At 63.0% G+C, this 57671-nt stretch carries 57 protein-coding genes and 2 pseudogenes (1 of these 59 running past the window's edge); 23 read left to right on the top strand and 36 right to left on the bottom strand.

Annotated elements, in window-relative coordinates:
- A protein-coding gene (locus K3A84_RS19310) for a conjugal transfer protein TraG N-terminal domain-containing protein (RefSeq protein ID WP_225011163.1) crosses the window boundary here: on the top strand, positions 1-2449 show its 3' portion. It extends 1277 nt beyond the left edge of the window; 2449 of the gene's 3726 nt are visible here — the last part of the coding sequence; the start codon falls outside the window, past its left edge; the stop codon is at positions 2447-2449.
- On the opposite strand, the gene K3A84_RS19305 is transcribed toward K3A84_RS19310, so the two are convergent.
- Positions 2446-2886, bottom strand: coding sequence for a hypothetical protein (locus K3A84_RS19305; protein ID WP_225011162.1), 441 nt, complete (start codon positions 2884-2886; stop codon positions 2446-2448). The genes K3A84_RS19310 and K3A84_RS19305 overlap by 4 nt on opposite strands.
- A gap of 336 nt (positions 2887-3222) precedes the next feature.
- Between K3A84_RS19305 and K3A84_RS19300 the strand changes: the two genes are divergently transcribed.
- The 6 genes from K3A84_RS19300 to K3A84_RS19275 all read left to right on the top strand — a co-directional run bounded on the left by K3A84_RS19300 (position 3223) and on the right by K3A84_RS19275 (position 10593).
- Positions 3223-3765, top strand: a complete 543-nt coding sequence (locus K3A84_RS19300; protein WP_225011161.1) for a hypothetical protein — start codon at positions 3223-3225, stop codon at positions 3763-3765.
- 6 nt (positions 3766-3771) lie between these two features.
- Positions 3772-4332 carry an RES family NAD+ phosphorylase gene (locus tag K3A84_RS19295; protein WP_225011160.1) on the top strand — a complete coding sequence of 187 codons (561 nt, stop codon included), beginning with the start codon at positions 3772-3774 and terminating at the stop codon, positions 4330-4332.
- Between the two features lie 53 nt (positions 4333-4385).
- A complete protein-coding gene (locus K3A84_RS19290) occupies positions 4386-5300 on the top strand; it encodes a nucleotidyltransferase (RefSeq protein ID WP_225011159.1) in 915 nt (304 codons plus the stop codon).
- Positions 5301-5692: 392 nt separating this feature from the next.
- Entirely contained in the window at positions 5693-6964 is a 1272-nt protein-coding gene (locus tag K3A84_RS19285; protein WP_225011158.1) for an SIR2 family protein, read from the top strand.
- Positions 6961-8817: an ATP-binding protein gene (locus tag K3A84_RS19280; RefSeq protein WP_225011157.1), complete on the top strand. Its 1857-nt coding sequence runs from the start codon at positions 6961-6963 to the stop codon at positions 8815-8817. Before K3A84_RS19285 ends, K3A84_RS19280 begins: the two co-directional genes overlap by 4 nt.
- A 147-nt stretch (positions 8818-8964) precedes the next feature.
- The gene (locus tag K3A84_RS19275; RefSeq protein ID WP_225011156.1) at positions 8965-10593 is read left to right on the top strand and encodes an RNA-directed DNA polymerase; all 1629 of its coding nucleotides are present in this window, start codon (positions 8965-8967) and stop codon (positions 10591-10593) included.
- Between the two features lie 91 nt (positions 10594-10684).
- Here K3A84_RS19275 and K3A84_RS19270 read toward each other — a convergent pair whose 3' ends face one another.
- From K3A84_RS19270 to K3A84_RS19205, 14 genes are all read right to left on the bottom strand, one after another.
- A complete protein-coding gene (locus K3A84_RS19270) occupies positions 10685-11176 on the bottom strand; it encodes a MucR family transcriptional regulator (protein ID WP_225011155.1) in 492 nt (163 codons plus the stop codon).
- 59 nt (positions 11177-11235) lie between these two features.
- Positions 11236-11559: a helix-turn-helix transcriptional regulator gene (locus K3A84_RS19265; protein WP_225011154.1), complete on the bottom strand. Its 324-nt coding sequence runs from the start codon at positions 11557-11559 to the stop codon at positions 11236-11238.
- A 466-nt stretch (positions 11560-12025) separates the two neighbouring features.
- Positions 12026-12559, bottom strand: coding sequence for an RNA polymerase sigma factor (locus K3A84_RS19260; RefSeq protein WP_225011153.1), 534 nt, complete (start codon positions 12557-12559; stop codon positions 12026-12028).
- Positions 12560-13135: 576 nt separating this feature from the next.
- A complete protein-coding gene (locus K3A84_RS19255; protein ID WP_225011152.1) occupies positions 13136-13822 on the bottom strand; it encodes a ZIP family metal transporter in 687 nt (228 codons plus the stop codon).
- A gap of 20 nt (positions 13823-13842) precedes the next feature.
- Positions 13843-14178, bottom strand: coding sequence for a hypothetical protein (locus K3A84_RS19250; protein ID WP_225011151.1), 336 nt, complete (start codon positions 14176-14178; stop codon positions 13843-13845).
- A gap of 78 nt (positions 14179-14256) precedes the next feature.
- Complete coding sequence (locus K3A84_RS19245) at positions 14257-14742, bottom strand: SRPBCC family protein (protein ID WP_225011150.1); 486 nt, start codon at positions 14740-14742, stop codon at positions 14257-14259.
- Positions 14735-17269, bottom strand: a complete 2535-nt coding sequence (locus K3A84_RS19240; protein WP_225011149.1) for a heavy metal translocating P-type ATPase — start codon at positions 17267-17269, stop codon at positions 14735-14737. Before K3A84_RS19240 ends, K3A84_RS19245 begins: the two co-directional genes overlap by 8 nt.
- Positions 17266-17622, bottom strand: coding sequence for a DUF190 domain-containing protein (locus K3A84_RS19235; protein WP_225011148.1), 357 nt, complete (start codon positions 17620-17622; stop codon positions 17266-17268). The genes K3A84_RS19240 and K3A84_RS19235 overlap by 4 nt, the downstream gene beginning before the upstream one ends.
- 12 nt (positions 17623-17634) lie before the next feature.
- Positions 17635-20892 (bottom strand): efflux RND transporter permease subunit, encoded by a 3258-nt coding sequence (locus K3A84_RS19230; protein ID WP_225011147.1) that lies wholly within the window; start codon positions 20890-20892, stop codon positions 17635-17637.
- The gene (locus tag K3A84_RS19225; protein WP_225011146.1) at positions 20889-21311 is read right to left on the bottom strand and encodes a hypothetical protein; all 423 of its coding nucleotides are present in this window, start codon (positions 21309-21311) and stop codon (positions 20889-20891) included. Before K3A84_RS19225 ends, K3A84_RS19230 begins: the two co-directional genes overlap by 4 nt.
- Positions 21308-22474 carry an efflux RND transporter periplasmic adaptor subunit gene (locus tag K3A84_RS19220; RefSeq protein WP_225011145.1) on the bottom strand — a complete coding sequence of 389 codons (1167 nt, stop codon included), beginning with the start codon at positions 22472-22474 and terminating at the stop codon, positions 21308-21310. The genes K3A84_RS19225 and K3A84_RS19220 overlap by 4 nt, the downstream gene beginning before the upstream one ends.
- A gap of 122 nt (positions 22475-22596) precedes the next feature.
- Entirely contained in the window at positions 22597-23862 is a 1266-nt protein-coding gene (locus K3A84_RS19215; RefSeq protein ID WP_225011144.1) for a TolC family protein, read from the bottom strand.
- A gap of 65 nt (positions 23863-23927) precedes the next feature.
- Positions 23928-24263 carry a hypothetical protein gene (locus tag K3A84_RS19210; protein WP_225011143.1) on the bottom strand — a complete coding sequence of 112 codons (336 nt, stop codon included), beginning with the start codon at positions 24261-24263 and terminating at the stop codon, positions 23928-23930.
- 18 nt (positions 24264-24281) lie between these two features.
- Positions 24282-24944 carry a cation transporter gene (locus tag K3A84_RS19205; RefSeq protein ID WP_225011142.1) on the bottom strand — a complete coding sequence of 221 codons (663 nt, stop codon included), beginning with the start codon at positions 24942-24944 and terminating at the stop codon, positions 24282-24284.
- 75 nt (positions 24945-25019) lie between these two features.
- Between K3A84_RS19205 and K3A84_RS19200 the strand changes: the two genes are divergently transcribed.
- The 4 genes from K3A84_RS19200 to K3A84_RS19185 are packed head-to-tail and all read left to right on the top strand — an operon-like array spanning position 25020 to position 27314.
- Positions 25020-25424 (top strand): MerR family transcriptional regulator, encoded by a 405-nt coding sequence (locus K3A84_RS19200; RefSeq protein ID WP_225011141.1) that lies wholly within the window; start codon positions 25020-25022, stop codon positions 25422-25424.
- A 55-nt stretch (positions 25425-25479) separates the two neighbouring features.
- Positions 25480-26115 (top strand): cation transporter, encoded by a 636-nt coding sequence (locus tag K3A84_RS19195; RefSeq protein ID WP_225011140.1) that lies wholly within the window; start codon positions 25480-25482, stop codon positions 26113-26115.
- A complete protein-coding gene (locus K3A84_RS19190; protein ID WP_225011139.1) occupies positions 26112-26756 on the top strand; it encodes a class I SAM-dependent methyltransferase in 645 nt (214 codons plus the stop codon). The genes K3A84_RS19195 and K3A84_RS19190 overlap by 4 nt, the downstream gene beginning before the upstream one ends.
- A 12-nt stretch (positions 26757-26768) precedes the next feature.
- Entirely contained in the window at positions 26769-27314 is a 546-nt protein-coding gene (locus tag K3A84_RS19185) for an MAPEG family protein (protein WP_225011138.1), read from the top strand.
- Here K3A84_RS19185 and K3A84_RS19180 read toward each other — a convergent pair.
- The 16 genes from K3A84_RS19180 to K3A84_RS19105 form a co-directional block, all read right to left on the bottom strand.
- Positions 27300-29234 (bottom strand): cytochrome c/FTR1 family iron permease, encoded by a 1935-nt coding sequence (locus tag K3A84_RS19180; RefSeq protein WP_225011196.1) that lies wholly within the window; start codon positions 29232-29234, stop codon positions 27300-27302. The genes K3A84_RS19185 and K3A84_RS19180 overlap by 15 nt on opposite strands.
- A gap of 230 nt (positions 29235-29464) precedes the next feature.
- Positions 29465-29857, bottom strand: coding sequence for a copper-binding protein (locus K3A84_RS19175; protein ID WP_225011137.1), 393 nt, complete (start codon positions 29855-29857; stop codon positions 29465-29467).
- A gap of 11 nt (positions 29858-29868) precedes the next feature.
- Positions 29869-33012, bottom strand: a complete 3144-nt coding sequence (locus K3A84_RS19170) for an efflux RND transporter permease subunit (protein ID WP_225011136.1) — start codon at positions 33010-33012, stop codon at positions 29869-29871.
- On the bottom strand, positions 33009-34499 hold the full coding sequence (locus K3A84_RS19165; protein WP_225011135.1) for an efflux RND transporter periplasmic adaptor subunit: 1491 nt from the start codon (positions 34497-34499) through the stop codon (positions 33009-33011). The genes K3A84_RS19170 and K3A84_RS19165 overlap by 4 nt, the downstream gene beginning before the upstream one ends.
- Positions 34496-35758 carry a TolC family protein gene (locus K3A84_RS19160; RefSeq protein ID WP_449867098.1) on the bottom strand — a complete coding sequence of 421 codons (1263 nt, stop codon included), beginning with the start codon at positions 35756-35758 and terminating at the stop codon, positions 34496-34498. Before K3A84_RS19160 ends, K3A84_RS19165 begins: the two co-directional genes overlap by 4 nt.
- A gap of 102 nt (positions 35759-35860) precedes the next feature.
- Positions 35861-36145: a hypothetical protein gene (locus K3A84_RS19155; RefSeq protein WP_225011134.1), complete on the bottom strand. Its 285-nt coding sequence runs from the start codon at positions 36143-36145 to the stop codon at positions 35861-35863.
- Positions 36146-36247: 102 nt separating this feature from the next.
- Positions 36248-36580 (bottom strand): hypothetical protein, encoded by a 333-nt coding sequence (locus tag K3A84_RS19150; protein ID WP_225011133.1) that lies wholly within the window; start codon positions 36578-36580, stop codon positions 36248-36250.
- Positions 36581-36668: 88 nt separating this feature from the next.
- Complete coding sequence (locus K3A84_RS19145; protein ID WP_225011132.1) at positions 36669-37112, bottom strand: DUF411 domain-containing protein; 444 nt, start codon at positions 37110-37112, stop codon at positions 36669-36671.
- A gap of 99 nt (positions 37113-37211) precedes the next feature.
- Complete coding sequence (locus K3A84_RS19140; protein ID WP_225011131.1) at positions 37212-37658, bottom strand: DUF305 domain-containing protein; 447 nt, start codon at positions 37656-37658, stop codon at positions 37212-37214.
- 33 nt (positions 37659-37691) lie between these two features.
- Complete coding sequence (locus K3A84_RS19135; protein ID WP_225011130.1) at positions 37692-38420, bottom strand: PepSY domain-containing protein; 729 nt, start codon at positions 38418-38420, stop codon at positions 37692-37694.
- A gap of 181 nt (positions 38421-38601) precedes the next feature.
- Positions 38602-39762, bottom strand: a complete 1161-nt coding sequence (locus K3A84_RS19130) for a copper resistance protein B (protein ID WP_225011129.1) — start codon at positions 39760-39762, stop codon at positions 38602-38604.
- Positions 39759-41729: a copper resistance system multicopper oxidase gene (locus tag K3A84_RS19125; RefSeq protein ID WP_225011128.1), complete on the bottom strand. Its 1971-nt coding sequence runs from the start codon at positions 41727-41729 to the stop codon at positions 39759-39761. The genes K3A84_RS19130 and K3A84_RS19125 overlap by 4 nt, the downstream gene beginning before the upstream one ends.
- A 92-nt stretch (positions 41730-41821) precedes the next feature.
- On the bottom strand, positions 41822-42394 hold the full coding sequence (locus K3A84_RS19120; protein WP_225011127.1) for an RNA polymerase sigma factor: 573 nt from the start codon (positions 42392-42394) through the stop codon (positions 41822-41824).
- Complete coding sequence (locus K3A84_RS19115) at positions 42391-42828, bottom strand: Spy/CpxP family protein refolding chaperone (protein WP_225011126.1); 438 nt, start codon at positions 42826-42828, stop codon at positions 42391-42393. Before K3A84_RS19115 ends, K3A84_RS19120 begins: the two co-directional genes overlap by 4 nt.
- On the bottom strand, positions 42825-43106 hold the full coding sequence (locus K3A84_RS19110) for a hypothetical protein (RefSeq protein WP_225011125.1): 282 nt from the start codon (positions 43104-43106) through the stop codon (positions 42825-42827). The genes K3A84_RS19115 and K3A84_RS19110 overlap by 4 nt, the downstream gene beginning before the upstream one ends.
- Positions 43107-43251: 145 nt before the next feature.
- Positions 43252-43788, bottom strand: a complete 537-nt coding sequence (locus tag K3A84_RS19105; RefSeq protein ID WP_225011124.1) for a c-type cytochrome — start codon at positions 43786-43788, stop codon at positions 43252-43254.
- 216 nt (positions 43789-44004) lie between these two features.
- Between K3A84_RS19105 and copC the strand changes: the two genes are divergently transcribed.
- The 4 genes from copC to cueR all read left to right on the top strand — a co-directional run bounded on the left by copC (position 44005) and on the right by cueR (position 48265).
- Positions 44005-44463 (top strand): copper homeostasis periplasmic binding protein CopC, encoded by a 459-nt coding sequence (gene copC, locus K3A84_RS19100; protein ID WP_404823187.1) that lies wholly within the window; start codon positions 44005-44007, stop codon positions 44461-44463.
- A gap of 4 nt (positions 44464-44467) precedes the next feature.
- Positions 44468-45403, top strand: coding sequence for a copper homeostasis membrane protein CopD (copD, locus tag K3A84_RS19095; protein WP_225011123.1), 936 nt, complete (start codon positions 44468-44470; stop codon positions 45401-45403).
- A 115-nt stretch (positions 45404-45518) separates the two neighbouring features.
- Positions 45519-47882 (top strand): heavy metal translocating P-type ATPase, encoded by a 2364-nt coding sequence (locus K3A84_RS19090; RefSeq protein WP_225011122.1) that lies wholly within the window; start codon positions 45519-45521, stop codon positions 47880-47882.
- A complete protein-coding gene (gene cueR, locus K3A84_RS19085) occupies positions 47879-48265 on the top strand; it encodes a Cu(I)-responsive transcriptional regulator (protein ID WP_225011121.1) in 387 nt (128 codons plus the stop codon). The genes K3A84_RS19090 and cueR overlap by 4 nt, the downstream gene beginning before the upstream one ends.
- A 59-nt stretch (positions 48266-48324) precedes the next feature.
- On the opposite strand, the gene K3A84_RS19080 is transcribed toward cueR, so the two are convergent.
- The 3 genes from K3A84_RS19080 to K3A84_RS19070 are packed head-to-tail and all read right to left on the bottom strand — an operon-like array spanning position 48325 to position 49726.
- Positions 48325-48507, bottom strand: coding sequence for a DUF1289 domain-containing protein (locus K3A84_RS19080; RefSeq protein ID WP_225011120.1), 183 nt, complete (start codon positions 48505-48507; stop codon positions 48325-48327).
- A gap of 12 nt (positions 48508-48519) precedes the next feature.
- The gene (gene dmeF / locus K3A84_RS19075; protein ID WP_225011119.1) at positions 48520-49440 is read right to left on the bottom strand and encodes a CDF family Co(II)/Ni(II) efflux transporter DmeF; all 921 of its coding nucleotides are present in this window, start codon (positions 49438-49440) and stop codon (positions 48520-48522) included.
- Positions 49441-49450: 10 nt separating this feature from the next.
- Positions 49451-49726 (bottom strand): metal/formaldehyde-sensitive transcriptional repressor, encoded by a 276-nt coding sequence (locus K3A84_RS19070; protein ID WP_225011118.1) that lies wholly within the window; start codon positions 49724-49726, stop codon positions 49451-49453.
- A gap of 106 nt (positions 49727-49832) precedes the next feature.
- Here K3A84_RS19070 and K3A84_RS19065 point away from each other — a divergent pair, with 106 nt between their 5' ends.
- From K3A84_RS19065 to arsH, 6 genes are read left to right on the top strand one after another with little or no spacing between them, the layout of a single operon-like run.
- A complete protein-coding gene (locus K3A84_RS19065) occupies positions 49833-50165 on the top strand; it encodes an ArsR/SmtB family transcription factor (RefSeq protein WP_225011193.1) in 333 nt (110 codons plus the stop codon).
- 11 nt (positions 50166-50176) lie between these two features.
- Positions 50177-50704 carry an arsenate reductase ArsC gene (locus K3A84_RS19060; protein ID WP_225011117.1) on the top strand — a complete coding sequence of 176 codons (528 nt, stop codon included), beginning with the start codon at positions 50177-50179 and terminating at the stop codon, positions 50702-50704.
- Complete coding sequence (gene arsC, locus K3A84_RS19055; RefSeq protein ID WP_225011116.1) at positions 50704-51135, top strand: arsenate reductase (glutaredoxin); 432 nt, start codon at positions 50704-50706, stop codon at positions 51133-51135. The genes K3A84_RS19060 and arsC overlap by 1 nt, the downstream gene beginning before the upstream one ends.
- Complete coding sequence (gene arsB, locus K3A84_RS19050; protein WP_225011115.1) at positions 51132-52208, top strand: ACR3 family arsenite efflux transporter; 1077 nt, start codon at positions 51132-51134, stop codon at positions 52206-52208. The genes arsC and arsB overlap by 4 nt, the downstream gene beginning before the upstream one ends.
- Positions 52205-52327, top strand: a complete 123-nt coding sequence (locus tag K3A84_RS20470) for a hypothetical protein (RefSeq protein ID WP_263626411.1) — start codon at positions 52205-52207, stop codon at positions 52325-52327. Before arsB ends, K3A84_RS20470 begins: the two co-directional genes overlap by 4 nt.
- Entirely contained in the window at positions 52327-53067 is a 741-nt protein-coding gene (gene arsH / locus K3A84_RS19045; protein WP_318248336.1) for an arsenical resistance protein ArsH, read from the top strand. The genes K3A84_RS20470 and arsH overlap by 1 nt, the downstream gene beginning before the upstream one ends.
- A gap of 924 nt (positions 53068-53991) precedes the next feature.
- Here arsH and K3A84_RS20590 read toward each other — a convergent pair.
- A complete protein-coding gene (locus tag K3A84_RS20590) occupies positions 53992-55359 on the bottom strand; it encodes a calcium-binding protein (RefSeq protein ID WP_318248335.1) in 1368 nt (455 codons plus the stop codon).
- Positions 55360-55755: 396 nt separating this feature from the next.
- Here K3A84_RS20590 and K3A84_RS19030 point away from each other — a divergent pair, with 396 nt between their 5' ends.
- The gene (locus K3A84_RS19030; protein ID WP_225011113.1) at positions 55756-56862 is read left to right on the top strand and encodes a DUF47 family protein; all 1107 of its coding nucleotides are present in this window, start codon (positions 55756-55758) and stop codon (positions 56860-56862) included.
- Positions 56862-57554: pseudogene (locus tag K3A84_RS19025) on the top strand (anion permease); the annotation flags it as partial. The gene K3A84_RS19030 and the pseudogene K3A84_RS19025, both read left to right, overlap by 1 nt.
- Positions 57555-57559: 5 nt before the next feature.
- On the opposite strand, the pseudogene K3A84_RS19020 reads toward K3A84_RS19025, so the two are convergent.
- A pseudogene (locus K3A84_RS19020) lies at positions 57560-57671 on the bottom strand (IS630 family transposase); the annotation flags it as partial.

Below are 57671 nucleotides of genomic sequence, written 5' to 3'. Positions count from 1 at the left end.
TGCCTGGCTGCTCGCGCCGTCCGCGGCCATGAAGGCGCTGGCGATCTTCGGGAGCTTCCGCACGGCAGCAGCGGGCCTCGCCGGCGCGTTCGTGTTCACCGTGTTCCGGTTCTCCGGCAACGTTTTCACGTCCTTCACGAGCGGTGCGCTTGGCGTCGCCGGCCAGGGCACCGCCGCAGCGGCTCCCATGGCCACCACCGAGGGCTATGCGTCGGCCCTTGAGAGCCAGGCGTCGGCCTCCGGCACCCGCGCCCGGGCGGGCGCGGCTGCGAGCTTCGGGGATTTCGGCGAGCGTTCCACCTTCGGCGCCAACCGCGCCTTCGGCGAAGCCAACCGAATCCTCGGGGAGCGGCCCGGCACGGCCGGAGGCACGGCGTTCGCGCTCGGCGGCATCGAGGGGGCTCGGCAGATGGGCAGCCTGGCGCCCGCGTTGAACGGCCGCGACCTGGGCGACCCGCAGGTAGCGCGGGCGGTCCAGGCCAATGCCGCAACCAGCGCGATCCACCAGTTCGCGGAGAAGGACGCGCTCCGGCGTCTTGGCACCAATTATTTCGGCGGGGGCGAGGCGGGCGAGAAGGCGTTCGGCGCATTCGCGCAGAATCTGGTCCAATGGCGCGCGTTCGGCGACCAGCGCGCTTACGGGATGATGATGCAGGCGGCGACGCGGCATTTCGAGCGGGGCGGTTATTCGGCGAAGGATGCTGAGTTGAAGGCGTCGGGCGTGATCGGCGAGGCGCAGTCCGATCCGACCTTCGCTAAACTGATCGCCAATACCTATGACCAGGAACAGATGCTCGCCAACGATCTGACGTCGGCCCAGGTCCATGTCGGCGCTATGGAAGGTCGGAGGGACTTCGCCGGAGACAATGTCGCGGGCCTCGAGCGCGGCAATGTCGCGACCGAGCAGGCGCTGCGCACCGGCACCAACCAGGGTCAACGCGACGCCGCGCAGATGCTCGGCCTCTCCCCGCAGGAGACCGCGCGCCGCATCGGCTTCGTCAACGCGCTTTCGGGCGAGGCCCGCAGCTCCGCCATCTCCCAACTCTCCCGCGCAACTGGCCGCAACGAGGCGCAGGTGCTTCACGCCCTCGAGACGTACAATGCCGCGACCCAGGTCGGCACAGCGGACGGCGCGACCGCCGAGGCAGGCCGCGAGGGCACCAGCGTCTATGGCCGGACCCGCGAGGCCGCTGGCTATGACTTTGCGGAGCGCTCAGGCAAACTCGATGCCCAGCGCGAGGTGGGAACCGGTGGCACGCGTGCTGCGGCACGGATCGGAGAGCAGCGCCGGCAGGCCGATAATTTCGGATTTGCCGAAGGTGCCGCCGCGGCCGGCGTCTCGACGCGCGAGGCTGCGCGGCTCGACAGCTTCATCCAGGCACTAAGCCGGACTGCCGGCAACCAGGTCGATATGGCGGAGGGCGGTGCTGCGGGCATCGCCGATCGCGCCGGCAACGAACGCATGTCGCGCATCGTCGAGAACGAGCGGCTCAGCCGCATGCAGGGGCTGCTACGCAGCCACGGCATCACCATGTCCAAGCGCGAGCTAGCGATGGCGCAAAATGGCGATCTCGCGATGAACCTGACCGCCGATCAGGCAGGTCAGTTGCTCCGTGCCGGGCTCATCAACGACAGTCAGTTTGGCGCGCTTGCGCAAGGAGGTCATGCCCGCTTCAGCTTTGCCGAGAATGACCTGCTTGTCTCCAGCAGCGCTGGGTTTCAACAATCCGCGCGCAACGACACCAGCACGCGGTTCGAGGCAGGCAAGCAGGCCGGCCCTGATACGATCGAACATTTCATGGGCGGCGGCGAGGAAGGCCACGCAGCCATGGCGAATTGGCTTCGCGGCGGGTTCGAGATGGACCGAAAGGGCGACTGGCGGCTGAAGCCGCAGGTTGCCGATACGCTTCAGCGCGACGTTCAGGCCGTGATCGCCCAGACCGGCTGGCAACGGTCCGTCACGCGAAGCGCTCAGGACCAAACGATCATGGGAACGACGGTTGGTGCTCAGATTGGTGGGAGTGTCGACACGACACAAACATCGGGTGGTCGCGGTGGCCAGGGAAAAACAGCAAAATCAACATCAGGGAAGATCGGAGGCGAATTAGGGTTCAGCAGCACCGATACGGGGGCCACGAGTGAAACGGCTCAGGCCAATCTCGATATCATAAACTATGATGTTCGGAATGCGATTGCTGAGGCTGAGCGCGCCGCAGCGCGCAGCCCAAATCCGGAGCAGACTTTCACCGACACGTTGTCCGGCCGGATTTTGGGACCAGAGGGACTTCGGAATCGCTATCTTGGGGAAGCTGATTCAGGCCGCGGAACGGCTGACCTGACTGGACCGCTAACGTCGATTGAGCAATCGTCGGTGCTTGGTAGCGGCCGCTTTTCCAACGACCTGGCTCATGGGCCGTTCGATGGCGATTCCGAATTCAAGAAGCGTTAGTGGCGCGGGTACTGCCTCAAAATATTCGATGGGTTGCCGATCCAAAGCGCACCAGAGCGGGGATCCAGTGGATCGAAACCCGGAGGTGGCGCTCCAACTCGACGCCTTGGTCCGAAGTCATGATCGCTTGGCTCGCTGGGAACGGATGCCTCTGCCAAGCGATTGAGGACGACGCGCGCATATCCAACGCCCAACACAATCAACGCGGTCATCGGGAAGAACAAGACGTTGAGATATCCGGCGAGCGCGCTTGCGTAGAAGTCCTGCAGCGACGGAACCTTCAAGGACGTTGCCATCCCGGCCCAGTAGATCGGGATCGCAGCCCACCAAAGCTTCGCGTACCATGGCCGCCACAGATAGTCCGAGGCGCGCGGCCGAACCCACTCCTCGGCCGGGACGATCGGTTCATCCGTATTCGTGGCAGAATCTGGCGACATTTGATCCGCGTTCCTGTGCGTGACGGCTGTAGCAAAATCCCCACGCTTTTGGAATCGCCGATCTGGAATCGATGGGAAAAATTCGTGCCGCATAGCTAACCTCCCCAAGCCACGACCGCTCCCTCCCCTCCGGATATCTGGTCGATGCATGCGATGGCGCGGCCAGCCACGGCTGAGCCAATGCACTTGTCCCATCTGTCATCTATTGCTATATGGGAGACAGGAAGGACAGATATGGCCACTACCGCTCCCATACCGGCACGTCGCCCAGTCTCCCGATCGCGCCTTACGGCGTCAGTTGGGGCGAATGATACGCTCCGTCGCCGGGCGCTTGAGGTGCTGACCAAGGCTATCGCAAAGGCCGTCGAGTCTGCCAGCGAGGATACGTTGGCCGATATTGTCGGTAGCGACGCCGACCCGCGGCACGCGCTCAGCGTGGCACGCAGGGATATTGCGCCGGACTCACCTTCCGATCTGGATGCCATCAAGGCTGCGCGCGACAAGACCGCCAGGTTCCGCGAGGAAATGGCGGATCGAGCGGGTGGGATGCTCGATCGCGCGCATGTTGCCACGATGCTTGGCGTGAGCGCGGCTGCCATCGACAAGCAACGCCAGCGCCGCCAGATCCTGGGCGTGCCCTATGGGACCGAGACTCGTTATCCAGCCGCCCAGTTCGTGGACGGCGAGACGGTCAGCAATCTCAAGCTCGTACTGGAAGCACTCGGCGATATGAACCCATGGGAGCAGCTCATGCTGCTGACGACACCGCTCGACGGCTATGGCGAGCGATCCGAGACGGTACTGCAATTGCTGGCCAAGCGACCGGATGCCGGGGCTCTGCGCCAGCTTGTCGCGTTGGCCTCAAGCTGGTTGGCCTAGCCGCCCGTGGCGGGAGTTCGACTGCGGCGGATCGACGCCGGGGTGCGCCTGCATCGCATCCACCGCATCGCCCATGATTCGATTTTCTTCGGTCCCACAGGGGTTCTCCCCGAGTTCCGATATGATTCTCCGGACGGCAGCTACAAAGTGCTTTACGCGGCGCGTTCGCTCGAGACGGCCTTTGGCGAGACCCTCGTCCGCTCGCCCGGGGTTCCCTATGTGCTGTCGAGCGCGGTCGAAGCGCGTGTCCGCAGTGAACTCGAAACGACGAGGGCGCTCAAACTCTATCCCTTGGTGGATGCCGGCGTGTCGACGCATGGCCTGTCCTTCACGGACCTGCATGGCGACGCATACAAGAAGACCTGGGCGGTAAGTGCAGAGGTTTACGCCACGAGCATCGCCGATGGCATCCTCTACACGTCGCGCTTCGACAATCAGCGCTGTGTCGCTCTGTTCGACCGGGCATCGGACGCCATCGCCGAAACCGCGATCCGTAACATACCCATAGCACCAGCGCAGGCGACACAACTCGCCGAGCATTTCGGCAAACAATATATCGAACCATGATGCGACACCGGAGGAATGCGGCATAGTCGCGAAGAGCTAGAATCAGGATCACCATGCGAACAGAACTCGATCATCTCCCACTGGCGAAGCGACGCGAACTCGATCGCGTGGTTCAGATTCTGTTCGAAGAATTCGAAGACGCGCACGGCAAGCCGGATGGGCAGCGCAAGCTCGGCCGCATCCTGAAAATCATCCTCTATGGTTCATACGCACGGGGCGGCTGGGTCGATGAACCGCACACGGCGAAAGGATATCAGTCGGATTTCGACCTGTTGATTATCGTCAATCAGAAGGAACTGACCGATCGGTTTGATTACTGGGAGAAGGCAGACGAACGCCTGGACCGTGAACGAACAATCACCCAGAATTTGAAGACGCCAGTAAACTTCATCATCCACACCTTGCAGGAGGTGAATGATGGCCTCGCTCACGGTCGATCCTTCTTCATCGACGTCAGGCGCGACGGAATTGTGCTCTATGAGGTCGACGATACGGAGCTTCTCCTGCCAAAACCCAAGACGCCGGAACAAGCCTACGAATTGGCCCAGGAATATTTCGATGACTGGTTTTCCGCGGCGACTGATGCGCAGAAGGGATATCACTTCTTCCTTTCACAGAAGGCCTATCGAGATGCCGCCTTCACTCTCAATCAGGCGTGCGAGCGGCTCTACCATTGCGTGCTGTTGGTCATGAATTTCTATACCCCGCACGTCCACAATCTGAAGTTCCTGCGAACGCAGGCAGAGCGTACCTCGGCACGCCTTATCCACGCATGGCCGAGAGAAACACGGCAGCAAAAGGCTCAATTCATCAAGCTGAGGGATGCATATGTGAAGGCGCGCTTCTCAAAACATTACCGTATTACCGAGGAGGAATTGTCCTGGCTTGCCGAACGTGTCGAAGAGCTAGGCGCGCTCGTCCATGAGATCTGCACCGCACGCATCGCTGAACTACGCACAGCATTGTGATCAGTCGTGACCGTGGTGACTGCAGTCCTGACGCGACAGTACCCACCTGGCAGATCCCTAAAGGCCCGCGTCCGGGCTGGCCCGTTACGGCAGGAGCCGCCTGTGGTGATCGACCGCTTTGCTTTCCTACCGTCCAGCTCGACATCGGTCACGTTCGAAGCCGCCTTCGTTCATCACGATCGATCGTCCGAACGAGAGTTGTGCGAACGACCGGCTCTGGGAATTCTCGACTGTCTGCAGGGCAACTGTAGGTGAAAAAGCAGACGCTGCAGGCCCGACCATAATCCCCGAGCATAATCATCGTCCGCTGCACGAGCCCGAGTTCATGGCTGCCGGGCATTCTAAAAGATGCTAGAGCCGAGACGAGCAGAAAAGGGATGGTTTGGGGGCGAATGACATATTGGAATGACAAGGTTGCCGACGCGGCACAGCTGCGGCTGTTCGTCCCCGGCGATGGCTGGCGTGCGTTTAAGGACAAGATGAACGCGGAAGGCGACCGCGTCGAGGAGCCGGGCACGCAGCGCGCGATTGAAAGCAGTCTCCTGAACGTGCTCAATGCCACGAACGTCGTCGTTCTGACCGGAACGGGATCATCGTTCGCCGCATCCAACCCGGCTGACAAGCTCACGCCGGCCGGCATGTGGGATGTGTGGAAAGCCGTGGAAGCGAAAGTCGGCGCTGAAGCCTTCAAGGCTGTGTGCGACACGTTCGCCAGCGCCAAGATCGACGATAATATCGAGCGGCTGCTGACGCTCTGCAAACTCTATCTCGAACTCCACGAGACGGCCGTGGAGGATGCAACCTATCAGAGAATCGACGGTTTCGTGAAGGCGGCCGAGAAGGCGATCCTCGCCCGTGTCGACTTCGTCGACCGGGCCACCAATCTCGACGCGCACGCCGGTCTCATCCAGAAAATCGGCCGTCGCGGCGTCCGTAAGGCGCGCTCGAAGCTGTTCACCACCAACTATGATCTCTGCTTCGAGGAAGCAGCCCGCCGGCATCGTTTCACCATCATCGACGGTTTCTCGCACGGCCTCGATCAAGTCTACGACCGCAGCCACTTTGAGTTCGACATTGTCCGCCGTTCGGGCCAGCGCGACGCGCCCGACTATATCGAGAATGTCTTCCATCTCTATAAACTGCACGGCTCGCTCGACTGGCGCAGGCAGGTATCCGACATTTTCCGCTCACGCGGTCCCGAGGGCAATCCGGTCCTCATCTATCCCCGCTCGAGCAAATATCAAGAAAGCTTCGAAGCGCCCTATCTCGACATGATTGGCGCATTTCAGGCGGCGCTGCGCGAGCCCGACACGGCAGTGCTGATATCGGGGTTCGGGTTCAACGACGATCATATCAGCCGTCCAATCCTGTCGGCGGTGGAAGCCAATATGTCGCTTCGGCTAGTGATCTGCGATCCCGCCTTCATCCCCTCAGCCGATCTGGACGGAGGAGATCAGTCGCTGACGGCGGTGGCGGAGCCCAAGAACCAATTCCTTGCGGCGTTCAAACGCATGGTGGCTGGGGGCGACGCGCGGATCCATCTGATCAACGGTCGCTTCCAGGACCTGGTATCGGCCTTGCCCGACCTCATCGGGGAGACTGATCGCGAACGGCATATGCAGCGTGTCCGGACGCTTAGGGACGGCATGGACGTCAAGGCGTGACGCGCGTCAATCCGATCAATCCCGATCGCTACATCGGCACGATCACGCAGGTGACGGCCTCGTATGTGCATGTGAATTTGCCCAACGCCGCAGCGGTCCCGGAACGGCGCGGGCTTTCGCTGGGCGCGGTCGGCGATTTCGTGTTCGTCGACTGCGAGCGGTTTCAGATACTGGGCAGGATCGTCGAGACGAAAATACCCGATGCCGAGCGGCTCACGGTTGAGCCGTCGCTCGGGAAGACGGCGGTGACCAACCCGATCGGCCGTGTGCAGCTCCTCGCCGCGGTCGAGCAGCGCTCAAACAAGCTGCGGCGCGGCTTGCCGGATTTTCCGAGGATCGGCGACGGTGTGTATCTGGCTGAACCGAGCCAGCTGGCTACGCTCATCCGCAATGCAGTCGCGAATGAAGAAGAGCTGACGTTGAGCATTGGCCGGATCGATGCCGCCGACGGCGTCGATGTCTGCCTGCCACCGGAGAAGATCTTCGGCCGGCACTGCGGTGTGTTCGGTGCCACCGGCGGCGGTAAAAGCTGGACGGTCGCGACATTGGTGCAACAGCTCAAGAAAGCCGGTGGCCGCGCGATCGTCCTCGATCCCACCGGCGAGTTCGCCGACATGGGCAATGTCGACGATGTCTTCGTCTTCGATGCACCCGTCGGCGCCGCGAAGTTGGTCCACTTCCCCTATCGCCAAGTCACCGAGGATGATCTGTTCTCGCTGTTCCGGCCATCGGGTCAGAGTCAGGGTCCGCGGCTACGGGAGGCGATCAAGAGTCTCAAGCTCGTCGCGGCGGTCGGTGCGGCTGTGCCTCAGGGCTTGATCATCAATAACGGACTGATCGAGAAGGCAGGGCGGCAACGGGCACCTTATTTCAACGCACTCCACGCGCATGCCGCCCAGCTGCATGAACCGGCGTGCGCATTCGACATCGCGAACCTTGCCGAACAGGTGAAGAATGAGTGCGTCTGGGGCAGCGCGCAGAATAATGCCGGCGCGTTCGGCAATACCGATCAGAATTCACTCGGCTATTGTGAATCCCTGATTGCGCGGATCAACACCCTTCTCGCATCGCGCGAACTTGAGTGCATTTTCGGGACACGCGGTACGTCGCTCGTTGCAGAACTCCGTGCATTCCTGGCGGATGACAGCCGGGATATCGCGGTCATCTCGTTTAAGGATGTGCGGTTTGAGCACAATACGCGCGAGATCCTGCTCAACGTGATCGGTCGCTTCCTACTGGCGGAGGCGCGTAGCGGCGCGTTCAGGACATCGCCGCTCGTCGTTTTCCTAGACGAGGCGCATCAGTTTCTCGGCCGCTCGGTCGGCGACGATTATAGCGCGGTGAAATTAGATTCCTTTGGTTTGATCGCAAAGGAAGGTCGCAAATATGGCCTGACATGCGTTCTCGCCACCCAGCGTCCACGCGACATCCCGCAGGATGTCATGAGTCAGCTCGGGACGTTGTTTGTCCATCGCCTGACCAACGATCAGGATCGTGAGACGGTCGAGCGGGCCTGCGGTGACCTCGATCGCGGCGCAGCGCAGTTTGTTCCGATGCTGGCGCCGGGTGAAGCTGTCGTGATTGGCCCTGACATTCCTGCCCCTGTTCCGCTGTTCATCCACCCGCCGGAATATCCTCCTGACTCAAAGGGGCCAGAATTCCAGAGCTTCTGGAAAGCGCGGCGCGCTCGGGCTGCTCTGGCGTCAGCCCAGCCCCCTGCCAATGCGAGTGGCGCGCTAATTGCGGCGGAGCCTACGAATGTGCTTGCCGCTGCCGCTGCTATCGCTGCTCCGGCGGCCGCTCCGGCGAATCCGCAGTTTGATGGCGATATTGACGATGAGATACCGTTCTAGCCGGAGCTACGCTGGCCCGCGCGCCGGATTTTGATTGTTCATTCGCGCATGACCAGACGACTGAAGCACGAGTGGCGAGATATGCTTCGAGACATATTATAAAGGTGCATGATCTTGTAGGTATACGGCGACGGGGTAGATTAAGGGATGTCGATCAAAGATGACCTATTAAGGAAGGGCTACCTTCCTGAGAATCTTCCTCCGACATTTACGACGGAAGCGCTTGGTATTTATCTAGCACAAAAGCGCACTTGGTATTCCCAGTCTCGCGATGCTGTTCGCGCGGCTACCTACAATGCGTCCAAGCGCGGAATGACACGGCGAGTTTTTTCACTCGTGCATCCCGAAACAGGCCACGATTTAGCAGAGTTCATTTCAAATCGGGAAATTGAACTCACTCGATTCTTTCAACAAAGTCAGTTTAGCCTATCTGTACCCCGCGTGACGCCCGATGGTGAGCGCGCCGTAGAAATTGCAACGCATTCGGAATTGGAGTCAGCCCGGCTAGCGAGGCTCGCGCCTTACCGTTTCGTCGCAAAGACGGACATCTCACGATTTTATCATTCGATCTACACCCACTCTATCCCATGGGCCTTTCACGGTAAGGCGGCTTCTAAAGCAGATCGGCGCGCGAACTCCGCCAACCTCTTTATGAACCGTCTAGATCTTATCCTTCGCGCTGGGCAAGATGGACAGACAATCGGAATTCCAGTTGGGCCGGACGCCTCCCGCTACATTGCCGAAGTGATCTGCACCGCTATTGATCAGGAATTTGTCGCACGGGGCGGCGCCGCCGGGTGCGCGGTCTTACGCCACGTGGATGATGTATGGATCGGCGCCAACTCGCACGCCGAAGCTGAGGCTGCGCTTTACAAGTATCGCGAGGCGATCCGAGCGTTCGAGCTCGACATCAACGAGACGAAGACGCACATTTACTCTGAAAGCTTTCGCTTCTCCGATAGCTGGCCAAGCGACGTCGCTTCCCGAATTGAGTTCGCGCTTGCTTCTCCTCCAAGGCGAGTATCAGAGCGTCTGCGCGCCGCACTTGAGCATGCGTTCGCGCTTACAGTAGCGGGCGGCGACGACGGCATTCTGAAGTACACTCTGCGCTATTTGGACAAATCCAATCTGCCCGCAGCGCAGTGGGAGGTGGTCGAGCCATTCCTAAAGCGTGCCGCAGTCCACTATGGGCACACCATCGATTTCGTGGCACGCATTATTGTATGGCGACACCTCGCCAAACGTGACCTCGACATCCAAGCATGGGGCAGTATCCTTGCTGCACTGCTTGACCGACATGGCCGCCTCGGGAACGATGGCGAGGTCTGCTGGGCTCTCTATGCTGCCCTGCGCCTGGGCATTCCGATCCCGCTCTCCGTCGCTTCAGAGATCTCGAAAAACTGCGGTGCTATCTCAATCGTGGCATTGCTATCCGCCGCGCAAATAGGCCTTGTCGATCAGGCAATTTTTGGTGAGACGGAAAATCTCATTATCGCCGAAGATGCCTCTGGCCCTTACTGGCCGCTATTTCTCGAGTGGCGGGTAAGGGGGTGGCCCGAGGGAATCTTTCTGGTTCCGCGCAATACGTTAATCGAGGAACTCATCGGTCAAAACATCTCCATCTTCGATGCCACTCAACTGCCATCCGTTTTCCGCGACCTCGACGAAGATGAATTCGGCGACGTTGAGCACGCAATCGAAGAGCGTAGCAGCTACGACGACGAAGGCGATGAGGATGACAATGAGGAAGAGGACGAAATCGAAGTCGATTTCTGAGTGAAGCGCTCGAACACGAGATTTCCTCCCCTCATTCTATTTCGACGGGCTTGCCATTCCCGTCTGAGTGCTGTTGCGAGCTGGTCCGCGATCAGGATGCGGTCGCCTTGGGTTTCCGGCCGCGCCGCTTGGGCGCTGGCGTTACTGGCGCAGGCGTGGGGAGCGGCCCCGTCCCCCGCCCTTTCCGGCCCAAACCGATCTTCTTGGCAAGGCTCCTGCGCTGCTCAGCATAGTTCGGCGCCACCATCGGATAATCCGCAGGAAGCTTCCACTTTGCGCGATAGGCATCGGGCGTCAGCTGGTAATGGGTCATAAGGTGCCGCTTCAGCATCTTCAGCTTCTTTCCATCCTCAAGGCAGACGATGAAGTCCGGCTTGATCGATGTGCGGACGGAAACCGCCGGCTTCTGCTGTTCCTCCGCTACGGGCGCCGGCACGCTGCCGAGGCTGGCGAGAGAGCCGTGGACATTGGCAATTAGTACCGGAAGATCACTAACCGCGACGCTGTTGTTAGCGACGTGCGCGGAAACAATGTCAGCCGTGAGCGCGAGAAGATCGAGCGTGCTGTCGGTCGTGTCGTTCATGAGCTTCCTTTGTGATGGAAAAGCGTCGCGGCCGAGGCAGCCGATCTTGGTGACCGATGCTATTTCGAACGGGTGCGTCTTGGCAATGATCGATCGCCCCATGCCGCTCGTCGCCACTGAAGTGGCGTTGTACCAACTCGCCGGACAAAGGTGTTGGTGAAGTGGCTTTGATCGGCAAAGCCGCATTCGAGCGCGATCTCTGCCAGCGGGTAATGCGATTCTGCCAGGAGGTCCTTGGCGAGAATAATCCTCTGTCCGATAAACCAGGTGTACGGCGCGATCCCGACCGTGTTGGTGAAAGCCCGGACGAAATAGCTCATCGATAACCGGCAAGAGCGCGCGAGGTCAGAGATCGCAATCGTTTCCCCGAGGTTCGCGCTCATGGTTTCCTTCGCCAGCCGCTCTTGCCACGACGCCAGGCGAGGCCCCGCGGGCGAGTAGGCCGTCCGGCGCTCGCGCCTTCCCGTCTGTGGCAAAAGAGACGGCGCGCAATCGCCCCGCCGCGAAACGCGCGCGTTGGGATACTCGCCGGCCTTCAACCGCGCCTTGCCGCCATCGCGACCCCCGGAGGGACAATGGGCAGGCTACGGACGCGGAACGCGGTCTGATCGCCGATCCCAATAGTCGCCACGCGTGGGACATTGACGCCTGGAAAGGGCGTCCGTGTCAGGACACGGCGTGAGGACCCTATTACTCCCTGTCGTCCCTGACACTTGGCGAGACGAAAAGGCGGCCCTCCGGCTGCAAATATTTCTTGGAGACGGAGGTGTTTGCAGAGCCGGTGGTCGCGCGGGCTCGAATCCTGCACATCGTCCGCGCATCGCGGTCAGCGGTCAGAGTGCTCCGGCACTACCGTGATGTGGTGGTAGCGGATGCAGAGGCGCGGGAAGCCTCGCCGCAAAGAGCCATCCGCAAATACCGTTCAGCGCGTGCCAATTCCTTCTGGACGGTACGCTTGTGGAGCCCGAATTTGGCGGCAATCTCGGCCTGCGTCTTCTCGTCTCGCCAGGCCGCCAGAAAGATGTCGCGACGCTGCGCTGGCAGGGTCTCGAGCGCGTCAAGCACTCGCGCCAGGGCAAGCCTTGCGGTCGCCGCGCGCTCAGGATCCGGCGCGTCGTCGGTGAGATCGACGACTGCGGCGGCGTCGGCAGGCGTGAACAGCATTTCATGGCGCCGCCGGTTTTTCGCGAGATTGATTGCCATTCGATAGAGATAGGAGAGTGGATTTCTGATCTCTCCGACAACTGCGCCTCTCTCGAGCTTGAGATAGGCGTCGTGGAGCGCCTCCGCCGCGGCATCTGGCGATCGCAAGGCGCCGCTGAGCCTGACGAGCAGCAAATCATATTCTGCCTCTAACAGGGCGAGCAGGCGCTCGAGGGCCACGTCCGCAATTGGCTCGGAACGAGATGAGCCGCCGGAAACCGCAAGGCTCCGCCGTTCAGAAGCACCGCGCTGCCCGCGAAAAGGTAAAGCGCCACTGTCCTTCACGGGCTCCCTCGGCATAGCCGCCTCGTTGGCCGTTCGGGATGGAACTCGCTCCTGCGATGGGCGCCCCAAAGCCCGTCGATCGCGAGATCTCGACCAGTGCAACAGAGCCGCGATGTTGTGTGCTGATTGGGCAAGGAAGCGTCCATCCTCCGGGGTAGCGCGGCCGGCGACGTCAGCGCGTGGTCGATCTCCCAATCTGGCATGCGCTCCAACTTGCGAGTCAATCTCAACAACATAGCCGCTGCTATTCCTCGATACAACGTGACAAGCGTTCACGCTGACTGCATCGACCGAGAGCATCTGCCTCCCAGAACGTACATGTATTGCATGGTAATTCGAGGTTTGAGCGCAGCAGGCAAGCAGTCCTCAAAACTACGGGCCAAGTTGGTCCGGCTACATGCGGCGTCGGCATCTTGAACCCGCACGCCCGCGGAATGGCGTGCGAGCGTGATGATTTGCCGGCGGACCGCCCTAGCCGATAATCTCCTCGATGAGCAGCAAGCCCAGGAAGCCGACAAAGAACATGGCGCTGATCAGCGGGCTGTCGGGCCGCTCATGGGCCTCCACCAACAGTTCCTCGGTGACCAGATACAGCAGGGCCATGAGTCCGAAACTCAGGAAGCCCGCAATCACGATCGGCGGAAAGGCCGCAACCGGGGTCGCGACCAGCGCCCCGACGGGAAGCAGCAGTGCCAGTGCGGCGGTTATGGCGATCACCTTGCGCCTTGAGCGCACAGTCTCCCCGAGCTCGGCTGTCACCGTCAGTCCGAGGAACAGCACCTCGAGCGTGAGCGCGATCGTCAGCAAGAGGCCCGCCTTGGCGCCCGCAACAAACGCCAGCCCGAGCACCAGTCCATCGATGAGGATGTCGATACCAATGGCACCCAGCATCGCCACCGGCCCCTTGGTCCGCCCCTCCAGTCCCTTGAGCGACAGCATGACGGAGACGCCGAGCGCGCCGCCGATGAAGGTCGCCACGGGGGACGCTTCGTGCATGACCTGCGGCAATATTTCCGCAGCGGCGGCCGCGAACACCACGCCGGCGGCAAGATGCTGCATGGCGCTCACGAACCCTGCGCTCGGCTGACGCCAACTCGCCCATATCGAGCCCAGGATCACGGCCAGCACCGGGATGAGCGTGTACTGCAGCGCCAGCATATTTCGTTCTCCTGCGAGCCCTAGATCCGACGACAGGCTTGGGCAGCATACCCCTGACGGTTGATCGTCATCTGCCCGCCGGTTGCGTCGGCCGTGATCCGATCGCCGATATAGCGCAGCCCTTGCCCCGGAGCCGTCAGCCGCGCCGGTTTTCCGCCCGTCGAACTGCGCATCTCGATGGTCAGGCCGTCGACAAGGAAGTCGACGGTGATTTTCGCGCCGTCATCGCATGCATAGATATGTCGTCCGATGATCTGCGGGTTCGTGCCCGCGAAATGATCTTCGTCTTGCGGATTGGACGAGGGCGCCTGACTGGAGCAGCCTGCCGCGCTCAATACAATAAGGGCTGCGACCACGAGAGGAACCCCTGAAGGTCGCAAGCGTCGTAGCACCTGCTTCACCGCCGGCCCAATTTCCGTGGGCGCGACGAGCACCTAGCGAGCCTTGCGCTTGGCAACGCGGCGATCGCCGCGCGAAAGCGGTCGCGCAGCCTTGGAGCCGGGTCTGAGGTAGCGCTCGAGAGCCCCGTCCGATTCCTCCATACTGGCCAGGATGCGGCCTTTCATCTTGCGCGCAGCCAGAATCGAGACGAGGCCCCAGCAGCGCGTAGTGTGCCGCACCTGTGCTCCGGACGATGTCGCGTCGATCTGATAGGCTTCCTCGAGCATCATCAGGCCCCGCAGCCCTGTCATCCAACTGATTTCCGTCGGTTTGCGCAAGCGCGTGATCGTCGCAGGCGCCGTCAGTGGCTTGCGCAGCCAGGTGGTGTAGTACGTGTACCCGATCGCGCTACCTTCCGAGGCGACACCCGACAGCCGGATGAACGGGTGCCACCGCGCAAAGCCGCCAAGGTCGGACACCGCCGTCCACACACGCAGCGGTGACGTCGACAGGCACGTCACATGCTCCACCTCAAACATGGTCCCGATCCTTGAAGGCAAGCAGCCGCAGGGCGTTGAACACGACGACCAACGTCGAGCCCTCATGTGCCAGCACTGCCGGACCGATGCCGAGGCCCAGGATCGTCGCCGGCAGGAGCACCGCGACGACGCCAAGGCTCATATAGAGGTTCTGGCGAATGATCCGGCTCGTCTGTCGGCTAAGGCCAACCGCGAACGGCAAATGCGCAAGATCGTCGGCCATCAGGGCAACATCTGCCGTCTCGAGGGCGACATCCGATCCGGCCGCTCCCATCGCAATGCCAACGGTCGCATTGGCCATGGCCGGCGCATCGTTGACGCCGTCGCCGACCATCGCCACCTTGTCCTGCGCCTTCAGCTTCTTGATGGCTTCGACCTTGTCCTCGGGCATGAGATCGCCCCATGCCTCGTCGAGTCCGACCTCCTTGGCGATGGCGTCGGCGACACGCTGATTGTCCCCTGAGATCATGATCATGCGCGTGATCCCAAGTTTGTGCAGTCGCGCGAGCGTCGTGACCGCGGCGCCACGCGGCGCGTCCATCAGCCCGATTACGCCGAGATAGTGATCGCCTATGCGAACGATCATTGTCGTCCGGCCTGTCTCCTCAAGTTTCACACCGGCATCGCGCAGGCCTTCCGGCAACGGAGCGCCGTCGACCTCTCCGAACAATTTGGGACTGCCGATATGGACAGCCTCTCCATCGACCATGGCCTGGACGCCGCGACCCGTGATGCTGCGCAGGTCGGTCGCGATGGGGATTGGCGCCTCCCCGAGCCGCTCGCGACCACCAGCAGCAACGGCGGCAGCGAGTGGATGATCGCTCAGGCTTTCAACGGCGATGGCAATACGCAGCAAATCCGCTTCGGTGGCGCCGTCGGCAGGAATAACGTCCGTGATCTGGGGCCGGCCTTCTGTCAGCGTGCCAGTCTTGTCGAAGGCGATGGCGCGTAGAGTGCCGAGATTCTCGAGTGGCCCTCCCCCCTTGACCAGCACGCCACCGCGCGCGGCGCGAGCAATCCCCGACAGCACCGCGCTCGGCGTCGCGATCGCGAGCGCACAGGGGCTGGCAGCCACCAGCACCGCCATGGCGCGATAGAAGCTGTCACGAAATGGCTCGTCGATCACGACCCAGGCGAACAGCAGCAGCACGACGAGCACCAGGACGGAGGGCACGAAGATCCGCTCGAAACGATCGGTGAAGCGCTGGGTCGGCGACTTCTGCGCCTCGGCTTCGCCTACCATCTGCACGACCTTGGCAAGCGTGGTATCCTTCGACAAGCGCGTTACCTGTACCTCGATCGCGCCTGCGCCATTGATCGTCCCTGCAAAGATCCGATGCGCCGCGGCAACCTTGTCTGGCTGCGCCGCCGACGCCGCCGGATCATCGACCGGTCGCTTGTCCACCGGCATGCTCTCGCCGGTGACCGGCGCCTGGTTCACGCTCGAGATGCCGACGATCACGAACCCGTCGGCCGGCATGCGTTCGTTGGGCTTGACGATCGCGATGTCGCCGATCGCGAGCTCCTCGACAGGGATTTCCCGGGTTTGCCCGTCCCGCCGCACAAGCGCGGTCTGAGGCGCGAGCTCAGCGAGCGCCTCGATGGCGCGCTTGGCCCGGCCCATCGCATAATGTTCGAGCGAATGACCCATGCTGAACAGGAACAACAGCAGCGCGCCTTCCGCCCAGGCACCCAGCGCGGCCGCGCCGGCAGCGGCCACGAGCATGAGCGTGTCGATCTCGAACCGCTTCATGCGCAGATTGTCGATCGCCTCACGCAGCGTGAAATAGCCGCCCGAGCCATAGGCCAGAATGTAGGAGGCCATCGGTATCCAGGCGGGCGCGTTGGAAAGCTTCTCCACGCCGAATCCGACAGCCGCGAATGCGCCGCACATGATGGCGAAAATGATTTCGGTATTCGCACCGAATATCATCCCGCCATGCGCGTGATCATGCCCCTCGCCTTCTTTGCCGGCGCCATGATCGTGCCGCTCATGACCCTTTTCATCGCCATGATCATGGCCAGCGTGGGCGTCGGCAACGTCCGCCGCCGCGGGCGGCGGCGGCGTCCTCCCCGGCTCAGCACGGACGCCGAGACCCATCTCCCCGAGCAGCTGACGAATATCGCTCTCTGAGATTGTCTCACGGTCGAAGTCCAACCGCACCACGCCTGACGCCGATGCATCGGCCTCGACGATACCAGGAGCGAGTAGCAGTCGTTCCGCGACAGTACGCGCGCGGCGCTGGTTGGAGAGTCCTTCGACATCCCAGCGCAGATGCCCAAATCGCTCGGTGATCTTCGCGCCTTCGCTTTGCGCGAGTTCGCGAATGCGCGGCAAGGACAGGAAATCCGGGTCATAATGGACGCAAAGCTTCGCCGGCGCATCGCCTTGCGCCGCGACGATATGGGCGTCGAGGACACCCTCCCGCGCGCTTAGACTGGCCACGAGGCGCGCCACACAGCCATCGGCCGTGTCATCGACTTCCGGCAGGAGAAGCGGCAATTGCAGGCGCAGCTTTTCCGTCATTGCTCATCGCCCGGCATGTCGCTCGGGGCGAAGCTTGCGGCTTCACCCCCCACAATCTCGACAACTTCCAGGGTCATGAGGCCGATGCCGGTCACATCGGCGAGCGAAGCGACAAAGGCACGAAGCCGCGCATCCTCATCCACGATCTCGATGACCAGCGACTGATCGTCCTCGAGAATATGATGGCGGTGGACATGCGCTGATCGGCCGAAGCCGACCAATGCCTGGAGCACCGTCACCCCGGCCACCTTCGCATCACGCGCACGCGTAGCGACGACCTCGAACACCTTGCGGTCGCCAAAATATGAGGCTTCGTCGGTGTAGATGCGCAGCAATTTTGCTTGTTCATTCATCTTCATTTCCTCTCAGAGCGCAGCCGGCGCGGCATCGGGTGCCGCGTCGTCATGCTGTTTGGGATTCCGGCGCGAGATCCGCTCGCCCAGGCCCAGCACCACCTTGGAGATGGCAGGGAGCACGAGCAGGGTGAGGATCGTCGCCGCGATCAGGCCGCCGATCACGACGGTCGCGAGCGGCTTCTGCACTTCGGCGCCGGTGCCATGAGCGAGCGCCATCGGCACGAAGCCGATCGCGGGCACGAACCCGGTCATGATGACTGCACGCATCTTTTCCCTGCAACCATCAACGATCGCCTGACTCAGTTCGAGTCCGCCTTCGAGGCGCTCTCGAATGGCCGACATCACGACGAGACCGTTGAGAACTGCGACGCCAGCAAGACAGATAAAGCCGACCGCCGCCGAAACGGAGAAGGCTATGCCTGTCAGCCACAACGTATAGACGCCGCCTGCAAGGCCCAGCGGGACGGCCAGGAACACGGCCGCTGCGCGAGCAATCCCGCCCAGCGCCATGTAAAGCAGCCCGAAGATTGCCACGAAGCACAAGGGCACGACGATCGACAGTCTGTCGGACGCCGCCTGGAGATTCTGGAACTGACCGCCCCACTCCAGATAGGAGCCGGCTGGCACCGCCACCTTGTCCACCTTGGCCTGCGCCTCGAGCACAAATGATCCGATATCGCGACCACGCACATTGGTCTGGATCACCACGCGCCGCTTGCCATTCTCGCGGCTGATCTGGTTCAGTCCTTCGCTGAACCGGAACTGCGCCACCTGCGACAGCGGGACGGAACCCCGAACCACGTCCCCATCCTGTGGAAGCAGAACCGGAAGGGCGGCAAGTGCGTCGAGACTGAGCCGGGTCGTGTCGGGAACGCGGACCGTCACTTCGAAGCGTCGATCTCCTTCGAAGAGCAACCCCGCTTCACGCCCGCCCATCGCAGCGGCCACCGTATCGGCGACCTCCTCAATCGTCAGGCCGTAGCGCGCGATCGCGGCACGATCGAACTTCACATCCAGCGTTGGCGAACCGCTGGTCTGCTCGGCCTTCACGTCGGCGGCGCCAGGGATGCTCTGGAGCACGCGGACGATCTGCTGGGCTGCCACCCCCATCTTGTCGAGATCGTCGCCATAGAGCTTGATCGCGACATCACCGCGCACGCCCGCGATCAGCTCGTTGAAGCGGAGCTGGATCGGTTGGCTCACCTCGAAGGCATTGCCGATCTTCGTGCCCGACTTCTCCTCAATGCGTTTGAGCACATCGGCCTTCGACGTGACGCCCGCAGGCCACTCCTCTTGTGGTTTGAGGATAACAAAACCATCGGAAATGTTCGGCGGCATCGGGTCGGTGGCCACCTCTGCGGTGCCGGTCTTGGAGAACATGAGTTCCACCTCCGGCAGGCTGGTGACAGCGCGCTCCACCTCTCTTTGCATCTGCAACGACTTTTCGAGAGACACCGAAGGTACGCGGGTCGAGGCAAGCGCCACATTCTTCTCGTCGAGCTGGGGGATGAACTCCTGCCCAAGGAGACCGAACACCAGCATCGACGCCGCGAAGAAGGCGAAGCCGGCACCGATGAACGGCCAAGGCCGCGCTACCGCCTTGTCGAGCAAGGGCAAGTAGCGTTCCTTGGCCTTGGCGATGATCCACACTTCCTTCTCCGAGACCTTGCCCCGGATCAGGAGTGCCACCATTGCAGGCACGAATGTGAGGGCCAGGATGAACGCCGCCACCAGCGCGAGCATGATCGTGATCGCCATCGGAGAGAAAGTCTTGCCCTCGACGCCCGTGAACATGAGCAATGGCGCGAAGGCGAGCAGAATGATTCCTTGTCCGAACACCGTTGGCTTGATCATCTCCTGGGACGCCCGCATGGTCTCTTCGAGACGTTCGCGCAGGTTGAGCAGCCGCCCTTCATGCTCCTGCCGGTGCGCGAGCCGCGCCAGGCAGTTTTCGATGATGATCACCGCGCCGTCGACGATCAGGCCGAAGTCGAGTGCGCCCAGGCTCATGAGATTGCCCGGCACGCGGAAGGCGTTCATGCCGATTGCCATCATCAGGAACGAGAAGGGAATGATGAGTACGGCGATGATCGCGGCGCGGACATTGCCGAGCAACAGAAAGAGAGCGGCGGCGACGAGGATCGCGCCTTCGATCAGGTTCCGCTGCACCGTTGCGACGGTCGCGTTGACCAGCTTCGAGCGGTCGAGGACCGTCGTCACCTTGATGCCAGGCGGCAACGACTTTCCGATGCCATCCAGCCGCTCACCGACATTGCGCGCAACAACGCGGCTATTCTCGCCGATCAGCATCAGCGCGGTGCCGATCACGGCCTCATGACCGTTCTGGCTGGCCGCGCCGGTGCGCAGTTCGCCGCCGATCTTCACATTGGCGACGTCTTTTACGAAAATGGGTAAACCACCACGCGTTGCGACAATGGCATCCTCGATCTCGTCCATGTCGCGGATGCGCGCGTCTGCACGGAGCAGGAACGCCTCGCCACCCCGGTTGAAGTAGTTGGCGCCCACAGCAAGATTGGATGCTTCCAGTGCCTTGGCGAGTTCCGAATAGGAGATGCCATAGGAGGACAGCTTCACCGGATCGGGCTCGACGATATATTGCTTGGCGTAGCCGCCGATCGAGTCGATCCCAGCGACGCCCTGGACGGTGCGGAGCTGGGGACGGATAATCCAATCCTGCACGGTTCGCAGATAGGCGGCCCGGCCCACTTCGTCCGTCAGCCGAGCACCCTCTGGCGTGAGGAAGCTGCCATCCGATTGCCAGCCGGGCTGGCCGTTGCGGATGGTCGCGCCCTTCCCGCCGGGATTGGCGAAGTCGACCGAATACATCAGCACTTCGCCCAGACCCGTCGTAACCGGGCCAATCTGCGGCTGCACGCCATCGGGTAGGGTGTCACGGGCCTGGGTCAACCGTTCGCTCACCTGCTGGCGCGCGAAATAGAGGTCGGTCTTGTCGGTGAAGATCGCCGAGACCTGGCTGAACCCGTTGCGCGAGAGCGAACGCGTGGTTTCAAGGCCGGGAATGCCGGCCAGGGCGGTCTCGATCGGGAAGGTAACGCGCTTTTCGATCTCGATCGGCGAGAGCCCGCGCTCGACCGTGTTGATCTGGACCTGGTTGTTGGTGATGTCGGGAACAGCGTCGATCGGCAGCTTGGTGAGCTGCCACGCGCCGAAGCCGGCAACGACGAGAAAGAGGAGAACGACCGCCCAGCGTGCGCGGACGGATAGCGCCATAAGGTTCGCGATCATGGGTTCATTCCTGGGATCGTGTCCGCTGCGTCAGCGGTTGGGGCGTAGGACACGGTGATGTGGGAGACAGCGGCAGCATCCGCGATCGGCAAGCGCACGGCATATGAACCGGTGCGTGAGCCTCTGGGGGCGATCCTGCTCCAGCGTGTATCGGCGATCACGTCGGGACGACCATCCGAAAAACGGGCAACGACATGCAGATGCCCGTAAAGCATGCCAAGGGCCAATGCGGGGCGCCGGACCAGGCCGTGGACCAGAACGGTGTCACCGGCGTCCTCGGCATGGACGCTCCAGATTTTCAGCGATTTGCCGGATCTCATATCGGGCGTGATAGCGAGCGCTGGATTGTGGGCGCAGGCCGACGTCAAAACGCCGACCGCGCCTCCTGCAACGATTTGCAGGGCTGTGGCGCGCCTCATTCCTCTTCCCCCGCGCCCTTGCCGAGCTCGGCTTTGAGCAGGAAGGCGTTGCGGGTGGCGATGGCCTGGCCAGCAGGGAAACCCGACGCAATCTCGATCCGGCCGGCACTGCGTTGCCCCGTCGTCACGGGCGTCGCTTTGAAGCCATTGGCGGTACGAACGAACACGACGTCGCGACCATTGACCGACTGCACCGCTTCTTCGGGAACGACGATCGCGCTGGTCGTCGCGCCCCGGCTCGGAATCATCCGCACGCGGACCGCAAGGCCGGGTTGAAGAAGGCCGCTGGTCACGTCCAGGACGGCGGTGGCGGCGCGCGTCTCGCCGCTGAGCGTGGGGGTCACCGCCCGCACCCGTGCATCCACGGTACGGCCATCAGGCAGTTCGACGATCGCCTTGTCGCCCGCTTCGAGGCGAGCCGCATCGGCCGCGCCGACCGCCGCCTCGATCTGGATCTGACGCGGATCAGCGACCCGGAACAATTCGGTCTCCGGTTGCACATAGGCACCTAGACTGACCTTCATTGCGGTCACGCGACCCGAGATCGGACTTGCGAGGACAACGCCGCGACCGTCGGACGTGATGTTGGCGGCACCCGCTGCAACCGCCGCGCGCCGGGCTTCCGCGGCGGCCGATGCAGCTTCCGCCTGCGCGGTCTCCAGATCGACCCGTGCGGAGACCTTCTGGTCATACAGATAGCGTTCGCGGGCCAACGCCTTCTGCGCCAGCGTTGCCTTGGCACCAGCGGCGGTACGGTCCGCCGCGATCTGCGCGGCATCGCGGCTTTCGACCACCGCCAGCGCCTCGCCGGCGCGAACCGGATCGCCGAGCCGCTTCAGGACGCGCGTTACGGCACCACCCGCCCTAGCGGTCACGATAGCCTCGCCGGTCGGTGAAGGAGTGATGATCGCCTGGGATACAATCTCCGCGCCCAGCCCGCCCGCGCTGATCGTCTCGGTGACGACGCCTGCATCCTTGATCGCGGCCGCCGTCATCGTGATCGTATCGGCGGGCGCATCGCCCTCTGCCTCCTCGCTCTTCGCGGCATTCTCGGTTGTGGCGGGAGGTGTGTCGCTCGTGCAGCGCGCGACGGAAAAACCGCCCACAGCGGCGAGCAACACGGCGCCCGCCACGCCGCTCAAAAGGCGCTTGTCTTGGATCATAGGATATCTCCGGAATGAGGCTGGCCAAGGCGCGACGGCCCGGCGATCGACGGCGCGCAGGTCGCCGTCATGATGGGAAAGTGCGTGATGAACTGCACCGCTGGGAAGGAAGGCTGCATCGCTCAGCGTTCCCCCACTTCCGGCGCGGGAGCGGTCAGTCGCTCAAGGCGAGCCTCGGCATCGTGATAGGCCGCCAGCGCATCGGTGAAAGCAGCGCGCGTTTCGGCAAGCGTTCTTTCCGCCTCCAGCAGGTCGAGCTGGCTGAACTTGCCCTGGGCATAACCGACACGGGCAATCCGCGCCGCCTCCATTGCCGCGGCAAGGCCGGGGCCGCCCGTCGATCGGGCCGTCGCCGCCGCATTGGCGAGTTGGGCCTGTGCGCCTGCGATGGCCTGCTCGGCCTCGATGATCGCAATCCTGCGATTGGCGTCGGCGCGATCCTGTTCGGCCCGCGCCTGGCTGACGGCTGCGGACCCGTTGTTGAAGACGGGAAAGGGAATGGCGATCCCCACCACCGCCGCCATGTCGTTGGTCGCCGCGAGGCGCCGGGCACCGGCGCTGACCGTGATGTCGGGCACCCGCTGGGATCGTGCGAGCCGTACCTGGGCGTTGGCGGTACTCACGTCCGCCTGCGCGGCGGCAAGTGCCAGTGTTCCTTCGGGCGTAATCGGCATTGTCGGCCCGTAGCCGCCAACCCGGTCGAACCATGCCAGATCAAGTGCACCGTCGATCGGTTGACCGATCAGGCGCGCAAGATTGCCGCGCGCCACTTCGGCCTCGCGGATCGCCTTTTCCAGTCCAAGCTCGGCGTTGACGCGCAGCACATCGGCGCGCTGCTGGTCGATCGGCGCCCCTGCCCCGGCAGTCACGCGGACGCGCGCCGCCCGGAAGGCATTGCCCGCGATCTCGGCTTGCTGGCGTGCGACCTCCACGTGCCGCTCGGCGGCGGCGGCTTCGATATAGGTCTGGGATATGCGCAGATTGAGGTCTGCAAGCGCGATGGCCGCGTCGATGCGAGCGCGATTGCTGCGGGAGTCGGCGACTGCGATCCGGGCCGACCGCTTTCCGCCCAATTCGATCGGCAAGGCAAGGCTTGCCGTCGTCTCGGCGCTGCGAAGACCGCGATAGTCGCCGGACCCCGCGACATTCTCCGTCTGCACCTGGATTTCGGGATTGGGTCGGAGCCCAGCGATAGTGCGCGCGGCACCAGCGGCGCGCAGGTCCGCGCTCGCAGCATCGATACTGGGGGAGCTACCCCCGGCGATGGTGCGGGCACGATCCAGTGTGAAGACAGGTTGATTGGCAGATGGTGGCGATGTGGCCGTCTGCGCCTGCGCGATCGACGCGCAGGACGTTACGGCCAGTAAGGCCGCGATGACACGATGCATGGATGAAGAACTCCTGACGAACCTCGAGAGCCCACCGGTCGATGCCGGAGGGAGCTAGGGAATCGTCAGGCTTGTGGAGGACGTAACGCCGGGTCGGCCGGCGCGGCCGTCAGGGCTGTTTCCTGTGTCGGCAGCATGATGGATGCGTTCTTATCCTGACCAACGGTGTCGGCTTTCGCCAGTGGCGCGGCGACATGATGGCCATGGCAGCTGCCATGATGGTGGGGATAGCCCTTGTCGCTATCGGCGGGCACCTGGTCGCCGTCGCCGTCGGTATGACCGATTTCGGCAGCACTGTTGGCATCGATGCAGACGATCGGTTCCATTGCATGCGTGATCGATCCCACCCCAAGGGTCAGGAACACGGCCAGGCAAGCAAAAAGGATCGTCAATCGATGCATCTACGCTCCTTCTAGCAATTATAGGCTCGTAGAGGCCAGCGAATGTTGTGCCGGACCTTCATTCGATGCTTTCCGACGTAGTTCTGCGCGCGCCTGGCCGAGGATTTGCAGGCCGCCCCAGATACCCAGCGCCGCCATGATCAGGGCGACCGCGAGATCCGGCCAGGCCGCACCCGTGCCGACCACGCCCGCGGCCGCGAGCAGGACGGCGAGATTGCCGATCGCGTCGTTTCGCGAGCAGATCCAGACCGAGCGCATGTTCGCGTCGCCGGCACGGTAGCGATAGAGCATGAGCGCGACGCTTCCGTTGGCGATGAGCGCGATCACCCCGACGATGCCCATCGTCTCGGCCTGCGGTACGCCCCGGCCCAATGCGGCAAGGACCGTCGTGACGAGCACATAAAGACCGAAGGCGAGGATCGTGCCCCCCTTGAGCAGCGCGGCGCGCGACCGCCAGCCCAGCGCCATGCCCGCGACGCAAAGGCTGATCGCATAATTGGCGGAATCGCCCAGAAAATCCAGCGCGTCCGCTTGCAGGGAGCGCGATCCGGAGGCGATACCCGCGACGATCTCGCCGACGAACATCGCCAGATTGATCGCGAGCGCGATCCAGAGCATGCGGCGCCAGCGCGGATCGTTGGATGGGTCCGGCTTCGCGGACGCGCAACTGTTGCAGGCCATTTCATCACCTCGAACGACTCGATGTCATGGGCTATATGCAGCCTGTAGCAACTATAGGGTCAAGCGGGATTTCTGATGCAGATTGGTGAACTGGCACGAACGACCTCTACCAAGGTCGAGACAATTCGTTTCTACGAGAAGATCGGATTGCTTCCCGAACCCGGGCGCACCGCAGGCAACTACCGCGACTATGGAGCCGCCCATCTTGCGCGGCTCTCCTTTATCCGCCGGGCGCGCGACCTCGGCTTCACGCTCGATCAGGTGCGCGAGCTTCTTGCGCTTTCCGATGATCGGAGCCGTTCATGCACCGCCGTCGACAGCGTCGCGCGGGCACATCTCGCGCAGATCGACCAGAAGATCGCCGACCTTCGCGCACTGCGCCGCGAGCTCGACGAACTGATCGGCCAGTGCAGCCAGGGTGCGATCTCCGACTGCCGGATCATCGAAGCATTGGGACCGCCAAGCAACGCAAGGCATTGACCCTCTAGCCGCTACAGGGTGCAGAACATACTCGCGACTCGCTGCGGAGGTGACGATGAGCGACTGCGGATGTGGGGCGGACACCAAGCGGGCGGGCACCGATCTGGCCTATCGGCGTGCGCTGTGGATCGTGATCATCCTCAACGTCGGGTTCGGGCTGCTGGAACTCGTCGGTGGTTTCGTCGCTGGTTCGCAGGCGCTGAAGGCGGATTCGCTGGATTTCATCGGGGATGGGTCGATCACGCTCGTCGGGCTGGTCGCGCTCGGCTGGGCCGCGGTCGCGCGCAGCCGCGTCGCGCTCGTGCAGGGCATTTTTCTCGCGAGCCTCGGGCTAGGCGTCATCGGGTTCGCAGCGTGGCGCGCATTCCATGCGATCCCGCCCGAAGCCGAACTGATGGGTGGGATCGGTATCGTGGCGCTCATCGTCAATGTATCGGCCGCCTTGATCCTCGCCCGATTCCGCGACCAGGGCGATGCGACATCGCGCGCCATCTGGCTGTTCTCGCGCAACGACGCGCTCGCCAATATCGCCGTTATCGCCGCTGCCGCACTGGTCGGCTGGACGGGCCAGGCCTGGCCCGATCTCGTCGTCGCCGGCGTGATCGCGCTGCTGTTCCTCCATTCCGCCTATGACATCATCCGCGACGCGCGACGCGAGTTGGCAGACCATGCGACGAGGGCACGGGCATGAGCGACCGCGCCTACACGCCGCCACTCGGGACCGGCGATACCGCAGATTACGATCGCGCAATCCGGCGCTGGACCCGCGAGATACGTTGGCGCAGGGCAATGATCGAGCTGCTCGCGCCGCGCCCCGGCGAGACCATCATCGACGTCGGGTGCGGCACCGGCAGCTTCGCGGTCATGGTCAAGACAGGCGCGCCTGGCGCGCGCGTCATCGGCATCGATCCCGACGAAGAAGCACTGGTGATCGCTCGCGCCAAGGGCGACGCCGCGGGCGCCGACATCCATTGGGAGCGCGGCTTTGCGCGGGATATCGGTTCCCGTTCGGCCGACGCCATGGTGTCGAGCCTGATGTTCCACCAGGTGCCGATGGCGGAAAAGCGGGCGGGCCTTGCGGCGATGCACGCGGCGCTTCGCCCCGGCGGCAGGCTCGTGATCGCCGATTATGGGCGGCAACGAGGATTGATGCGGCTGCTGTTCCGCCTGATCATCCAACGGCTGGACGGCGTGGCCGACACCCAGCCCAATGCCGACGGCGTTCTTCCAGAGCTCCTCCACGCGGCGGGGTTCGTCAAAATACGCGAAGCAGCGCGCATCCACACGGTGACGGGCACGATCGCGCTGATCGCGGCGGATCGGCCGGGCTGACGGAGTGCGGCCATGATGGACCTGAAAGCGAAGCAGAAGGAGATCAGGAAGCAATCCTTGCTGGCCTTTCTGCTGTGTGCCGCGATCTCGGTCGCATGCGTCCTTTTCCTGCCCAAGCTGATCACCTTCCCGTCGGAGACCAGCGCGCGGCTTGCCTTCGCGATCCAGACGAGCTTCGTCCATTTCGCCATCGTCCTGCTCGCCGTCCGCCTGGTCTCGAGCGGGCGCTACCGGTCCGCCGCCGACATCGACGGCGCGGCCAAGGCGCCGCCGAGCCCCGCGCTCGCTGTCAAGGCCGCGTTCCTGCAGAACACGCTGGAGCAGGCTTTTCTCGGCGTTGGCGCGCATCTGCTGCTCGCCTCGGTCACCGGTGGCCGCCGGCTGGGGCTGCTGGTCGCATCGCCCATATTGTTCGCGGTCGGCCGACGGAGTTTCTACCGTTGCTATCCAGGCGGTGCCGGGGCGCGGGCCTTCGGGATGGCGACGACCGCGCTCGCGTCGCTGGCCTGCTACCTGGTCGCCTTCGCGATGCTCCTCGGTCGCCTATTCGGCGGGTGATCCCGACGAGTGGGCCGTGGCCGCACTACGCCCGCTGTACCAGAAGCCGGCCACGAGCACGAGGATCGCCGCAGCCTGCGCAAGCACGGTCTCGGTCGTTGGAAACAGCCCCAGAAGCTCGATGCGCGGTACATTGGCCAGCGGCACTACGCCGAGGATGCCAGCCTCCTGCAACCCGGCAATGCCCTTGCCGGCGAGGACGACCGCAAGAATCGCGATCAGGATCGAACTCCACGAGAAGAATTGGGTGATCGGCAGCCGGGCGCTGAACCGGAGCATGATCCACGCGACCAACGCGAGCAGCCCGGTCGCCGCGCCGGCTCCGGCCAGCATCGCCACGCCATTTCCTTCCGCCCACAGCGCCGCATAGAAGAGGATCGTCTCGAACACCTCGCGGTAGACGACCACGAACGACAGCAGGAACAGGAACCAGCCCGACTGGCGCGACAGCGCGTCGGTCACCTTCGCCTTCACATAGCGTTGCCAGGCTTCCGCGTTGCTCTTGCCGTGCATCCAGATGCCGACGGTGAGCAGGATGATCGCTGCGAACAGTGAGCCAAAACCCTCGGTGAGTTCACGCGATGCGCCGCTCACGCTGATGAAGTAGGTGGCGGCAAACCAGGTGGCGACACCGGCCGCCAGCGCGGCGATCCAGCCGCCATGGACGAAACCCAGCACTTCGGGGCGCTCGGTCTTCTTGAGGAACGCGATCATCGCGACGACGATCAGCAGCGCCTCGAGTCCTTCGCGCAGCAGCACGCCGAACGCGCCAAGAAAGCTCGACGCACTGCTCGCCCGCTCAGGCGCCAGGGCGGCTTCAGCCTCGGTGAACAGGCTGGCCAGCGCGCGGTTCGCCGCTTCGACTTCGCTCGCCGGACGCCTCTGTCCGATCGCCGCGCGAAGCTTCGCCATCGCTCCCTCAATCCGCGCCATCAGGGCCGCATCGCGCGCGGCAAGCACCGGCTCGACCGGCTCGAAGCCATCAAGATAGGCGGAAAGCGCGAGATCTGCTGCGGCCTTGCGGTCGCCGGCGCGATAGGCTGCCATGCTTTGGTCCAGCCGTTCGCGCGTCAATGCGAGCGAGCCATCGACGCGCATGGTCACGGCGTCGGGGTGGCGGCGCAGATAGGCGGTAAGCGCGGCCGCTTTGTCCGGGCCGATATCGGCCGCCAGTGCGGCCGGGGTGACGCCGACCAGCGCCGCCAAATTGGGATATTTGGCGCGGAGCGCGGCATCGCCGCGCCACAACCGCTCGCCGTCGCGCGCGGCGGCCTCGGGATAGGCGAATTGGCCGACATGGAAGGCCAGTGCCCAGCGATCGGCGTCGGGCAGTGCTTCGAAGCTCTGCATCGCGGTGCCGTCCAGACCTTGGCTGATGACTTGATAGAGGCCGAAAAGGCTGCGCTGATCGGCGCGGGCCTTGTCGGTGAACGCGATCGGCGGAGGATCGAGCTTGGCGGCGTTAGGCCCGTGGCCGTTACCGCTGACGCCATGGCAGGCGGCACAATTCTGCGCGTAGAGTGCAGCGGCGCGCGTCAAATTCGGTGGCGAACTCGGCGCGAGCGGTACTGGATATGCCGCAAGCAGCGCAGCGGCGAGCGCTCGTGATTGCTCCGCCACCGTCGCCGGCGGCGCCTTGGCGGCGATCGCATTGCGCAACGTCCCCGACCGGCGAAGCAGATCCGCCTTGGCCGAAGTTGGAGCCAGTGCCCGGATCCTGGCTTCAACCTGCCCGGCAAATTCGGTCATCTCGGCATATTCGGCAGTGCTGGTCACCCTGCCGTCTGAAACCGCCCCTGAATAGTCGACCGCGACATAGTCGAGCAGGCGCCAGGTCGTTTGCACTTCGGCATCGCTGGCCGACGCGCTTGCGGGCAGCGACAGCGTGAGCGCCGCGAGGATCAGGATGAGCCATCGCATCGAGAACGGCCGATGAACGGCAACAGCAGTGGAGGCAGCAAGGTGGCCGGAGCGCATCGACGAGTCTCTTGTTAAGAATCGTTCGCGGTTTGCACCCTCTAGCAGCTAGAGGGTCAAGCCGAATTTCCGACAACCGGCGATCAGAGGCCGCCGACCGCAGGATGAGCACAGAGGATCTGTGCCGACTGCGGCCGATGGATGTTTCGCGACAGCGGAAAATGACTCGTGGGCTATTGCTTGCTGACGGCCGTCACCTCGCCGGTATTCCCCGTCAGCGTCAGATCGAAATCGATCTTGTCTCCGACCTTGACCTTATCCGTGATCGCAGGCGCGGCCTTGAATGCCATCGTCATAGCCGGCCATTTGGCTTGCGGGATCGGGCCATGGTCGAGCGTGATCGTGCCTGCGGCCTTGTCGATCGCGGTGACCGTACCACGGCCCTTGGCCATGATCGGCGCAACCGCCGTCGGCGCCATCGCCATGTTGCCCATGTCGCCGTTCATGGCTTCGGTGGCAGGCGCTGCCTGGTTGGTTTCGGCTGCAACGGGCGTCTCCGCTTTCTTGCCGCACGCGGCGGTCAAGGCGGCGATGCCGAGGGCGATGGTCAGTCGTGTATAGTTCATGGTTTTCTCCTTCATGAAATAAGAGGTTGAGGTGTGGGCTTGCTCTTCGGCCGCCGTAGCAAAAGATAGGCGGCGGGAAGGACGAACATCGACAACAGCGGCGCGGTCAGCATGCCGCCGATCATCGGCGCGGCGATCCGGCTCATGACCTCGGACCCGGCGCCCGATCCGAGCAAGATCGGCAGGAGGCCGGCGAGGATCACGGCGACCGTCATCGCCTTGGGCCGCACGCGGAGCAGCGCGCCCTCGCGCACCGCCGTTTCGACCTGCCCGGCATCAGGATCAGTGCCCCGCTCCTCCAGCGCGTTCTTGAGATAGATCAGCATCACGACGCCGAACTCGGCGGAGACACCGGCCAGCGCGATGAACCCGACCCCAGTCGCGACCGACTGGTTGAAGCCGAGCAAATAGAGGATCCAGATGCCACCGGTGAGCGCGAACGGCAGTGTGCCCATGATCAGCGCCGCTTCGTCGAAGCGCCGGAAGATCATGTAGAGCAGGACGAAGATGATCAGCAGCGTCGCGGGTACGACCAGCTTGAGTTTCTCGACCGCGCGCTGGAGATATTCGAACTGGCCGGAATAGGCGATGCTGACGCCCGGCGAGAGCTTTACCTGTTTCGCCACCGCGCGTTGCAGGTCGCCCACGACCGAGGCGAGGTCGCGTCCGCGCACATCGACATAGACCCAGGTCGAGGGCCGCGCATTCTCGGTCTTGAGCATGGGCGGCCCCTCGGCGATCGATATGTTCGCGACCGTGCCGAGCGTGATCTGCTGCCCCGATGGCGTCAGGACCGGCAGCGTGCGAAGACCCTCCAGGCTGTCGCGCACCTCGCGCGGATAGCGCACGCTGATCGGATAACGGGCGAGCCCTTCGACCGTTTCGCCGATCGTCTCGCCGCCGATCGCACCCGAGACGATCGCCTGCACATCGGTGATGTTGAGCCCGAACCGAGCGGCGGCAGCGCGATCGATGTCGACATCGACATAGCGTCCACCGGTCAGCCGCTCGGCGAGCGCGGAAGAGACGCCGGGCACGGTCTTGGCCACCGTCTCGACATCATGCGCGATGCGGTCGAGCTGGGCGAGATCGGACCCCGACACCTTGACCCCGATCGGGCTCTTGATGCCGGTCGCCAGCATATCGATGCGGTTGCGGATCGGCGGCACCCAGACATTGGCGAGGCCGGGGAGCTTCACCGTGCGGTCCAGTTCTTCAACGAGCTTGTCGGGCGTCATCCCCGGCCGCCATTGATCGCGGGGTTTGAACTGAATGGTGGTCTCGAACATCTCCAGCGGTGCCGGATCGGTGGCGGTCTCTGCACGGCCGGCCTTGCCGAACACGCTTTCGACCTCGGGCACGGTCTTGATCAGCCGGTCGGTTTGCTGGAGCAACTGCGAGGCTTTCGCCGCCGACAACCCGGGCAGTGCCGAGGGCATGTAGAGCAGGTCGCCTTCGTCCATATTCGGCATGAACTCACCACCGAGGCGTGTGAGCGGCCAGGCCGTGGTCGCGAACACCAGAGCCGCGATAAGCAGTACCGTCTTGGGTCGCTGCATCGTCCAGTCGATCGCTGGCCGGTAGAGGTTGGTGAGCCAGCGGTTGACCGGGTTGGACTGCTCGGGCGGGATCTTCCCGCGGATCAGCAAACCCATCAGCACCGGCACCAGGGTCACCGACAGGATCGCGGCCGACGCCATCGCATAGGTCTTGGTGAAGGCGAGCGGCGCGAACAGCCGCCCTTCCTGTCCTTCGAGCGTGAACACCGGAATGAAGGAGAGCGTGATGATCAGCAGGCTGAAGAACAGGGCGGGGCCGACCTCGGCGGCGGCTTCGGTGATGACAATCCAGCGCATCTCGCCCTCGAGATGCTTGTCCGGGTGATCCTGCTCCCAGCGCTCGATCTTCTTGTGGGCATTCTCGATCATCACGACCGCCGCATCGACCATCGCGCCGATCGCGATGGCGATCCCGCCGAGCGACATGATGTTGGCGTTCACCCCCTGGAACCGCATCACGACGAACGCCGCCAGCACACCGAGCGGCAAGGTCAGGATCGCGACCAGCGCCGAGCGGAAATGCCAGAGGAACAGGCCGCAGACCAATGCTACGACGATGAACTCCTCGACGAGCTTGTGGGTGAGATTCTCGACTGCGCGATCAATGAGCTGCGAACGATCATAGACCGTCACCACCTCGACGCCAGGTGGCAGGCTCTTCTTGAGATCGGTGAGCTTGTCCTTGACCGCGGCGATCGTTTCTCGCGCATTCTTGCCCGAACGCAGGATCACCACGCCACCGGCGACCTCGCCTTCGCCGTTCAGCTCGGCGATGCCGCGCCGCATCTCGGGGCCGATCTGGATCGTGGCGACATCGCCGAGCCGGACCGGCACGCCACCGGCCGCGGTCCTGAGCGGGATCGCCCGGAAGTCGTCGAGCGTCTTCAGATAGCCCGAGGCGCGAACCATATACTCAGCCTCGGCCATCTCCAGTACCGAGCCGCCCGCTTCCTGATTGGCTTGGCTGATCGCCTGGACCGCTTGCTGATGGGTGATCCCGTATGCGGCCAGCTTCACCGGATCGAGCAGCACCTGATATTGCTTGACCATGCCGCCGATGCTGGCGACCTCGGCGACGCCGGTCACCGTCTTCAGCTCGTAGCGCAGGAACCAGTCCTGAAAGCCGCGGAGCTGCGAGAGGTCGTGCCGGCCGGTCTTGTCGACCAGCACATATTCATAGACCCAGCCGACCCCGGTGGCGTCTGGTCCGAGCGCGCTGCGGGCGCTTGCGGGCAGCCGCCCCTGCACCTGGTTGAGATATTCGAGCACGCGGCTGCGCGCCCAGTAGAGATCGGTGCCGTCCTCGAAGATCACATAGACGAAGCTGTCGCCGAAGAAGGAATAGCCGCGCACTGTCTTGGCGCCCGGCACCGACAACATGGTGGTGGTGAGCGGATAGGTGACCTGGTTCTCGACGATCTGCGGCGCTTGGCCGGGGTAGCTGGTGCGGATGATGACCTGCGTATCGGAGAGATCGGGGAGCGCGTCGATCGCGGTCGATCGCACCGCCCAGACGCCCACGCCAATGAGCGCCAGTACGCCGATCAGGACGAAGAAGCGGTTCCTGACCGACCAGCGGATGAGATGGGCGATCACTGGCCAGCCACCTTGGCCATGCGGCGCACCGTCGGTCCGGCCGGAGGTTGATCGAACCCGAAACGGACCCGATCTCCAGTCTTGAGGCCGCGCGCGATCTTCGAATCGGGAAGCTGGAAGGTCATTGTCATCGCCGGCCAGCCGATCGCCGGCACCGGCTCGTGACTCAGTGTTATCGTATTGGCGGTTATCTGCTCGATCTTGCCGACCGTCTCGTAGAGCGCCGCGGTAGCCGCGGGTCTGGTTATCGTTGCCGAACTCGTCCCGCCGATCGGGCGTGCCTGCAGGCCCGACAGGCTCGCCTCGGAATCGATCAGGAATTGGCCCGAAGCGACGATCTTCTCGCCTTCGCTGAGGCCTGCGAGGATCTCGGTATCTTCACCGGATTCGCGGCCGGTTTGCACCTCGGCCGGCCGGTAACGCCCCTTGTCGAGCGCGAGCATCACCAATGTCCGCTTACCGGTACGGATCAGCGCTTCGGACGGCACCAGCAGCGCCGGTTGCGTGGCTCCGCCGAACGACACGGTCGCGAACATGCCGGGACGCAGGCGCCCGCCACGATTGGGCAGTTCGATCCGGACAGTGAGCGTTCGACTGTCAGCCTGGGTCTCGGGCAGGATCGCCGCAACACGGCCTGACAGGGTTTCGCCGGGGAACGCCGCGAGCGTAGCCTGCACGGTCTGTCCGGGTTTGAGCGGACCGGCGATCGCCTCGGGCACCGCGGCATTGAGCCAGACCGTGCCGAGGCCGTTGACCTCGGCGAGTGTCTGCCCTGCCGCCATTGTCATGCCGGCCCGCACATCCAGTGTCTTGATCACCCCCCCGGTCGGCGTGGAGATCGTGATGACATTGTGCGGCCGCCCCGTCCGCTCGACCGAAGCGATCGTGCCTGCCGGCATGCCGAGCAGCATGAGCCGTTGCCGTGCCGCCTGGGTCAGCGCCGCGTTGCCGGCGCGGCGGACCGCGAGAAACTCGGCCTGTGCACCGCCCCATTCCGGCACCAGCAGGTCGGCAAGCGGGGCACCGGCGCCGATGATGTCGCCAGGCGCGCGGGCATAGACCCGTTGGACAAATCCGCCTGCGCGTGTCTGGACGATGGCGACATCGCGCTGGTTGAAATCGATCGTGCCGGTGGCGGTGAGACTGCTCGCCAGCTCGCCGCGCCGCACGACAACTGTGCGGAGCCCCAGCGTCTGCGCCGTCGCCGGATCGATCCGCACGCCGGGTGCCTCGCTTCCGCCCTCGCCGGCATATTTGGGGACGAGCTGCATATCCATGAACGGCGATTTGCCTGGCTTGTCGAAGTGCTGCGACGGCACCATCGGGTCATACCAGTAGAGCGGTTTGCGGCCGGCATCGGCTGTTTGTCCGGGTGCGCCTTCATGTCCGCCGAGATGGGCGATGCCATAGCCTGCGCCACCGGCGACAAGGGCGAGCGCTGCGGCGGCAAGACCCAGTCGGGCGCGCGGTGATATCATGAGGCTCATCGCTCTTCGCTCCGGTAGGTGAGAGTCAGCCGGGCGCCATCGGCGGCAACCAAAGCTTCGCGGTCGAGGGTGGTCAGGGTCGCGTCCACCAACGCGGCGTAGGCGTCTGCGATATCCACGAGGCTGGCGCGCCCTGCCGCGTAACTGGCGGTTTCCAGTTTGACGCGCTGCTCGGCGAGCGGTTGCAACGTGCCCTGTGCCCGCATCCATTGCTCGTGATGCATGACATGGTCGGCAAGATCGGCTTCGAGGTCGGCACCGAGCGCCCGCCGGGCCGCCTCGCGCTGGGCCAGTATTCGCCCAGCATTAGCCTGGGCCTCGGCGATCTGGGCGTTCTGACGATTGCGGGTGAAGAAGGGCAGACTGACCGTCACGCCCGCCGAGACATAATCGCCGAAGCGGGGATCGCGGCGCTGGTAAGCCAGGTTGACACCGAAGTCGGAGCGCCGGCCGGCATCGGCCATTCGAACATCAGCATCCGCCTGGCCGGATTGGGCATCGATCATCCGGATGGTTGGTTGCCGATCCAGCCCCGCTCGAAGCGCAACTGCATCGACCGCAAAATCGGGGATCGGCCCCGCAATCTCAGGCGCCGGATCGCCCGTCCAGCGGGTCAATGTCGCACGCGCACGCGCGACGTTCGAGACCAGTTCGCTCCGGCGATCCTGTAGCGCCGCGACCGCCTGCTGTCCGGCAAGTGTCTGCGCCGGCCGGGCGTTGCCTGATGCGACCGCGCTGGTCGTGGTCCCTACCACGCGCTGGAGCCGTGACAGTAGGTCGTCGAGCGCGGCCAACCTGCGCTCGGCATAGGCCAGGTTGATCCAGGCGAGCGCGGTGCCGACCTCGACCGTGCGAGCCTCAACCGCCGTATCGGCCTCGGCCGCCTTGATGTCGCTATCGGCGCGCGCCTGTTGCGCATGGCGCTTGGCGAGATTGGGAATATCCTGGGATACCCCGACCCGCGCCATGGTGAAATCGTCCTGACTGGGCTCGAACGCGAGCGGTCCCGAGATCGGGAAGCTCTCGATGCCCACGCCGAGTGTCGGATCGGGCAGCGCGCCGGCCGCGCCGCGCGCGGAACGCGCGGCATCGGCGCCGAGCGCCTTGGCCTTGATCGACGGCGCTTCTTGTCGGGCGCGCTGGAGAGCGGCTTCGAAGGTGAGCGGACCGGCGAACGCAGCGGCGGGGATTGCCGCGAGCAGCGGCGCGCAAAGAAACAATCGCATGAAAAACTCCTGATCGGAGGGTCGGGCCAGCATCGCGCAATATGACAGGCATGTCAGTGGCGGCGGAATGGGGGGCATCCCGCCGCCACTGCTGGCCTAGCCGTCTATGCGACCTGAAGCGGCCAGAACCTGCGCTTAGCCGACCGAAGGGGCCGACGAAGGCGATGCCATGCTATGCATCTCCTTCATGCAGTCTGCGGCACTCATCTTCATCATGTCGCAGTCGCAGCTTGCCATCTTCGCGGTATCAGGCACCCAGACGCGCCGCTGAGCCGGTCCCGTGGCGCGCGGGCCATATTGCGGAACCGACTTCCACTCATAATGACCGGATTGTTGGCTGTGGTCGGGCTGGCCGGCGAATGCGGCGGCAGGCGCGGCAAGGGCTACGCCCAGCAGGGCATAGAAAACACAGTTTTTCATGACTGTAATCCTTTGGCAAATCATCGTGGCAGCCGCAGATCGACAGAATGTTTCGATGCGCGATCAGCGCAATGATCCTGTCAACCTGACGGCCGAATTCGATCAGCCAAGGAGAGTGGGCGGTTCCGGTTCGGGAGTAAGTTCACTGCCGTGCAGGACGGTGGTGGTCGTCCAGAAGGCCAAGGTCGCATTTACTGCGGGCGCCAAAAGCGCCGGTGTGTCATTGCGAACGGCCATGGGAACAGTGCAGCCCATCGCGGCGATGCAGGCCAGGGTCATGCCCTTGCAGGGTTTCTGCGCGGGCTGCTGTTGCTGCGCCATCATCTTCATGCAGTCTTCGCTCATCCCGGAAGCAACCTTCCCGGACATCGTCATCTGCGCAGGCACCGCGGGCGGAATGGACGCATAAGCGAACCCCTGGCCCAGCAGACCCATCACGGCTCCTAGAAGGAGAAAGAGGCGAAGCGCATGTTTCACTGCTGTTTCAATTTAGTCGCTTTTCATGACCAGGACAATTGTCAATTCACCCGCCGTGATGCGCAAAGACACGCTGGCCGGTGGATCCAAAGGCGATGACGTCGAACGCCTGTCCCCGTTGCCCCGGAACTTCCATGCCGGGCGAGCCCATCGGCATTCCCGCGACCGCAAGTCCGCGCACGCCGCGCGGCTTCTGGGCAAGGACGCGCTTCATATCGGCTATCGGGACATGACCCTCAAAAACTATCCCGTCCACAATCGCTGTATGACAGGATGACACATTCCCAGGAACGCCCTGGGTCCGCTGGAAGCTGGAGCGCTGGCGATCGTCAATGATAGTCACCTCGCGCCCGAATTGCTTACGCACCTGCGCCGCCCACTGCGCACAGCAGCCGCAGCCGGGATCGCGATGGACAACGATAGGCCCCGCCGCCGCGCTGGCGGCCGACGCCGACGCGAGGATCAACGACAATGCAAGTTTCAGTTTCATATCGTCCTTCGCTGCGACCTCGCCTCGTCACGGCCCGTATTGATATTACGCACGAGCGCGGACTACCCCTCATGAATATCAGCCGATAGCGGCATTGGCTTATTTCCGAGCCAGGATTGCCTTCATTTCATCGATCTCCCGGCGTTGGGATTCCTTGATCTGATCGCAAAGACGGACGATCTCCGGGTCGTTCAGCGACGCTTCGCGACACATGAGGATGGCGCCTGAATGGTGCGGAATCATGGATCGCAGAAAGGCCGCATCGCCGATCGTTGTCTGCGTCCGAATAAGGGCGAACGAACCGGCGAAAATGACGAGGGAACCGACCAGTAGTGCGACGTTGGCTGCCTTTGATGGAAACATATGCCACATTGCAACAATCATCAGCACCACCATCGGCGCGACCATCATCAGCGTCATGTAGAGCATGTTCAGATTGTTATAGAAGCTCCCCAGGCTGTCGATCATGACGAACATCACCAAGTACATGATGATGCCACTGATGATGGTTTGCACGGCAAGGCTGGCATAAGAATTTTTCATCATTGATCTTCTCCTTGAGGCCCCGCCTGTGTCGCATTATGTCGTTGTCCGTTGGCGTCGCTTTCTTCTGATCGGCCAACGCATATAGAGAAGCAACGCTCCGCCGATCCAAAGCGCCAGGCCCCCCAGCGCGAAACCGATCAACCAAGGCGTGTTGAAGTTTTCGTGTTGGGTCCAATCCATGATGTGGAGGCCCCAGAAGAAATCATAGAGCCGCCAGGTGCCGGTCCGTACTGCCGCGATGCGTCCCGTATCGGCGGCAATGAAGACCCTGGTAGCGTCAGGGTCTGCGAAGGCCACGCGCCACGCTGGCAGGGCGCCACGATATTCAGGCCCTTCCCTTTCGATCCATTCGACTTTCGCGCTCGGCGCACCGGTGCCGCGCCAGGCTTTGCGAGCAATGGCCTCGGCGCGAAGCGCATCGATCGGAGGAATCGCACCGCCGCTCGCGGCGTCGAATAGACGGGTGCCCGTTGCCGTCAGGACTTCCGCGACCGGCTTTCCTTCGAGCATTTTGAGTGTGACGGACTGTGGAGGCGTTCCGAGCGCCGTCAAATAGGCCGATGGATGGATGAGCCGTGCATTGGCAGGAAGCGCAAGAACAGTCTTGCGATCAACCAGATGATCGCCATGAACGCGATCTATTGGCAGCAAGCTCATGACTGCGCCGCTAGCGAACCATAGCAGCAATTGCACGCCGATGATGATCGCCAGCCATTTGTGGAGACGGCTGGCGAACAAGTGAATTCGCATACGCCGGCTCACTGCGGCACGCTCCCGGCCGCCGATGGACGATGCGTCGCAAATTTGCCTTTACTCAAAATCTGCGGCGCGAACCGATCTTGCCTGCTCAAACTCGTCCCCTGTTGCTTTCCATCCTACCCGTTGGCCGAAATGTTGACATTCGTCCGGGCCGGTCAGTTCAGTCATCGATCCCGAATTCGGATCAGAACCATATGCGCACGCCTGCAACGAGGCTCGTCGTGGTTGGATCTTGGCCATCGGCGCGCGTATAGTCCGCTGTCCGCCCCGTCTTGGCTTCGTAGGAAACCCCGACATACGGCGCGAACTGCCTTGTGATCTCATATCGCAGGCGTAGCCCCAATTCTGCATCGACGAGGCCGGAACCTATCCGGTTTTCAGGGACGTCCTGCGCGGCAAGATTGAATTCGACACGAGGTTGGAGAACGAGCCGTTGGGTCAGTCGCTGGTCGTAATAGCCCTCGAGGCGGCCGAGGACATCGCCCTTGTTCGACAGGAAAGCGGCACCCTCCACCTCAAACCAGTAAGGGGCGAGCCCCTCGAAGCCGATGGTGGCATAGGTCCGTGTCGGCGATGGCTGAAAATCATGGCGAATACCCGCCTGCAAATTGAAATAGGGACCGATCGCTCGACTGTAGAGCGCCTGGACCTCGGCGCTTTCAATGCCCTGCCTGAAGACGCCCTCCCCTTCGGATTTGATTGTCAGGCGGTTGATGTCCCCTCCGAACCAGGCCTCTCCATCCCAGCGATAGGCGTCGCGGCCCTGCCGCACTTGCACTTCAGCAAGATTGAACATCACTTGATAGAAAGCTTGCCCGCCCTGCTCGTGCATCATCTTCATCCGAGACCGTTCCATCTCGGCGGGCGGGAACTGCCTGTCAGCATAGTGCTCGATTGGCGGCTTTGGCGCCGGGGCATTTCCGGCCGGAAGGGCGGTTCCGGTCATTTCCATGTCCTGCATCTTGCCCATGTCGTGGCCGGCATGGTCTGACGGCATGTCCATACCCGGCATGGAGCTGTGATCCATTGCCGGCATGCCCTTGTCCTCCACCGGAGCGGCTTGGGGCATCGCCATGCCAGGCATGGTCGAATGATCCATGCCCTCCATATTGTGGCTGGCCGCCGGCTTTGCGGGGGCCACTCTCCTCGGCGCTGCCTTCTTAGGGACCGGCTTCTTTGACGTCGGCTTTTTGGCGGGCTTGGCGGGCGCGGTTTTTTTCACAGGCATCGCCATGCCGGGCATGTTGGAATGGTCCATGCCCTGCATCGACTGAGCTTGGCCGATCGCCGGCATGGCGAGGAGCATCGCCGAGCCGGCAAATAGTGCCGTCAAAGTGCGTTTCATGCCGCATCTCCTTTCGGACGGACACTCACGACGCGCATCATCCCGGCGTGCATATGGTAGAGAAGGTGACAGTGGAACGCCCAGTCGCCGACCGCATCCGCGGTAAAATCCCAAGTGACCTTGCCACCGGGTTGGACGATGACCGTGTGCTTTCGCGGGGCATGATCCCCATGACCAGTAACCAATTCAAAAAAGTGGCCATGAATGTGGATCGGGTGGCCCATCATGCTGTCATTGATCAGATTGATCCGAACCCTCTCGCCTTCGATGAACGGGATGGGCTCGTGGACCTCCGACATCTTCTCGCCGTCGAACGACCACATGAAGCGCTCCATGTTGCCGGTGAGATGAATATCCAGGCTGCGGTCTGGTGCTCGCACGTCCGGGTTGCGATCCAGTGCCATGAGATCCTTGTAGACGAGGACCTTATGGCCGACATCCTCGAGGCCCTGGCCGGGTTCCCCGGTACGATCCATCGGCATGGGCGAGATCGTCTGTACGCCAGGCGACCTCTTGACCTGCGGCGCTTTGGAGAAGTCGCGCATATTCATCGGACCCATCTCCATGGAGCCCATATCCATGCCCGGCTGCCCGCTCGTCGCGCCATGGTCCATGCCGCTCATCGCGCTGCCGCCGGCGGCCATGCCTGCCATGTTGGAATGGTCCATCCCGGCCATGGCGCCATGATCCATACCGCTCATTGCATCAGGCGCCGAACCCTTGGCCATCGCGCTGGCCCCCATGGTTGCCAGCCTCGCAGACGGATTCTTTTCCGCCGTCGGATCGACATCCCGCCTCGGAGACATCCCGCCCCCCGACATATCCATGCCTTCCATGCCTGGCATCGAGGACATGTCCATGCCCATGTCCTTCATCGTGGCGAGCGGTCGCTCGCGCAGCGGCGGCACTTCGGCAGTCATTCCAGCACGCGGTGCAAGCGTGGCGCGCGCCATGCCCGAGCGGTCAATGGCTTCGCCGACCAGCGTATAGGCTCGATCCTCGGGCGGGGTGACAATCACGTCGTAGGTTTCCGCCACGCCGATCTGGAATTCGTCGACCTTGACCGGTCGGACATTCTGGCCGTCAGCCTGCACCACCGTAAGCGGAAGTCCCGGTATCCGTACATTGAAGGTCGTCATGGCCGAGGCATTGATAAAGCGCAGCCGGATGTGCTCGCCCGGCGTGAACAACGCCGTCCAGTTGTCGCGCGGCCCATAGCCGTTGATGATGTAGGTGTAAGCCGGCCCGGTGGCGTCGGAGATATCGGTCGGGTCCATCCGCATCTTGCCCCAGTCGAGGCGATCCTTCAGCGTCTGGTCGCGCTTGGCAAGCAGGCCGGCGAGCGTCTGGCGCTGGAAGTTGAAATGGCCGGGGTCCACTTTCATCCGCCGGAAGATCGCTTCTGGGGAAATCTCGCTGTGGTCGGCCAGCACGATGACATGCTCGCGGTCATATTGGACCGGATCGACACCGGCAGGGTCGATCACGATCGGGCCATAGTGGCCAAGCTGCTCCTGAAGACCCGAATGGCTGTGATACCAATAGGTGCCGTTCTGAATGACGGGGAACTCATATACGAACGTCGATTTGGGCCGAATGCCCGGGAAGGAGACACCCGGCACGCCATCAAATTGCGGCGGGACAAGCACGCCGTGCCAATGGATTGAGCTGTCCTCGTCAAGATCGTTGGTTACATGAAGACGAACGCTCTGCCCCTCGCGTAACCGGATGAGGGGCGCCGGGACGGTTCCGTTGATGCCAATGGCCCGCATTTTCCGGCCATCGATCACCATCGCCTGCTCGGCGATTTTCAGAGCTATGTCGTTGCCCGAAACCGTGGGGAGCGGTTTGACGATGCCTGCGGAGACTGGCTGAGCCCAGGCCGGCATCCAGGCAGAAATGGCCAGGCCGCCTCCGGCGAGCGTGGCGCCGCGGATCAAATCGCGGCGAGTCAATACCGGACTCATGGAATCTCCCTTGTTTCAATCGGCGGACCGGACTCGGGGCCTCCTTATCCGCGGCACTCTCTCAAGCCTTACGCACGACGAAGGCCGATCCCTCATCGTTCTGCCAAAATTTCCGCAAGTCGCGTCCGCGCCCGGTACAATCGAGTTTCGACAGCCTTGCCGCTGATCGAGAGAACCGTCGCGGTTTCCGCCTGTGTCATTCCCTCGACAGTCCGCAGCAAAAGCACTTCTCGTAGCGGTGCCGAGAGGCCGGCAAGCGCCAAGTTCAAGCGCTTCAGTTCCAGCTTCCCTGCCGCGTCATCATGCGCGGAAGGGCTATCGTCCGGAATGTTTTCCCAGTTCTGTTCGGGTGTCGCGCTGGCAAGGGTGAAAAACTGCCGCACTTTTTGCCGCCGTCGCCAATCGCGACATTTGTTTATCGCAATCCGCGAAAGCCAGGCGCGCAGCGGGCGATCCCCGTCATATTTCCGCAAATGACCAAAGGCCGACACGAAACAGTCCTGGGTAAGATCGAGCGCTTCTTCGGCATTGCCAACCAGCCCACGCACCAGCCGAAAAATCGGGGCTTGATGGCGGAGCATTATTTCGGCGAATGCCGCTTGCCGCCCGCCCAGGGTCAGCGCCGCCAGTTCACCGTCCGAACACGCCTTGAAATCGAGGCTCACCGCACATCGTCGGTGAGCGCATGGACCACCGCTTGGTCGAAGGTCCTGGCCTGATCCGGGCGAAGGACCTGCCGCATGGCGAAGATATGGCCGAGCGTTTCCTTTTGCAGTTCACCCATCGCCTGATGCGACTTATCGACGGCCGCGGTAACCTGCGGACCGTTACCATGCTCGGCTTCGATTGCGTCGGCGAGACGCGCATTATCGGCCTTCAGCTCAAGCTCTAGTGCCCGGCGGCGCACGGCAAAACGCTGTTCGAGGAGATCGATCTGACGCTTCTGATGATCATCCAGATCGAGCTTGCTGTGCAATACGTCATGCAGCTCGACACCGGCAGCCGCTGGCTGCGGGAAGAAATGGCGTCCCAGAAACACGCCGGCGATCGCCGCAAAGAAGGCGACAAGTGCGATCAACAGAAGCAGCCTGGGTTTCATCGCGGCCCTGCCAGCAACGTTGACGGCGCAAGGGGATTGGAGGGGCCAAAGGGCGATAGCGTAATGGAAGCTTCCGCGGGGGTGGTAAGGCTGTTGCTGGCAACACCGAGCAACACCGCGCCAAACGCCGCGACCATGCCCAGTCTCAACTGTTGGCCGGTAGAAACTTGCGGGCGTGCCGCGATGCGCCGCAATACAGCGCCCTCAAGGCCAGCAAGCCCGGGATGAACGGCGTCGGTGCGTAGACGGCTCAAGAGCTCATCAAGGTCTGTATTCATCACATATTTCCAATCGTTCCGTCTCGTCCTTCGAAGCTCGGCAATCATACCCTATCATTCGCCGCGCAGCGGCACCCTGCGAATTGGTGCCCCCCTGGGCCTTCGCGAGCTGATGAGCATGTGCGCCGTGGTCTTGCGCCCTGATCTAGTGCGTCTTCTTCGCCATGCCGGGCATGTCTTTCATCATTGCATCATGGTCCTCGGGCGCACTCGCGATAGCGGCTTGATATTGCGCGGCCGACATATTCGGCAATTGCCGGATAAAGGCCACCATATCCCAGATCAGTTCATCGCTATGCGTCTTGCCCCATGCCGGCATGGCCGTGAGCTTGACGCCGTGCTTGATGATCCAAAACTGTTGCTGCGCCGGCCTTTGCGGCTCGCGAAAGAGTTCCGGCGCCCTCGGATACAGACCCTGGCTTATCTCGCTCTTATCCAAACCCGGTGCGAGATGGCAGCCGCTGCACATCTCCGTGTAGAGCCCTGCTCCGCTTTGGAGACGCTTCACATCCATGAGGTTCGCAGGAACGACGATGTTACGTGACCGGACAGCAATCGAGCGGTCCCGAAATTGCGAGATCATCCAATAAACAGGTTGGCTATGCGGCGCGTCGGCACCAATGTCATAGGCTCCGACATACACCACCGCGCCACCGATCGCCGCGACTGCGAGCGCCGCCAAGGCAATGAATGGGCCACTCGGCAAATGCCGTCGGAACCCTGTTGCCCTTGAATCAGTCATCGCGTCCTCCCCCAGCAAAAGCCCATGGGTGATCGGTGATTTTCGCACCCATCCACTTCATCATACGCGCGCGGTGCCTCGACCCCTCAAGAGACGCGAAAATCATAGATGCGGGGCGGGCTGCCGTGCAGTCATTGGAGCCCGCGCCGAAGAAATATGGCCGCATTGATGAGGGGTCGCGCGCCGCCGTGCGTAATTGGCTGTGTCGGCAGCACGCCGACCATGGAGAAATCGATGTTTCGTAAGACAGTTTTTGCGGCCGCCTTGGCTGCCTCGACCTTCGTGACGGTTGCCGCGCAGGCGCACCCGAGGTTGGCGACCGCCCTGCCCGCTGCCGATGCGGTGGTAGCGGTCCCCACGAAGATCCAGCTCGTCTTTACCGAAGCGCTCGTCGCACAATTTTCCGGTATCGACCTGACGATGACGGAGATGCCCGGCATGAAGATGGGACCGATGAAGATCAATGGCGTCAAGGCCACGCTCGCGCCTGACGGCAAGACGCTCGTCGCGACGTTTGCGAAGCCACTGTCGGCCGGCACATACAAGGTGGACTATCATGTCGTGTCCACTGACACGCATCGAATCGAGGGCGCCTACACGTTCAAGGTGAAGTAAGATCGTGCCGGACTTGGTGGCGATTGCCGTCAGGCTGGGCCTTTATCTTGACCTCATGCTGCTCTTTGGGCTGCCGATGTTCGGGCTCTATACGTTGCGCGGGGCCGAGCGTAAATCCGGCTCGGTCCTGCGCTTCCGCCCCGCCCTTGCTACCATCGCCTTGGTCGGCATCGGATTGTCGATATTGGGCATGATGGTGCTGGCGGCATCCATGGGGGGCGTCCCGATCGGTGAAATCGACCGGGCTACGGTCAACATGGTCATCGCGGAAACGACCACCGGCACCGTCTGGCAGGTGCGTATCGCCGCGCTCTTGCTGGTGCTCTATTTTTCGATCGTGGGATGGCGACGTCCGAGCTTCGCTTTGGCCGCGCTGTCGACCACAGCGGCGACAGCCCTTGCGACACTGGCATGGACAGGTCACGGGGCGGCGGACGAAGGCGCGCTTGGCTTGTTTCACCTGGGCGCTGACATCATCCATCTTCTCGCCGCCGGGATATGGATCGGGGCGCTGTGTGCCCTGTGCCTTCTCATTTTTCGACCCGCGGCGCGCATGGCCAGGGAACATATCCATCTTTCGCACCGGGCATTGGACGGCTTTGCAAGGGTAGGCTCCATCGTGGTCGGCCTGCTGATCCTCTCGGGCCTGATAAACAGTTGGATTTTGATCGGTCCTTCAAAGCTGGGCGCGCTTTTCACGAGCCTCTATGGCGTGCTGCTTCTGGCAAAATTGCTGCTTTTCGGCGTGATGCTGCTGCTGGCGGCCGCCAACCGCTTCTTCCTGACCCCGGCGCTCGCAACGGCGTTGGAAGAGGGTGACGGCCGCTCTGCTGTCCGGTCGCTGCGGCGGAGTCTTCTGGTCGAAAGCGGCTGTGTAATCGTGATCCTCGTACTGGTCGCCTGGCTCGGGCTGCTGGCGCCACCGGCTTCGGGAATGTGAGAGAGCGATGTTCGCCCTGGCAAACGATGCACGTCGTTCACAAAATTATCGATCCGCCCTTGACCCTGACATGATGTCAGACCCCAGATAGGCAACGTCAACAAGGAGACGTGCTGTGCCCGAGTCCAAAGCAACGAGCCATGCTCACGCCCATAGCTGCTGCGCGGGCGGCAAGGACAAGGGCGCTGCAACGGTAATCGATCCGGTTTGCGGGATGACGGTAGATCCAGGGGCTACACCCCATCACGCCACCCATGCCGGCCATGACTATCATTTCTGCAGCGCGGGTTGCCGGTCCAAATTTGTTGCCGATCCGGACCGCTATCTGAACGATCGCTCGACCGGGCAGGAAGCAGTGGCCGAGGGCGCCATCTGGACCTGTCCCATGCACCCGGAAGTCCGACAGGACCATCCTGGCGCCTGCCCCATATGCGGCATGGCGCTTGAACCCGAAATGGTCACTGCAGATACAGCGCCGAGTGCCGAACTCGTCGATATGACCCGTCGTTTCTGGATCGGCCTTGTGCTGACCCTTCCCGTGTTCGCGCTCGAAATGGGCGGCCACCTCTTCCCCGCGCTCCACCATCTGCTGTCGCCAGCAGCCTCGGCTTGGGTCCAGTTGGCGCTGGCGACCCCGGTTGTGCTGTGGGCAGGGTTTCCCTTCTTCGAGCGCGGGTGGATTTCGGTTCGCACGCGCAAGCTCAATATGTTCACGCTGATCGCCATGGGCACCGGTGTAGCCTGGGCCTATAGCGTCGTTGCAACCGTTGCTCCCGGCATTTTCCCCGCCGCGTTCCGAGCGGCCGATGGCTCTGTCGCGGTCTATTTCGAGGCCGCCGCCGTCATCACTGTCCTGGTCCTGCTGGGACAAGTCCTCGAGTTGCGTGCCCGCGAGCGAACCTCGGGCGCCATCAAGGCGCTGCTCAACCTTGCGCCCAAGACCGCGCGCCGCATTGGCGCCAACGGGAGTGACGAGGAGGTGTCGCTCGACCAGGTCGCCGTTGGCGATCGGCTCCGTGTTCGACCGGGCGAAAAAGTGCCGGTCGATGGCGAGGTCGAGGAGGGCCGATCCTCGCTCGATGAGTCGATGGTGACGGGCGAGTCGATGCCGGTCACGAAGGCGCTCGGCGACGCTGTCATCGGCGGAACGATCAACCAGAGCGGCGCGCTCGTCATCCGCGCCGAGAAGGTGGGCCGCGACACGATGCTGGCGCGCATCGTCCAGATGGTGGCGGACGCGCAGCGCTCGCGGGCGCCGATCCAGCGCCTGGCTGACCAGGTCGCGGGATGGTTCGTGCCCGCCGTCCTGCTCGTCGCGGTCATCGCCTTTGGCGTGTGGGGTCTCTGGGGGCCGGAGCCGCGCCTGGCCCATGGCCTGATCGCCGCCGTCGCCGTCCTCATCATCGCCTGCCCCTGCGCCTTGGGGCTGGCGACGCCGATGTCGATCATGGTCGGCATCGGTCGGGGCGCGGGGCTCGGCGTCCTCATCAAGAATGCCGAAGCATTGGAGCGGATGGAGAAGGTCGACACGCTCGTCGTCGACAAGACCGGGACGTTGACCGAAGGGCGCCCCTCGGTCACCCGCATCGTCTCCGCCCCTGGCCATGAGGAGAGCGACCTGCTGCGGCTCGCAGCAGGCGTCGAGCGAGCGTCCGAACATCCGCTCGCTCTCGCCGTGGTCGCCGCCGCCAAGGACAGGGGAATCGCACTTCCCGAAGTCACTGACTTCGATTCGCCAACCGGCAAGGGCGCGTTCGGCACGGTCGATGGCAAGCGCATCACCCTGGGCAATGCTCGCTTCCTGTCTGAAAGCGGGATCGATGTCAGCGCTCTTGAGCTACAGGCCGACGAACTGCGTCAGGATGGCGCGACCGCCATTTTCATCGGCATCGACAAGCAGGCGGCCGGGATTCTGGCCATTGCCGATGCGATCAAGGCGACGACGGCCGAGGCCATCGCGGCGCTTCGCAAGGAGGGTATAAGGGTCGTGATGCTGACCGGCGACAATCGCACCACGGCCGAAGCGGTCGGACGCAAGCTCGGGATCGACGAGGTCGAAGCCGAAGTGCTGCCGGATCAGAAGAGCGCGGTGGTCGTCCGATTGAAGGGCGAGGGCCGCATCGTCGCCATGGCAGGCGACGGGGTCAACGATGCGCCGGCGCTCGCCGCCGCCGATGTCGGCATCGCAATGGGCTCCGGCACCGATGTCGCGATCGAAAGCGCTGGCGTGACGCTGCTGAAGGGTGATCTAGGCGGTATCGTGCGTGCGCGCCGGCTGAGCGAGGCGACCATGTCCAATATCCGCCAGAACCTGTTCTTCGCCTTCATCTACAACGCTGCCGGGGTCCCGATCGCGGCGGGCCTGCTCTACCCGATCTTCGGCATCCTGCTCTCGCCGATCATCGCGGCGGCGGCGATGGCGCTGTCGTCGGTCAGCGTGGTCACCAACGCGCTGCGCCTCAATCGGGTGACACTGTGAACATCGGCGGTGCGTCGGCCGCGAGCGGGGTCTCGCAACGGATGATCCGCCACTATGAGAAGATCGGCCTGATCCCGTCGGCGGCGCGGCGAGACAGTGGCTATCGCGATTATAGCGACGCGGACGTCCATCGCCTTCGCTTCATAGCCAATGCCCGCGATCTCGGCTTTCCGATCGAGGAAATCCGAAAGCTGCTTGATCTGTGGTCCGATCGTGATCGCGCCAGTTCGGAGGTCAGGGCGCTGGCAGAATCTCGCGCGGCGGATCTTGGCCGAAAGGCGGATGCGCTCAATGCGATGCGTGAAGCGCTGCTGGATTTGGCGAAGAGCTGTCACGGAAATGAGCGGCCTGAATGTCCGATACTGACGCGTCTGGCGTCCTGAGCCTATCTGGCGGGTCGGTAGATCGTCAGGGGCGCGTGCAAGCCGCCGCGCCGCTGATTTCACTTGTGCAGTTTGCGGCCTGCCAGCTTCGCAAGCCGGCGCGGAAGGTCGGCAGCGATCTTGCGTTGTTGTTGCGGCTGCGCCTTCTTCCATGTCCTGCATTCGGGTTTGGACCTGCCGCACCCCCGGCACCAGCCGGTCGAACCGTCAAACGCGCACAAGTCGATGCACGGAGACTTCATGCGTGCGCGCTTTCAATGGCACTCGACCGTCAGATGCTTCAGTTCATGGACGGGGACGAGACGGTCACGGATGATAGTCGCATCGATTCCCGCGCCGCCGACAACGCCGACGATCGCGGCATGGGCCTCGGGGCCGACACGCCAGACATGGAGATCGGAAATGCGCGCATCTCCGGGGCCTTCGACGAGATCCTGTATTTCCTCGGCCACATGATTGTCGGTCGTATCGAGGAGGACTGCGGCGGTATCGCGCATCAAGCTCCAGGACCAGCGGGCGATCACCACTGCCCCGACGATTCCCATGACAGGGTCCATCCATACCCAGCCCAGATAGCGCCCTGCCAGAAGAGCCGTGATCGCCAACACCGAGGTGAGAGCGTCGGCGAGGACGTGCATATAGGCTGAGCGGAGGTTATTGTCGCCGCCATGGGCATCATGGTCATGGGCGTGATCGTCATGACCATGATGATGGTGGCTACCCGACAGCAGAAATGCGCTGACGATGTTCACGCCGAGCCCAATGACCGCAATCACCGTTGCTTCGCCAAACGCGACCTTGATGGGTTCGAACAGCCGCAGGATCGATTCGACCCCGATTCCCAAGGCAATAAGGCCTAGAACGAGCGCCGAAGCGAAGCCTGCCAGGTCGCCGACCTTTCCGGTTCCGAAGCTGAACCGCCCATTGGATGCATGCCGCTTGGCATAGGCATAGGCAATCGCTGCGACACTCAGCGCCCCGGCGTGGGTCGCCATATGAAAACCGTCGGCTAGGAGCGCCATCGAGCCTGTGACATAGCCGGCGAAGATCTCGCCGATCATCATCACAGCCGTCAGCACCACAACCCACAACGTCCGGCGGGCGTTCTCGTCGTGAGAGGCCCCCAGATACACATGGTCGTGCGTAAAGGCGTCAATGTCGCGGGACGTCGTCAATATCTCAGCCTCATTTTGCGTAGCGGCGTATGACCGCGATCAGTTCTTCCGCCCCTGCGGCGCGCTCCTCGGCCGGAAGATCGGGATGCGCCACATGCGCCCGGACATGCTCCTCGATAATCACGTCCATGAGGCCATTGATGGCACCGCGGGTCGCTGCGACCAGATGCAGCGTCGTCGTGCAGTCCGTCCCTGCCGCCAGCGCTTTCTCAATTGCGGTGACCTGACCCGCGATGCGGCGCACCCGCTTCACGAGTTCATCATTGCCTTCGGTCAAATGTCCCATAGCATACCCCCCTATCCTATAGATAGGTGCGCCGCCATAGTGATCGAGTGGAAATCGGATTCACATGGGGCTGGCGCTCTCACCATATATCTATTATAGCGGATATATGGAATCTATATCTGCAATCTTGGCGCTGGGAGCGCTTGCCCAGACAACGAGGCTGGATGCCTTTCGTCTTCTTGTACGACATGAGCCCGACGGGCTCGCCGCAGGTGAGATCGCGCGACAGCTAGACGTTCCCCAGAACACCATGTCGGTCCATCTGGCGACGCTCGCGCGTGCCGGACTGATCCACGCGGAACGACGCAGCCGGATCATCAACTACCGCGCCGACCTCGATCAACTGAAGGTGCTCACCCTGTTTCTCGTCAAGGATTGCTGCGGCGGCAAGGCGGAGTTGTGCGAGCCGCTGATCGCCGAACTCATCCCCTGCTGCTGATGGAGGCCATCATGTCCGATCGCATCTTCAATGTCCTGTTTCTATGCACCGGCAACTCGGCCCGCTCGATCCTGGCCGAGAGCGCGCTCAACAAACTGGGCGACGGGCGCTTCCGCGCCTTTTCGGCCGGCAGCTATCCCAAGGGCGCGATAAATCCCGACGCCATCGCACTGCTGGAGCGGATCGACTATCCGACCGAAGGCCTGCGCTCGAAGAGTTGGGAGGAGTTTTCCGGAGCCGACGCGCCGGTGATGGATTTTGTATTCACGGTCTGCGACGACGCGGCCGGCGAGACCTGCCCCATCTGGCCGGGCCATCCAATGACGGCGCATTGGGGCATCGAGGATCCCAGTCACGTCCAGGGCACGCCTGTCGAACGCGAGCGGGCATTCGTCACGGCGCTCCGCTATCTCGAGAACCGCATCAAGCTGTTCATAGCCTTGCCGTTCGATCGGCTCGACGCCATGGCGCTGCGCGCGCATGTCCGCGAGATCGGACATGGCGAAGGTGCGAGCAGCCGCCGCGGGGATGCGGCCTGATGCCCGTCGATATCGTGATCTACCACAATGCCGAGTGCGGCACTTCGCGCAACACGCTGGCGATGATCCGTAACGCCGGCATCGAGCCGCATGTCGTCGAATATCTGAAGACCCCGCCGTCGCGAGCGATGCTGGTGTCGCTCCTCGATCGGATGGGCATTCCGTCGCGTGCCCTGCTGCGCGAGAAGGGCACACCCTTCGTCGAGCTGGGACTGGGCGATGCGACGCTTAGCGACGATCACCTCATCGATGCGATGATGGAGCATCCGATCCTGATCAACCGGCCGATCGTAGTCTCGCCACTCGGCGTGAAGCTGTGCCGGCCGTCCGAAGAGGTACTCGACCTGCTGCCAAGCGATCAGCGCGGTGCATTCACGAAGGAGGACGGGGAGCGCGTTGTCGATGATAGCGGCCAGCGGGTCGCGTCATGAACGCCACCACTGTTGAAGCATTGGCGCCGGTCAGGCCGGCGATCAGCCTGTTCGAGCGCTATCTCAGCGTCTGGGTGGCGCTGTGCATCGTGGTTGGCATCGCGCTCGGCTATGCGCTGCCAGGCCTGTTCGCGGTCATTGCATCCGCTGAGGTCGCCAGGGTCAACCTCGTGGTCGCCGTGCTGATTTGGTTGATGATCATCCCCATGCTGCTCAAGATCGATCTTGGCGCGCTGGGCTCGGTCAAGCAGCACTGGAAGGGTGTCGGGGTGACGCTGTTCATCAACTGGGCGGTGAAGCCCTTTTCGATGGCGCTGCTCGGCACGCTGTTCCTCGGCTGGCTGTTTCGCCCGCTGTTGCCGGCCGCCGACGTCAATTCCTATATCGCCGGGCTGATCCTGCTGGCGGCCGCACCCTGCACCGCGATGGTGTTCGTCTGGTCAAACCTTTGTGACGGCGAGCCCACCTATACGCTGAGCCAGGTTGCGCTGAACGACGTCATCATGGTGTTCGCCTTCGCACCGCTGGTCGCCCTGCTGCTTGGCGTCGCATCGATCACCGTGCCGTGGGACACGCTGCTGATCTCGGTGCTGCTCTACATTGTGGTGCCAGTGGTCGTCGCCCAGCTGATCCGCCGCGCGGTTCTGTCATCGGGCGGGCGGCCAGCACTCGACCGACTGCTGGCGCGACTAGGTCCGATGTCGCTGGTCGCGTTGCTGACGACACTGGTCCTGCTGTTCGGCTTCCAGGGTCAGGCAATCATTGCCCATCCGCTCGTCATTGCGCTGATCGCGGTGCCGATCCTCATCCAGGTCTATTTCAACGCGGGATTGGCCTATTGGCTCAGCCGCCGGTTCGGTGTCGCCTGGTGTGTGGCCGCGCCCGCCGCGCTGATCGGCGCATCCAACTTCTTCGAACTGGCGGTTGCTGCCGCGATCAGCCTGTTCGGGCTCAACTCGGGCGCAGCGCTGGCGACCGTGGTCGGCGTGCTGGTTGAGGTTCCGGTCATGCTGTCGGTGGTGAAGATCGTGAAGGCGACCCGGCCCTGGTACGAGGAGCGCGTGCCGGCATGATCGTGCCTGGCTATGTCACGGCCAGCCGTGCCGATGCGCCCGACGCCGTAACCGGATCGGCCGAGTTTCGGTCGCTCTGCCCGGCGAGCGCCGCCTTTCTTTCCAAGCGGATTGCCTGATGTCACGTCTTCGTATCCTTGCCGACCCCGATTTCATGCCGGCGCTCGATCGCGACGTGATTCGCCCCGATTTCGCGACGGGGCTCGGCTCGCTCGAGCACCCACCCCGGATCCTGCTTCTTTATGGCTCACTCCGGGAGCGGTCGTTCAGCCGGCTTGCTGTCGAAGAAGCGGCGCGGTTGCTGATCCTGTTCGGAGCCGAAGTCCGGATATTCGATCCAAGCGATTTGCCATTGCCCGATCAGGTGAAGGCCGATGACCACCCCGCCGTCCACGAGTTGCGCGAGCATGCCCTGTGGTCGGAAGGCCAGGTGTGGTGCAGCCCCGAACGCCACGGCCAGATCACCGGCATCATGAAGGCCCAGATCGACCATCTTCCACTGGAGTTCGGCGGCATGAGGCCCACACAAGGGCGGACGCTCGCGGTGATGCAGGTGTCGGGCGGATCGCAATCGTTCAACGCGGTCAACACGCTGCGTCTGCTTGGTCGATGGATGCGGATGTTCACGATTCCCAACCAGTCGAGCGTCGCCATGGCCTTCAAGGAGTTCGACGAAGCCGGGCGCATGAAGCCCTCGAGCTATTATGACCGGATCGCCGATGTGATGGAGGAACTGGTCCGGTTCACCGTATTGACGCGTGGCCATGCTGACCAGCTCGTAGATCGTTATTCCGAACGCAAGGCAGCGACCGCCAAGCGGGACGCTGAAAAGGATCTTGCATCACAGTCGGTTGCTTGAACTGCTGGGGTCAGTGGTTGAGCAGCGCAGCACGCATGCGATTCTCACCTTACGAACAAGCCATGTGACACCGGAACGCAGAACCTGGTGCTGCTGCTGTAAAAGCTCGGATAGCTGGGCAGCACCTTCAAGTTCACGATCCTGACATGGATCGACGAGGTGCAGAAAGGGCAGATTTGTGCCCTTTTGTCCGCGTTGACGCGTAAACGGCACTTCAATGCCCTACCCATTGCGGCGATCAAAATCCTGGGTCATCACCACTTCAGATCGAACCGAGAGAGAGCTGAGCCACACGCTTTTGCGAGCGATGAACCGCTGGATCTCGTGCCACGATCTGAATTAAATGCTGATTTATTGCCTCCACACGCAAGACAACAGCTACTCCAAAAGGGGAAATGGCAAGTTATCCTGCGCCATGTGGGACGGTTAAGGCCGTATTGGTCGTCTTATATAGCTCAAGCCGCGTTCTTGAACGCGGCACGGTAACGCGTGACCAGTTTTCTAGCTTCCATCGTTGGAATCCTAAAAAAGTTCGCAATGTGGATTATAGGGGGAGCCATTTTCCACCTCTAAGGTGTTGAAAATGGGTATTTGCGGGAAGACGCCTTCAGCGCCCCCACACCAGCCCACCATTTTTGCTTTCGGCGACTGCCTGTCCGTGCCTCAATCAGGACCGCCCGCGCAGCGCGGGCGGCATGGCACCCAGCGCGGTCCGTCAGCCGTCATCCATCCGAACCATGTTGCGCAGGTCGGCCCGGCGATAGCGGCCCAGATTCGCGATCTCGGAACCCTCGGCGACATTGCAGCCGCATCGCCCTGTCCGCCGTTCCCGGCGCTCTGTTGGCCGTCCGCATCGCAAGCTGCACACCAGAATCCAGCGTGCGGCTGGGGGCGGCGTCAACCGCCCCCAGCCGTGGTCCATCGTCAGATGATCAGGTCGCTCGCGCTCCCCGGCAAAGGAAACGCGGATGCGAAATCCAGCAGGATGTCGCTCGCCGCCAACACGGTGTTGGGCACGAATTGCGCCAGCAGCACCTTCTGCCCTGCACCATTGGCGTCGTAATCGACATAGAGCTTGCCGCTCGCCTTGTCGTAGATCGCGATATCGTTGTTGTCGCGAGCGCTGGTCCCGATGACGAAGCCATCCGCCGTCAGTGCTCCCGACGCGTAATCGTTCAGGACGACGATCTGGTCGGTCCCGGACACGAAGTCCGTGATCTGGTCGATTCCTTCGCCTGCACCCTTCGATATGACGAAAAGATCGGCGCCGGTGCCTCCGGTCAGGGTATCGTTGCCGTCCCCGCCGTAGATCAGGTCGTCGCCACCATCGCCGCGCAGGGTGTCGCTGCCACCAAGGCCGAACAGGACATCACGCCCGTCGCCGCCTGACAAGGTGTTGCCGGCGCTGTTGCCCGCGAGCGTGTTGTCGAGCGTGTTGCCGGTCAAGGCCACGACCGCCGTCCCTGCCGCGACGCCGACCTCGACGTTCGTCGGCAACGTCAGCGACAGCGACAGCGACAGCGTGGTCTGGACAACGTCGTTCGCGCCCTCGCCAGCCTTTTCGACGATGGTGTCCTGGCCCTCGCCCGAGCGGATCCGGTAGATGTCGTCGCCAAGACCGCCGACAAGCGTATCGTCCCCTGCGCCACCGTCGATCACGTTGTTGGCGGCATTGCCCTCGATGCGGTTGGCGAGCGCGTTACCCGTCGCACTGATCGCGCTGCTCATGAGCCGCAGGTTCTCCACGTTGGCGCTCAGCGTCCAGTCCAGGCTGGCGGCCACCGTGTCCTGCCCCTCGCCCGGGTTCTCCTTGATGACGTCGCCGGCATCGTCGACCTGGTAGCTGTCGTCGCCCGCGCCGCCGCTCAGCGTGTCAGCCCCGGTCCCGCCGTCGAGGCTGTCATTGCCCGCGCCGCCATCCACCGTGTCGGCCCCGTCCCGCCCGAGCAGGACGTCGGCGCCATCACCGCCGGTCAAGGTATCGTTGCCCGCGCCGCCATCGAGCCGGTCGTTGCCGGCCCCGCCGATGACCTGCGTCATGTATCCGGCGCGGATCACGTCATCACCCGTGCCGCCGTCAATGAGCCCGGTGTAGACCCCACCGCCGGTCAGGATATCATTGCCCGCATCGCCGTAGATCTGGCGGGTCGATGTGCCTCCGCTCAACGTGTCATTGCCGCCCAATCCATGCACCACCACGGCACCGTCGCCACCATCGTAGATGTCGTCGCCATCGGTCCGTTGAAATTCGTCATCGTGTCCCCAGTCTCCCGCCCCGTCTGCAGGCCTCACCTCTTTTGCTAGCAGCCCACCCTGTGCAGGGAACCCGTTTTTCTCGCCCATACTGAAATTATTGCCCCGGATACTTACCGATGCGGATGCAATATTGGTGTCTCGGCCGCTAGGATTCGGCAAGCGACCTTGATGTCTTCGAACAACCGCGCCCGAGCATCACGCAGTCGGCCGCCACCGGAGTCGTATCCCACCGCTGGCGAGGCATACAACGAGCCGCCGGCTCGCTGCGGGCCGGGCAGGAGTGCGCAGACATCGATCTTTGACGGAAATTTGACAGCCACCTGTACCCGCGCCAATGGCTGCGGACGAATCGTCGGAGCCGATCGGGGGCGCTCCGCGCGCCGTTTGCGACTGTTGCCTCCCCGGAGAAGCTTCATCCAACAGATCGCTGCCTTGCCCTATCGCACCGACGGGACCGGCACCGACCTCAGCGTGCGGGTGCTGCTGGTCACCTCGCGCGGGAGCGGGCGGTGGGTCGTGCCCAAAGGCAACGGGATCGCCGGGCTGACCAGCCACGCGGCCGCCGCGATCGAAGCCGAGGAAGAAGCGGGTGTGCATGGCCTTGTCTGCCCGGTTCCGCTTGGCACATACCGCTATCGCAAACGCAAGGGCAGCGGCGCGTCGCTGATGGTCGATGTCGAGGTGTTTCCTCTCGCCGTCACCGACGAGCTGGCCACCTGGAAGGAAGCCGGGCAGCGCGAACGTTGCTGGTTCAGCCTTGCCGAAGCGGCCGAGAGGGTCGACGAAGCGGACTTGCGCGAACTGATGCGCAGTTTCGCCCCCAACGAATTTCAGGCGGCCACCCGCCGCACCGGGATGCTGGCGCAGGTCGCCCACAAATCGAGGATTTTCCAGATGTCCGCATGGTTCCAGCGTCTTCTGCCGAAAACCGGCAATTTCTTCGAACTGTTCGAGGCGCACGCCCAGACCATCGTTTCGGGCGCGGACGCGCTGGCGAGGCTGCTGCAAGGTACGGGCAACCCCGCCGACCACATCCGCGAGGTGATCGAGCGCGAGAACGACGGCGACCAGATCATCCGCGAAACGCTGCGCACCGTGCGCGAGACGTTCCTGACCCCTTTCGACCGCAGCGCGATTACCAGCCTGATCGGTTCGATGGACGACGCCATCGACGAAATGCAAGCCGCCGTGCAGGCTGTGGACCTGTACGAAGTGCGCGAGTTCGAGCAGGAGATGAAGGACATGGCGGCGATCATCATCGATGCCGCGCGGCTCGTCGCTGAAGCCATGCCGCTGCTGCGCGACGTAGGCCGCAACGGCACGCGCCTGCACGAGCTTACCGAGCGCCTTGTCCGCATGGAGAACCACGCCGATGACATCCACCGCCAGGGCCTGAAGCGCGCGTTCAAGGAACATGGCGAGAAGGCGACGATCAAGTTCATCGTCGCGCGCGAAGTCTACAAACACCTCGAACAGATCGTTGACGCCTTCGAGGATGTGGCCAACGAGATTGACGGCATCGTGATCGACCACGCCTGATGCACGAGATCGCCTTTCCCCTGCTCGCCGGGCTGGTGCTGGTGGCGCTCGCGTTCGATTTCCTCAACGGGTTGCACGACGCGGCCAATTCGATCGCCACGGTGGTTTCGACCAAGCTGCTGAAGCCGGTGCCGGCGGTGCTGTTCGCCGCCGGGTTCAACTTTGCCGCCTATTTCCTGACTATCCTGTTCCCGAGCCTGCACAAGGTGGCCGAAACGATCGGCAAGGGCCTGATTGACAAGGATCTGGTGACACCGGCGGTTGTGTTCGGCGCACTGGCCGGCGCGATGTTCTGGAACGTGGTGACCTGGCTCAAGGGCATTCCCTCGTCCTCCAGCCATGCCCTGGTGGGCGGGATCGTCGGGGCGGGTGTGGCCCATGCAGGCTTCACCGGCATCCAGTGGACCGGCCTCAACAAGACGCTGGTCGCGATCGTGCTCTCGCCGGTGCTGGGCATGGCTCTTTCAATGCTGATCATGCTGATGTCGAGTTGGCTCTTCGCCCGCGCGCGCAACAAGACCGCCGAACGCAGCTTCCGCTCACTGCACCTGATGTCCTCGGCCGCCTATTCGATCAGCCATGGGTTGAACGATGCGCAGAAGACGATGGGCGTGATCACCGTGCTGCTGTTTTCGACCGGATACCTGAAGGGCGAATTCGCGGTGCCACACTGGGTGGCGATTAGAGCGTTTTTCGATCATTCCGGGTCATATCCGCATGAGGTGAAGTAGTTGGCGCATTCGCCGGGCTGGAAGATATCGACGAGCCTGCCGATCAGGTCCCACAGCCCATTGACGGTTCGCTCACCG

The organism is Novosphingobium percolationis, assembly GCF_020179425.1.
Taxonomy (GTDB): Bacteria; Pseudomonadota; Alphaproteobacteria; order Sphingomonadales; family Sphingomonadaceae; genus Novosphingobium; species Novosphingobium percolationis.
This window is presented reverse-complemented; position numbering and strand designations above follow the sequence as displayed.

Bases quoted from the DNA above. Each gene is read 5' to 3' on its own strand.
- arsC (WP_225011116.1), top strand. From the start codon at position 50,704: ATGCCCGTCGATATCGTGATCTACCACAATGCCGAGTGCGGCACTTCG.
- arsH (WP_318248336.1), top strand. From the start codon at position 52,327: ATGTCACGTCTTCGTATCCTTGCCGACCCCGATTTCATGCCGGCGCTC.
- K3A84_RS19240 (WP_225011149.1), bottom strand. From the start codon at position 17,269: ATGACGGAAAAGCTGCGCCTGCAATTGCCGCTTCTCCTGCCGGAAGTC.
- K3A84_RS19140 (WP_225011131.1), bottom strand. From the start codon at position 37,658: ATGATGAAAAATTCTTATGCCAGCCTTGCCGTGCAAACCATCATCAGT.
- K3A84_RS19175 (WP_225011137.1), bottom strand. From the start codon at position 29,857: ATGAACTATACACGACTGACCATCGCCCTCGGCATCGCCGCCTTGACC.
- K3A84_RS19200 (WP_225011141.1), top strand. From the start codon at position 25,020: ATGCAGATTGGTGAACTGGCACGAACGACCTCTACCAAGGTCGAGACA.
- K3A84_RS19235 (WP_225011148.1), bottom strand. From the start codon at position 17,622: ATGAATGAACAAGCAAAATTGCTGCGCATCTACACCGACGAAGCCTCA.
- K3A84_RS19215 (WP_225011144.1), bottom strand. From the start codon at position 23,862: ATGCATCGTGTCATCGCGGCCTTACTGGCCGTAACGTCCTGCGCGTCG.
- K3A84_RS19155 (WP_225011134.1), bottom strand. From the start codon at position 36,145: ATGAAAAACTGTGTTTTCTATGCCCTGCTGGGCGTAGCCCTTGCCGCG.
- K3A84_RS19110 (WP_225011125.1), bottom strand. From the start codon at position 43,106: ATGAATACAGACCTTGATGAGCTCTTGAGCCGTCTACGCACCGACGCC.
- K3A84_RS19160 (WP_449867098.1), bottom strand. From the start codon at position 35,758: ATGCTGGCCCGACCCTCCGATCAGGAGTTTTTCATGCGATTGTTTCTT.
- copC (WP_404823187.1), top strand. From the start codon at position 44,005: ATGGCCGCATTGATGAGGGGTCGCGCGCCGCCGTGCGTAATTGGCTGT.
- K3A84_RS19305 (WP_225011162.1), bottom strand. From the start codon at position 2,886: ATGTCGCCAGATTCTGCCACGAATACGGATGAACCGATCGTCCCGGCC.
- arsB (WP_225011115.1), top strand. From the start codon at position 51,132: ATGAACGCCACCACTGTTGAAGCATTGGCGCCGGTCAGGCCGGCGATC.
- K3A84_RS19255 (WP_225011152.1), bottom strand. From the start codon at position 13,822: ATGCTGGCGCTGCAGTACACGCTCATCCCGGTGCTGGCCGTGATCCTG.
- K3A84_RS19285 (WP_225011158.1), top strand. From the start codon at position 5,693: ATGACATATTGGAATGACAAGGTTGCCGACGCGGCACAGCTGCGGCTG.
- K3A84_RS19115 (WP_225011126.1), bottom strand. From the start codon at position 42,828: ATGAAACCCAGGCTGCTTCTGTTGATCGCACTTGTCGCCTTCTTTGCG.
- K3A84_RS19190 (WP_225011139.1), top strand. From the start codon at position 26,112: ATGAGCGACCGCGCCTACACGCCGCCACTCGGGACCGGCGATACCGCA.
- K3A84_RS19180 (WP_225011196.1), bottom strand. From the start codon at position 29,234: ATGCGATGGCTCATCCTGATCCTCGCGGCGCTCACGCTGTCGCTGCCC.
- K3A84_RS19270 (WP_225011155.1), bottom strand. From the start codon at position 11,176: ATGAACGACACGACCGACAGCACGCTCGATCTTCTCGCGCTCACGGCT.
- K3A84_RS19165 (WP_225011135.1), bottom strand. From the start codon at position 34,499: ATGAGCCTCATGATATCACCGCGCGCCCGACTGGGTCTTGCCGCCGCA.
- K3A84_RS19070 (WP_225011118.1), bottom strand. From the start codon at position 49,726: ATGGGACATTTGACCGAAGGCAATGATGAACTCGTGAAGCGGGTGCGC.
- K3A84_RS19130 (WP_225011129.1), bottom strand. From the start codon at position 39,762: ATGAAACGCACTTTGACGGCACTATTTGCCGGCTCGGCGATGCTCCTC.
- K3A84_RS19145 (WP_225011132.1), bottom strand. From the start codon at position 37,112: ATGAAACTGAAACTTGCATTGTCGTTGATCCTCGCGTCGGCGTCGGCC.
- K3A84_RS19265 (WP_225011154.1), bottom strand. From the start codon at position 11,559: ATGAGCGCGAACCTCGGGGAAACGATTGCGATCTCTGACCTCGCGCGC.
- K3A84_RS19060 (WP_225011117.1), top strand. From the start codon at position 50,177: ATGTCCGATCGCATCTTCAATGTCCTGTTTCTATGCACCGGCAACTCG.
- K3A84_RS19065 (WP_225011193.1), top strand. From the start codon at position 49,833: ATGGAATCTATATCTGCAATCTTGGCGCTGGGAGCGCTTGCCCAGACA.
- K3A84_RS19290 (WP_225011159.1), top strand. From the start codon at position 4,386: ATGCGAACAGAACTCGATCATCTCCCACTGGCGAAGCGACGCGAACTC.
- K3A84_RS19220 (WP_225011145.1), bottom strand. From the start codon at position 22,474: ATGATCCAAGACAAGCGCCTTTTGAGCGGCGTGGCGGGCGCCGTGTTG.
- K3A84_RS19230 (WP_225011147.1), bottom strand. From the start codon at position 20,892: ATGATCGCGAACCTTATGGCGCTATCCGTCCGCGCACGCTGGGCGGTC.
- K3A84_RS19205 (WP_225011142.1), bottom strand. From the start codon at position 24,944: ATGGCCTGCAACAGTTGCGCGTCCGCGAAGCCGGACCCATCCAACGAT.
- K3A84_RS19185 (WP_225011138.1), top strand. From the start codon at position 26,769: ATGATGGACCTGAAAGCGAAGCAGAAGGAGATCAGGAAGCAATCCTTG.
- K3A84_RS19125 (WP_225011128.1), bottom strand. From the start codon at position 41,729: ATGAGTCCGGTATTGACTCGCCGCGATTTGATCCGCGGCGCCACGCTC.
- K3A84_RS19225 (WP_225011146.1), bottom strand. From the start codon at position 21,311: ATGAGGCGCGCCACAGCCCTGCAAATCGTTGCAGGAGGCGCGGTCGGC.
- K3A84_RS19275 (WP_225011156.1), top strand. From the start codon at position 8,965: ATGTCGATCAAAGATGACCTATTAAGGAAGGGCTACCTTCCTGAGAAT.
- K3A84_RS19080 (WP_225011120.1), bottom strand. From the start codon at position 48,507: ATGAAGTCTCCGTGCATCGACTTGTGCGCGTTTGACGGTTCGACCGGC.
- K3A84_RS19210 (WP_225011143.1), bottom strand. From the start codon at position 24,263: ATGCATCGATTGACGATCCTTTTTGCTTGCCTGGCCGTGTTCCTGACC.
- K3A84_RS19245 (WP_225011150.1), bottom strand. From the start codon at position 14,742: ATGTTTGAGGTGGAGCATGTGACGTGCCTGTCGACGTCACCGCTGCGT.
- K3A84_RS19150 (WP_225011133.1), bottom strand. From the start codon at position 36,580: ATGGGTCTGCTGGGCCAGGGGTTCGCTTATGCGTCCATTCCGCCCGCG.
- K3A84_RS20470 (WP_263626411.1), top strand. From the start codon at position 52,205: ATGATCGTGCCTGGCTATGTCACGGCCAGCCGTGCCGATGCGCCCGAC.
- K3A84_RS19195 (WP_225011140.1), top strand. From the start codon at position 25,480: ATGAGCGACTGCGGATGTGGGGCGGACACCAAGCGGGCGGGCACCGAT.